53 protein-coding genes, 1 tRNA gene and 1 pseudogene (1 of these 55 cut by a window edge) are annotated in these 54,667 nt (G+C 64.6%); 30 read left to right on the plus strand and 25 right to left on the minus strand.

Features of this window, described 5'->3' with window-relative positions; translation table 11 throughout:
* On the minus strand, nt 1-708 hold a 708-nt coding region (locus tag DNJ95_RS11595; protein ID WP_131184888.1), incomplete at its 3' end, for an endonuclease.
* Between the two features lie 113 nt (nt 709-821).
* Here DNJ95_RS11595 and DNJ95_RS11600 point away from each other — a divergent pair.
* Both DNJ95_RS11600 and umuC read left to right on the plus strand, forming a co-directional pair.
* Nucleotides 822-1,259: a LexA family protein gene (locus DNJ95_RS11600; protein WP_131184889.1), complete on the plus strand. Its 438-nt coding sequence runs from the start codon at nt 822-824 to the stop codon at nt 1,257-1,259.
* Nucleotides 1,252-2,526 carry a translesion error-prone DNA polymerase V subunit UmuC gene (gene umuC / locus DNJ95_RS11605; protein ID WP_131184890.1) on the plus strand — a complete coding sequence of 425 codons (1,275 nt, stop codon included), beginning with the start codon at nt 1,252-1,254 and terminating at the stop codon, nt 2,524-2,526. The genes DNJ95_RS11600 and umuC overlap by 8 nt, the downstream gene beginning before the upstream one ends.
* A 174-nt stretch (nt 2,527-2,700) precedes the next feature.
* Here umuC and DNJ95_RS11610 read toward each other — a convergent pair whose 3' ends face one another.
* Together DNJ95_RS11610 and DNJ95_RS11615 are read right to left on the minus strand one after the other, a co-directional pair.
* The gene (locus DNJ95_RS11610) at nt 2,701-4,284 is read right to left on the minus strand and encodes a rhodanese-related sulfurtransferase (RefSeq protein ID WP_131184891.1); all 1,584 of its coding nucleotides are present in this window, start codon (nt 4,282-4,284) and stop codon (nt 2,701-2,703) included.
* The gene (locus tag DNJ95_RS11615; RefSeq protein WP_131184892.1) at nt 4,281-4,889 is read right to left on the minus strand and encodes a cysteine dioxygenase family protein; all 609 of its coding nucleotides are present in this window, start codon (nt 4,887-4,889) and stop codon (nt 4,281-4,283) included. The genes DNJ95_RS11610 and DNJ95_RS11615 overlap by 4 nt, the downstream gene beginning before the upstream one ends.
* A gap of 240 nt (nt 4,890-5,129) precedes the next feature.
* On the opposite strand from DNJ95_RS11615, the gene DNJ95_RS11620 reads away from it, so the two are divergent.
* The gene (locus tag DNJ95_RS11620; RefSeq protein ID WP_131184893.1) at nt 5,130-5,552 is read left to right on the plus strand and encodes a hypothetical protein; all 423 of its coding nucleotides are present in this window, start codon (nt 5,130-5,132) and stop codon (nt 5,550-5,552) included.
* Between the two features lie 180 nt (nt 5,553-5,732).
* Here the strand turns inward: DNJ95_RS11620 and DNJ95_RS11625 are convergent, their stop codons facing one another.
* From DNJ95_RS11625 to DNJ95_RS11645, 5 genes are read right to left on the minus strand one after another with little or no spacing between them, the layout of a single operon-like run.
* Nucleotides 5,733-6,515, minus strand: coding sequence for a carbon-nitrogen hydrolase family protein (locus tag DNJ95_RS11625; RefSeq protein ID WP_165491558.1), 783 nt, complete (start codon nt 6,513-6,515; stop codon nt 5,733-5,735).
* A gap of 49 nt (nt 6,516-6,564) precedes the next feature.
* A complete protein-coding gene (locus tag DNJ95_RS11630) occupies nt 6,565-7,623 on the minus strand; it encodes an extracellular solute-binding protein (RefSeq protein ID WP_131184895.1) in 1,059 nt (352 codons plus the stop codon).
* Nucleotides 7,624-7,651: 28 nt separating this feature from the next.
* Nucleotides 7,652-8,446, minus strand: a complete 795-nt coding sequence (locus tag DNJ95_RS11635; RefSeq protein WP_131184896.1) for an ABC transporter permease — start codon at nt 8,444-8,446, stop codon at nt 7,652-7,654.
* Nucleotides 8,443-9,357, minus strand: coding sequence for an ABC transporter permease (locus DNJ95_RS11640; protein ID WP_131184897.1), 915 nt, complete (start codon nt 9,355-9,357; stop codon nt 8,443-8,445). The genes DNJ95_RS11635 and DNJ95_RS11640 overlap by 4 nt, the downstream gene beginning before the upstream one ends.
* 3 nt (nt 9,358-9,360) lie before the next feature.
* Nucleotides 9,361-10,446 carry an ABC transporter ATP-binding protein gene (locus tag DNJ95_RS11645; protein ID WP_131184898.1) on the minus strand — a complete coding sequence of 362 codons (1,086 nt, stop codon included), beginning with the start codon at nt 10,444-10,446 and terminating at the stop codon, nt 9,361-9,363.
* Between the two features lie 170 nt (nt 10,447-10,616).
* Between DNJ95_RS11645 and DNJ95_RS11650 the strand changes: the two genes are divergently transcribed.
* Complete coding sequence (locus DNJ95_RS11650; protein WP_131184899.1) at nt 10,617-11,417, plus strand: helix-turn-helix transcriptional regulator; 801 nt, start codon at nt 10,617-10,619, stop codon at nt 11,415-11,417.
* 96 nt (nt 11,418-11,513) lie between these two features.
* On the opposite strand, the gene lptB is transcribed toward DNJ95_RS11650, so the two are convergent.
* From lptB to DNJ95_RS11675, 5 genes are read right to left on the minus strand one after another with little or no spacing between them, the layout of a single operon-like run.
* The gene (gene lptB / locus DNJ95_RS11655; protein ID WP_131184900.1) at nt 11,514-12,239 is read right to left on the minus strand and encodes an LPS export ABC transporter ATP-binding protein; all 726 of its coding nucleotides are present in this window, start codon (nt 12,237-12,239) and stop codon (nt 11,514-11,516) included.
* Complete coding sequence (lptA, locus tag DNJ95_RS11660; protein WP_131184901.1) at nt 12,239-12,775, minus strand: lipopolysaccharide transport periplasmic protein LptA; 537 nt, start codon at nt 12,773-12,775, stop codon at nt 12,239-12,241. Before lptA ends, lptB begins: the two co-directional genes overlap by 1 nt.
* On the minus strand, nt 12,762-13,334 hold the full coding sequence (lptC, locus tag DNJ95_RS11665; RefSeq protein ID WP_131184902.1) for an LPS export ABC transporter periplasmic protein LptC: 573 nt from the start codon (nt 13,332-13,334) through the stop codon (nt 12,762-12,764). The genes lptA and lptC overlap by 14 nt, the downstream gene beginning before the upstream one ends.
* A 12-nt stretch (nt 13,335-13,346) precedes the next feature.
* Nucleotides 13,347-13,871: a KdsC family phosphatase gene (locus DNJ95_RS11670; protein WP_131184903.1), complete on the minus strand. Its 525-nt coding sequence runs from the start codon at nt 13,869-13,871 to the stop codon at nt 13,347-13,349.
* Nucleotides 13,871-14,845 carry a KpsF/GutQ family sugar-phosphate isomerase gene (locus DNJ95_RS11675; protein ID WP_131184904.1) on the minus strand — a complete coding sequence of 325 codons (975 nt, stop codon included), beginning with the start codon at nt 14,843-14,845 and terminating at the stop codon, nt 13,871-13,873. The genes DNJ95_RS11670 and DNJ95_RS11675 overlap by 1 nt, the downstream gene beginning before the upstream one ends.
* Nucleotides 14,846-15,140: 295 nt before the next feature.
* Between DNJ95_RS11675 and DNJ95_RS11680 the strand changes: the two genes are divergently transcribed.
* From DNJ95_RS11680 to hisC, 11 genes are all read left to right on the plus strand, one after another.
* The gene (locus tag DNJ95_RS11680; RefSeq protein ID WP_131184905.1) at nt 15,141-15,956 is read left to right on the plus strand and encodes an ATP-binding cassette domain-containing protein; all 816 of its coding nucleotides are present in this window, start codon (nt 15,141-15,143) and stop codon (nt 15,954-15,956) included.
* Entirely contained in the window at nt 15,949-16,746 is a 798-nt protein-coding gene (gene mlaE, locus DNJ95_RS11685; protein WP_131184906.1) for a lipid asymmetry maintenance ABC transporter permease subunit MlaE, read from the plus strand. The genes DNJ95_RS11680 and mlaE overlap by 8 nt, the downstream gene beginning before the upstream one ends.
* On the plus strand, nt 16,746-17,204 hold the full coding sequence (gene mlaD, locus DNJ95_RS11690) for an outer membrane lipid asymmetry maintenance protein MlaD (protein WP_131184907.1): 459 nt from the start codon (nt 16,746-16,748) through the stop codon (nt 17,202-17,204). Before mlaE ends, mlaD begins: the two co-directional genes overlap by 1 nt.
* A gap of 12 nt (nt 17,205-17,216) precedes the next feature.
* The gene (locus tag DNJ95_RS11695; RefSeq protein WP_131184908.1) at nt 17,217-17,867 is read left to right on the plus strand and encodes an MlaC/ttg2D family ABC transporter substrate-binding protein; all 651 of its coding nucleotides are present in this window, start codon (nt 17,217-17,219) and stop codon (nt 17,865-17,867) included.
* Nucleotides 17,860-18,180 (plus strand): STAS domain-containing protein, encoded by a 321-nt coding sequence (locus DNJ95_RS11700; RefSeq protein ID WP_131184909.1) that lies wholly within the window; start codon nt 17,860-17,862, stop codon nt 18,178-18,180. Before DNJ95_RS11695 ends, DNJ95_RS11700 begins: the two co-directional genes overlap by 8 nt.
* A 121-nt stretch (nt 18,181-18,301) precedes the next feature.
* Entirely contained in the window at nt 18,302-18,772 is a 471-nt protein-coding gene (locus tag DNJ95_RS11705) for a phosphate-starvation-inducible protein PsiE (RefSeq protein ID WP_131184910.1), read from the plus strand.
* 210 nt (nt 18,773-18,982) lie between these two features.
* A complete protein-coding gene (locus tag DNJ95_RS11710; RefSeq protein ID WP_131184911.1) occupies nt 18,983-19,222 on the plus strand; it encodes a BolA family protein in 240 nt (79 codons plus the stop codon).
* 55 nt (nt 19,223-19,277) lie between these two features.
* Nucleotides 19,278-20,543 carry a UDP-N-acetylglucosamine 1-carboxyvinyltransferase gene (gene murA / locus DNJ95_RS11715; RefSeq protein WP_131184912.1) on the plus strand — a complete coding sequence of 422 codons (1,266 nt, stop codon included), beginning with the start codon at nt 19,278-19,280 and terminating at the stop codon, nt 20,541-20,543.
* A 35-nt stretch (nt 20,544-20,578) separates the two neighbouring features.
* Nucleotides 20,579-21,211 carry an ATP phosphoribosyltransferase gene (gene hisG / locus DNJ95_RS11720; RefSeq protein WP_131184913.1) on the plus strand — a complete coding sequence of 211 codons (633 nt, stop codon included), beginning with the start codon at nt 20,579-20,581 and terminating at the stop codon, nt 21,209-21,211.
* Between the two features lie 152 nt (nt 21,212-21,363).
* Nucleotides 21,364-22,674, plus strand: coding sequence for a histidinol dehydrogenase (gene hisD, locus DNJ95_RS11725; RefSeq protein ID WP_131184914.1), 1,311 nt, complete (start codon nt 21,364-21,366; stop codon nt 22,672-22,674).
* Between the two features lie 88 nt (nt 22,675-22,762).
* Nucleotides 22,763-23,815, plus strand: a complete 1,053-nt coding sequence (gene hisC, locus DNJ95_RS11730) for a histidinol-phosphate transaminase (RefSeq protein ID WP_131184915.1) — start codon at nt 22,763-22,765, stop codon at nt 23,813-23,815.
* Nucleotides 23,816-23,950: 135 nt separating this feature from the next.
* Here the strand turns inward: hisC and DNJ95_RS11735 are convergent, their stop codons facing one another.
* On the minus strand, nt 23,951-25,081 hold the full coding sequence (locus DNJ95_RS11735; protein WP_131184916.1) for a S1C family serine protease: 1,131 nt from the start codon (nt 25,079-25,081) through the stop codon (nt 23,951-23,953).
* 117 nt (nt 25,082-25,198) lie between these two features.
* On the opposite strand from DNJ95_RS11735, the gene DNJ95_RS11740 reads away from it, so the two are divergent.
* Complete coding sequence (locus DNJ95_RS11740; protein ID WP_131184917.1) at nt 25,199-25,957, plus strand: Nif3-like dinuclear metal center hexameric protein; 759 nt, start codon at nt 25,199-25,201, stop codon at nt 25,955-25,957.
* Between the two features lie 3 nt (nt 25,958-25,960).
* Here DNJ95_RS11740 and DNJ95_RS11745 read toward each other — a convergent pair whose 3' ends face one another.
* The 3 genes from DNJ95_RS11745 to DNJ95_RS11755 all read right to left on the minus strand — a co-directional run bounded on the left by DNJ95_RS11745 (nt 25,961) and on the right by DNJ95_RS11755 (nt 32,027).
* Nucleotides 25,961-26,812: an alpha/beta hydrolase gene (locus tag DNJ95_RS11745; protein ID WP_242671877.1), complete on the minus strand. Its 852-nt coding sequence runs from the start codon at nt 26,810-26,812 to the stop codon at nt 25,961-25,963.
* Nucleotides 26,805-28,637: an ABC transporter ATP-binding protein gene (locus DNJ95_RS11750; protein WP_131184918.1), complete on the minus strand. Its 1,833-nt coding sequence runs from the start codon at nt 28,635-28,637 to the stop codon at nt 26,805-26,807. Before DNJ95_RS11750 ends, DNJ95_RS11745 begins: the two co-directional genes overlap by 8 nt.
* Nucleotides 28,638-28,967: 330 nt before the next feature.
* Complete coding sequence (locus DNJ95_RS11755) at nt 28,968-32,027, minus strand: autotransporter family protein (RefSeq protein WP_165491559.1); 3,060 nt, start codon at nt 32,025-32,027, stop codon at nt 28,968-28,970.
* 155 nt (nt 32,028-32,182) lie between these two features.
* Between DNJ95_RS11755 and DNJ95_RS11760 the strand changes: the two genes are divergently transcribed.
* Nucleotides 32,183-32,521 carry a helix-turn-helix transcriptional regulator gene (locus DNJ95_RS11760; RefSeq protein WP_131184920.1) on the plus strand — a complete coding sequence of 113 codons (339 nt, stop codon included), beginning with the start codon at nt 32,183-32,185 and terminating at the stop codon, nt 32,519-32,521.
* Between the two features lie 351 nt (nt 32,522-32,872).
* Here the strand turns inward: DNJ95_RS11760 and DNJ95_RS11765 are convergent, their stop codons facing one another.
* Together DNJ95_RS11765 and cydB are read right to left on the minus strand one after the other, a co-directional pair.
* Complete coding sequence (locus tag DNJ95_RS11765; protein ID WP_131184921.1) at nt 32,873-33,739, minus strand: MBL fold metallo-hydrolase; 867 nt, start codon at nt 33,737-33,739, stop codon at nt 32,873-32,875.
* Between the two features lie 14 nt (nt 33,740-33,753).
* Nucleotides 33,754-34,926 carry a cytochrome d ubiquinol oxidase subunit II gene (cydB, locus tag DNJ95_RS11770; RefSeq protein ID WP_131184922.1) on the minus strand — a complete coding sequence of 391 codons (1,173 nt, stop codon included), beginning with the start codon at nt 34,924-34,926 and terminating at the stop codon, nt 33,754-33,756.
* Between the two features lie 104 nt (nt 34,927-35,030).
* Here cydB and DNJ95_RS11775 point away from each other — a divergent pair, with 104 nt between their 5' ends.
* The 8 genes and pseudogenes from DNJ95_RS11775 to cysN all read left to right on the plus strand — a co-directional run bounded on the left by DNJ95_RS11775 (nt 35,031) and on the right by cysN (nt 40,421).
* On the plus strand, nt 35,031-35,465 hold the full coding sequence (locus DNJ95_RS11775; RefSeq protein WP_131184923.1) for a YeeE/YedE family protein: 435 nt from the start codon (nt 35,031-35,033) through the stop codon (nt 35,463-35,465).
* A gap of 1 nt (nt 35,466) precedes the next feature.
* Complete coding sequence (locus DNJ95_RS11780; RefSeq protein ID WP_131184924.1) at nt 35,467-35,886, plus strand: DUF6691 family protein; 420 nt, start codon at nt 35,467-35,469, stop codon at nt 35,884-35,886.
* Nucleotides 35,887-35,900: 14 nt separating this feature from the next.
* Nucleotides 35,901-36,089, plus strand: a complete 189-nt coding sequence (locus DNJ95_RS11785) for a YgaP family membrane protein (RefSeq protein WP_131184925.1) — start codon at nt 35,901-35,903, stop codon at nt 36,087-36,089.
* Nucleotides 36,090-36,178: 89 nt separating this feature from the next.
* A pseudogene (locus DNJ95_RS11790) lies at nt 36,179-36,716 on the plus strand (Tll0287-like domain-containing protein).
* A 2-nt stretch (nt 36,717-36,718) separates the two neighbouring features.
* Nucleotides 36,719-36,988, plus strand: a complete 270-nt coding sequence (locus DNJ95_RS11795; RefSeq protein ID WP_131184926.1) for a metal-sensing transcriptional repressor — start codon at nt 36,719-36,721, stop codon at nt 36,986-36,988.
* Nucleotides 36,989-37,164: 176 nt separating this feature from the next.
* Complete coding sequence (gene cysD, locus DNJ95_RS11800) at nt 37,165-38,082, plus strand: sulfate adenylyltransferase subunit CysD (protein WP_131184927.1); 918 nt, start codon at nt 37,165-37,167, stop codon at nt 38,080-38,082.
* Between the two features lie 49 nt (nt 38,083-38,131).
* The gene (locus DNJ95_RS11805; protein ID WP_131184928.1) at nt 38,132-38,473 is read left to right on the plus strand and encodes a four helix bundle protein; all 342 of its coding nucleotides are present in this window, start codon (nt 38,132-38,134) and stop codon (nt 38,471-38,473) included.
* 49 nt (nt 38,474-38,522) lie between these two features.
* The gene (gene cysN / locus DNJ95_RS11810; protein WP_131184929.1) at nt 38,523-40,421 is read left to right on the plus strand and encodes a sulfate adenylyltransferase subunit CysN; all 1,899 of its coding nucleotides are present in this window, start codon (nt 38,523-38,525) and stop codon (nt 40,419-40,421) included.
* Between the two features lie 73 nt (nt 40,422-40,494).
* Here cysN and DNJ95_RS11815 read toward each other — a convergent pair whose 3' ends face one another.
* From DNJ95_RS11815 to DNJ95_RS11840, 6 genes are all read right to left on the minus strand, one after another.
* Nucleotides 40,495-44,142, minus strand: coding sequence for an SbcC/MukB-like Walker B domain-containing protein (locus DNJ95_RS11815; protein ID WP_131184930.1), 3,648 nt, complete (start codon nt 44,140-44,142; stop codon nt 40,495-40,497).
* Nucleotides 44,139-45,371, minus strand: coding sequence for an exonuclease SbcCD subunit D C-terminal domain-containing protein (locus DNJ95_RS11820; RefSeq protein WP_131184931.1), 1,233 nt, complete (start codon nt 45,369-45,371; stop codon nt 44,139-44,141). The genes DNJ95_RS11815 and DNJ95_RS11820 overlap by 4 nt, the downstream gene beginning before the upstream one ends.
* A 248-nt stretch (nt 45,372-45,619) precedes the next feature.
* Complete coding sequence (locus DNJ95_RS11825; RefSeq protein ID WP_242671878.1) at nt 45,620-47,179, minus strand: sulfite reductase subunit alpha; 1,560 nt, start codon at nt 47,177-47,179, stop codon at nt 45,620-45,622.
* 5 nt (nt 47,180-47,184) lie between these two features.
* A complete protein-coding gene (locus tag DNJ95_RS11830) occupies nt 47,185-48,048 on the minus strand; it encodes a DUF4198 domain-containing protein (protein WP_131184933.1) in 864 nt (287 codons plus the stop codon).
* 10 nt (nt 48,049-48,058) lie between these two features.
* Nucleotides 48,059-48,568 (minus strand): DUF2271 domain-containing protein, encoded by a 510-nt coding sequence (locus tag DNJ95_RS11835; RefSeq protein ID WP_131184934.1) that lies wholly within the window; start codon nt 48,566-48,568, stop codon nt 48,059-48,061.
* A gap of 9 nt (nt 48,569-48,577) precedes the next feature.
* The gene (locus DNJ95_RS11840) at nt 48,578-49,177 is read right to left on the minus strand and encodes a PepSY-associated TM helix domain-containing protein (RefSeq protein WP_131184935.1); all 600 of its coding nucleotides are present in this window, start codon (nt 49,175-49,177) and stop codon (nt 48,578-48,580) included.
* Between the two features lie 295 nt (nt 49,178-49,472).
* Between DNJ95_RS11840 and rarD the strand changes: the two genes are divergently transcribed.
* The 5 genes from rarD to edd form a co-directional block, all read left to right on the plus strand.
* Nucleotides 49,473-50,417, plus strand: coding sequence for an EamA family transporter RarD (gene rarD, locus DNJ95_RS11845; RefSeq protein ID WP_420824376.1), 945 nt, complete (start codon nt 49,473-49,475; stop codon nt 50,415-50,417).
* Between the two features lie 286 nt (nt 50,418-50,703).
* Nucleotides 50,704-51,552, plus strand: a complete 849-nt coding sequence (locus tag DNJ95_RS11850) for a CvfB family protein (RefSeq protein ID WP_131184937.1) — start codon at nt 50,704-50,706, stop codon at nt 51,550-51,552.
* An 80-nt stretch (nt 51,553-51,632) separates the two neighbouring features.
* Nucleotides 51,633-51,708: transfer RNA gene (locus DNJ95_RS11855), tRNA-Thr, on the plus strand.
* A 145-nt stretch (nt 51,709-51,853) separates the two neighbouring features.
* Nucleotides 51,854-52,729, plus strand: a complete 876-nt coding sequence (locus DNJ95_RS11860) for a YihY/virulence factor BrkB family protein (RefSeq protein WP_131184938.1) — start codon at nt 51,854-51,856, stop codon at nt 52,727-52,729.
* A gap of 427 nt (nt 52,730-53,156) precedes the next feature.
* Nucleotides 53,157-54,667: the 5' portion of a phosphogluconate dehydratase gene (gene edd, locus DNJ95_RS11865; RefSeq protein WP_131184939.1), read on the plus strand. Its footprint extends 328 nt past the window's final position; 1,511 of the gene's 1,839 nt are visible here — the first part of the coding sequence; its start codon is at nt 53,157-53,159; the stop codon falls past the right edge of the window.

Here is a 54,667-nt window from a genome sequence, read left to right on the forward strand (position 1 = left end):
GAGGTAGTGCCACTGGTTGATGACATGGAAGGCTTCGAGCTCGTCGTGCCGTTCGTACAGCGCAATGGCGGCGGGATGGGGCCAGTGCTCGACCTTCCAGTTCGCCAGCGCCTCGGATAAGCGCTGGCGATGTTCGCCGGGGCTTTCGTGGCCGACGCATGCCCCCCGGCATTTTCCGATCTGATGGCGAAAGCACGCCCGACCGCTGGGGCGCTCGAGCCCGAGCAGGGCCAGGCACAGGCCATGCTCGTCGGCCAGTTCGCACAGCGATTCGGTCGCCGCTCTGCGGGATCGGAAAAGCCCGTACAACGGGCGTGTAGCGGCCGCTGCCGTGGTGTCGACGATGTCGATCCCCTCCTCGCAAAGCGCTATGGAAGACAGGCGCCGGCTCTTGCGCAGGCGCTTGTTGTACAGCGGCTGCAACTCCTTGATCAGCCGTGACTCCAGGAGCAGGGCGCCGACTTCTCCGGCGGTGGGGCGTACCTCGATGCTTCGGGTCTGGCGAAGCAGCCGGGCTTCCTCCGGGGTGCGCAGGTGGGATAGCAGCCTGGCGCGTAGGTTGACGCTCTTGCCGATGTACAGGGGCGCACCGGCGGCCCCGAATAGCAGGTAGACGCCTGGCCCGCCCGGCATCGCGGAAACGGTGTCACGCAAGTGGGCGGGGTACTCGTACAGTTCGGCGGGCGCGATGGATCGGGGTCTGGGCATGGGGCAGTTATAGCGGATTGGTCGCGTGGGGAGAATGTCGTTCGTCCGACGGCGACTGGGCGGCCGGGGAAAATCATGTACTGTAATTATGTACAGTATATTGAGGCCTGGCGATGAGTTCTGTTTCGATCATCGGATCAATTGCGCCATCCGCGATGGCGATTCCCTTTTTCCTGCCCAGCGTTCCGGCAGGGTTTCCCAGCCCGGCGCAGGATCACATCGAGCAGCGCGTCAGCCTGGATGAGCTGTTCGGCCTGCATCGGCCGCAGATTTTCCTGGTGCGGGTCGCTGGGCACAGTCTGACCGGGCTGGGCATCCTCGACGGCGACTTCGTACTGATCGACAAGTCGCTGCAACCGCGTCGGGACGATGTGGTGGTCGCCTGCCTGAACGGCGAGCCGCTACTGAAGATATTCGACCGCGAGGGGGCGCAGGTGGTGCTGCGCTCGGCCCATACGGACCACCCGCCGCGCCATGTGCTGGAGGCCGAGGACCTGCATATCTGGGGCGTCCTGATCGGGCTGTGTCGGCGAGGGCGCGCCAGTGGCTGAGCCGGCCTTCGCCCTGATCGACTGCAACGCCTTCTATTGCAGTTGCGAGAGAGTGTTCCGGCCCGACCTGATGCGCAAGCCGATCGTGGTGCTGTCGAACAACGATGGATGCGTGATCGCGAGAAGCGCGGATGCGAAGCCTTTCATCAGGATGGGGGCGCCTTATTTCCAGGTGAAGGACACGTTGCGCCGGCATGGTATCGCCGTGTTCAGCAGTAATTACGCGCTCTACGGCGACATGAGCGAGCGGGTCATGAGTGTCATCGAAGGCATGGTGCCAGCACTGGAGGTCTACAGCATCGACGAGGCTTTCGCCGACCTGAGCGGCGTGACGGGCGATCTCGAGCGGATCGGCCGACAGATCCGCACCCGCGTACTGAAGTACACCGGTATCCCCACGGGGGTCGGCATTGCGCCCACGAAAACCCTGGCGAAGCTCGCCAACCACGCGGCAAAGAAGTGGCAGCGGCAGACTGGCGGGGTAGTCGACCTGCGCGATCCGCTGCGCCGCGACAAGTTGCTGAAGGTGCTGCCGGTCAGCGCTGTGTGGGGCATCGGGCGGCGTATGGTCGAGCACCTGAACGCCCTGGGAATCAGGACCGCCCGGGACCTGGCCGACGCCGACGCGAGGATGCTGCGCAAGCGATTCAACGTGGTGATCGAGAAGACGGCGCGCGAGTTGCGTGGTACCTCATGCCTGGCGCTGGAGGATGCGGCGGGTGCGAAGCGGGATATCTGCAGTTCGAGGATGTTCGGCAGGCGGCTGCGCGAGATCGAGCCGATTCGTCAGGCGGTGGCCACCTACGCGGCCACCGCCTGCGAACGACTCAGGGCACAGCGCTCCGTGTGCCGACTGGTCCGCGTGGGCATCCGCACCGGCATGCACAATCCGCAGGACGCGAAATACGCCCGGGGCGTGGCGTTGCAGTTGCCTTACGCAAGCGACGATACGCGGTTGATCACCCATTACGCGCTGCTCGCTCTCGAGCATGTCTACCGGCAGGGTTACGCATACAGCAAGGCCGAGGTGATGTTGCTCGACCTTTGCCGGCGCAACGAGATCACTGGCGATCTGTTCGCCCCGCAGCCGCCGCCGGAAACCATGCGGGTGATGGCCGTTCTCGATCGGATCAACGCGCGCTGGGGCAAGGGGACGATTCACGGCGGCCGGGTCGCGGCCAACCCCGAATGGGCGATGAGACGGGACATGCTGAGCCCGCGCTACACGACGAACGCGGGGCACGTCTGGACGGTAGGCGCCCGTTGAGCAGGTCCGGGGCGCCGTTTCTCAGAAGCGTTCAGGATATTCTCGCGATATTTTGCGTGGCCATACCGCTCGCGACTATCAGGTTCAGGGTGCGCCGCGCGCACCTGAGCCCAGAAGCCGGTGTGCATGGCACACCCCACGGTGCCCTTGGCTCGCGAGATCGTGAACAGGTTTTCAGATCACGAAGAACCCATGGGTGCCATCCCGGGCGAGTTGTTCGACCAGGCCGAACTCCCAGTCCAGGTAGCCCTGCATGGCTTCTCGCGGGTTGTCGGTGCCTTCGTAGGGGCGGCGGTAGCGGTCGCTGCGCGGTACCGCGAGGCGCTCGTCGCCGCTTTCGGTCGGCAGGCCGGCGGCGACCCAGGCGGCGTTGCCGCCTTCCAGCAGGAACACCGGCTTGCCGGTCAGCTCCTTCAGCTCGTCCACCGCGAAGCGCGCCAGCAGGCTGCTGCCGCAGGTGAGCACATAGCGCTTGGCCAGCGGCAGGCGCTCCAGGGCCTGCGGCAGTTGCGAGCGCAGTACCCACCAGGCGCCGGGGATGTGCCGGGCGATATGGTTGGCGCTGCTAGTGAAGTCCAGCACCAGGGTGTCGCCCTCGGCCAGCCAGGCGTCCAGGGTCGGCGCGTCGACCGCCCGCGGTTGCGGCAACGGCGGCAACGGCGCCTGCCAGGCGCCGCGCTCGCTGAATGCGTTGGCATCGGCGTCGTCCAGCACATGCACTTCCCAGCCCAGTTGGGCCAGCCAGGAAGCGCTCATGTTGGCGCGCACGCCATCGTCATCGGCCAGTACCACGCGGGCGCCGCGCACACTGGCGTAGTGATCGGTCTCCTGCACCAACTGGCCGCCCGGCGTACTGCGGGCGCCGGGCAGGTGGCCAGCCTCGTATTCTTCCGGGGTGCGCACGTCGAACAGGTAGGTGGTACGGCCGGCCTCGGCCTGCCAGCGCCGCAGGTCGACGCGGCTGGCGCGGCCGACGCCGGCCTTGTCCGCCACGCTGCGGGCGTCCCGGCCGGCCTGCTCGCGGGTGGCGGCGCCGACCTCGCCGAAGCGGCGGGCCTGGCCATGTTCCAGGCGCTGGCCGGCGAGGGTCCAGCCGATGGTGCCGTTGCGCAGCGCCGCCACCGGGTTGGGCAGGCCGGCGTTGAGCAGCGACTGGGTGCCGATGATGCTGCGGGTGCGGCCGGCGCAGTTGACGATCACCCGGGTGTTCGGGGCCGGCGCCAGCTCGCGGGCGCGCAGCACCAGTTCGGCGCCCGGCACGCTGATGCCGCTGGGGATGCTCATGGTCTGGTATTCGTCGAAGCGGCGGGCGTCCAGCACTACCACGTCGGCCTTGGCATCGAGCAGCGCCTGGACCTCTTCGGCGGCCAGCGAAGGCGTATGGCGGACGCTTTCCACCAGCTCGCCGAAGGCCTTGCTCGGTACGTTGACGTCGCGGAACAGCTCGCCACCGGCCTCGCGCCAGCCGGCCAGGCCGCCTTCGAGCAGGGCGACATCGCTGTAGCCGAGGGCGAGCAGGCGCTCGGCGGCGACCTGGGCCAGGGCTTCGCCATCGTCGTAGACGGTGATCGCGGTATCGCGCCGCGGTACGCGGGCATGGATTTCCAGCTCCAGTCTGGACAGCGGGATATTGGCGGCGAACAGCGGATGTGCCTCGGCGAAGGGCGCTTCTTCGCGCACGTCGATCAGCGCCACCTCCTGCTGTTCGAGCAGGGCCTGGCGAATGGAGTGGAACGCGCGGGTGGTGATTCGGCTCATGACGCAAGGTTCTCTTTGGAAAGGTCCCACAGGTTGGGAAGATAGGGGTTGGAATAGCCGGAGATAAAGGGTTTTTCGCTGCCATCGGCGTGGAATACCGCGCGTCTGACGGCGCCGATGTTGGCGCCGTAGACGTGAATGCTGATGGACACCCGGTCGGCGTGGGCGTTGCTGACCTGGTGGATGTCGCCGATGCGCGGCGACACCGCTTCGACCTGGCCCGGCTCCAGGCGCACGGCCTCGCCCTGCGGGAGCAGGCTGCCATCCCCGGCGAAGGCGAAGCCCTGCGAATATTCGGCGCCGCGCAGCATGCCGATCAGCCCCCAGACCCGATGGTCATGCACCGGCGTGCTCTGCCCCGGCCCCCAGACGAAACTGACGATGGAGAAGCGCTGGCGCGAGTCCGCGTGCAGCAGGTATTGCTGGTAGTGCTGCGGATCGGGCTGGGCGAAGGCTTCGGGCAGCCAGTCGTCGTGGCTGACCAGTTGCCGCAGGAGCGCGCTGCCGTGCTCCAGGATGAGGGCCTCATCCGTCTGGTTTTCCAGCAGTTCGGCGAGCGCGTCGATGAAGTCGCGCAGGCGGTCGAGGCGAAGAGGGGTGGTCATGGCGTATGGGTCCATTAGCGCTGATGGAGCGACCGGCATGGGATGGCGATCGGACAGGGCTACCTTAACAATCTTCCTTTAATCACAAAAATTCAATTTGGTAATAATCTAATATGCGGAAATTGAATTAACAGGGCTGCGTTCGGAAAGCCGCCGGGGGCTGCTGGCATGTGGCCGGCTCAAGTTCGCCGGCGCGGGGTCGATAGCCCGCGAGCGGGTAGTCGTTTCAGGGGCAGTGCCATGATCAGTTCTATCGGTAACGGTATTTATTCGAACAGTTCCAGTGTCACGCCGGCCAGTGGCGATACGGCGGCCAGCGAAGAGACGGAGGCCGCCGGCAACGCCGGCGGCGCGCAGCAGATCAAGGGCGGCGCGCTCGCCCTTGGTGGTTCGGCGGCGAGCGAAAGCGATAGCGATGATGGCGATGAGGCAATCGAGGAACTGCGGGAGCTGATCGACGAACTGCAGAAGCAGCTCACGCAACAGCAGCAGGAACTGCGCGAGGCCAGTGCCGAGGCCGCCGATGACCTGGCGGCGCAAGCACGCCTGCAGTCGATCCAGGCCCAGGTGGCGGCCACCAGCGCGGCGCTTATGGCGGCCACCGCCGCCTTGCTGGAACTGACTTCCGATACGACGGGCAGCCTGGTCGATACCAGCGCCTGAGCGATGCCCGGCCTGCCTGGCAGACCTTGGCGTCACGCCACGAATGTCAGCACATGCTCTGCCGCTCTGCCGTAGGGTGCGCCGCGCGCACCAGGGATGGTGGCGTCGATCGCCCGGGTGTGCGCGGAGCCGCCGTTATCCATCCGCAGCCGAATGTTGCAGGGGGCGCACCCCCGAGCCTCAGTGGCTGTCGCGCCAGGCCTGCAGGTCGGCCAACTGGGTGGACCAGGGGTGCACTTCCCAGCGCCGCTGGGAGGGGGCCGTGTCGGCCAGCAGCAGGCAGGTGTCACGGCCCGCACGCGCCAGGTCGGTGCCGTCCGGGGCGATGATGGCGCTGAGGCCGGTGTACTCCTGATCGCCCTCGTGCCCGCAGAGGTTGGCGTAGACCACCACCAGGCCATTTTCCAGCGCGCGGGCGCGGGCCAGGGTGGCCGGCACCTCATGGTAGGGGCTCATGTTGGCGGTGGGGTTGAACAGTACCCGCGCGCCGCGCCAGGCGACTTCCCGGGCGCTCTCCGGGAACTCCAGGTCGTAGCAGATCGACAGGCCGCAGCGCTGGCCGCACAGCTCGAAGGTGTCGAAGCTGTCGCCGGGGCGGAACAGGCGCTTCTCCACCTCGCCGAACAGGAACACCTTGCGGTGTCGCGCCAGCAGGCGGCCCTCGGCGTCGATGGCCACGGCGGTGTTGTAGAGGCTGTCGCCATCGCGCTCGGGCAGGCCGATGACGATGGCCTGGCGGTGCGTACGCGCGATGCGCGCCAGTTCGTCGAGGCTGTCGCCATCGAGCGGTTCGGCCAGGGTGAGCAGGCGTTCGCCGAGGTTGTAGCCGGTGACGAACAGTTCGGGGAACACCGTGACATCGCTGCCGAGCAGCGTGGCGGCACGGCAGACCCGTTCGACGAGGCCGAGGTTGGCGGCCTTGTCGGCGGCGCTCGGGGTTCCCTGGTAAGCGGTGATTTTCAATGTCCGATCCTTGTCGTCCGAGGCAGGCACATGGGCCTGCCCGTGGTACTCATTTCAGCAGGTTGGTCCAGATCCGGTCGTAGAGCCTCACCACCTCGGGCTCGCAGGGTGGTACGAACTCGGCGGGCCTGGCGTCGGCTGGCGGGTCGAGTTCGAGGGCACCCTTGAACTTCTCCTCGAGGAACGGCTCGGTGCCTTCCACGCCGGCGGTGTAGCCGGCGAAGTTGGTCAGTGCAGCGGCGTTCTCCGGCTCCATCAGGAAGTTCATGAACAGCTTGGCGTTTTCCAGGTTCCTGGCGCCCTTGAGTACCACCAGGTTGTCCGCCCAGGCGGTCAGGCCTTCCTTCGGGTAGGCATAGCGCAGGCTGGGTTTCTCCATGCGCGCACGCAGGCCCATGCCGTTCCAGATCATCGAGACTGCCGCATCACCGGAAACCAGCGTCTCGCGTGCGCCGTCGGACATGATGCTCAGCCAGCCGCCGCGGGCCGACAGCAGCAGGTCGTTGACTTCCTTCAGTTCGGCGCGGTTGGCGTTGCAGGTGGCGAAGCCCTTGTAGCGCAGCGCGGCGTTGATCACGTCGTTGACATCGCGGAAGACGTTGATGCGGCCCTTCAGCTCGGCGGGCGGCTCGAACAGGATGGCCAGGGTGTCGATATCGCCCTGGTAGACCTGGGTGTCGACCATGAAGGAGGTGGTGCCGAACTGGTAGGGCACCGAATAGTGGCGGCCCGGATCGAAGTAGACATCCACCAGCTCCGGCTTGATGTGCTTGAAGTTGGGCAACTGGTTAGGTTCGACCTTTTCCAGTAGCCCCTCGCGGGCGAGGATCGCCACCATGTAGTCGCCTGGCACCGCCACGTCGTAGCCGGTGACCCCGGACTTGAGCCTGGCCAGCAGCGTTTCGTTGCTGTCGTAGGTGTCCTGTATCACCTTCACGTCGTATTCGGCGGAGAATTTGTCCAGCAGCGCCTGCGGCATGTAGTCCGACCAGTTGTAGAGCTTCAGTTCGCCGGCTGCCTGGGCGGTGGCGTTGAGCAGCAGGCTGCCGCCGATGGCGAGCAGGGTACGCGCGAGGCGGGTGAACGGGGGCTTGTGGCGGGTGCTCATGGTGGTTTCTCCAGGTTGGCGTCGGTCTTCAGGGTCTGTCGCGGCCTGGCCGGTTGAGCAGCCAGGACAGTGCGACGAACAGGGTCGAGGTCGCCAGCAGCAGGCTGGAGACGGCGTTGATCTCGGGGGTGAAGCCGATGCGCGCCATGCTGTAGATGGTCATCGGCAGGGTCGAGGCGCCGGGGCCGGCGACCATGTTGGCGACGATGAAGTCGTCCAGCGAAACGATGAACGCCAGCATCGCGCCGGCCATCACGCCGGGCATCAGCAGCGGCAGGGTGACGTGGCGGAAGCTCGCCCAGCGGCTGGCGTAGAGGTCGCGCGCGGCTTCGTCGTACTGGCGGCTGATGCTTTTCAGCCGGGCCGAGATCGGCAGGTAGGCGAAGGGGATGCAGAACACGGTATGCGCGATCAGCAGGGTGCCGAGGCCCAGGGACAGGTCGATGGCGATGAAGAACACCAGGCTGGCCACGGCGGTGACGATTTCCGGGATCATCAGCGGCAGGTTGATCAGCCCGAACAGCGCGGTCTGTCCGCGAAACGGGTGGCCACGCAGCAGCGCCATGGCGGCGCAGAGGGCGATGGCGGTGGCCAGGGTCGAGGCGCAGAGGGCGATGCTCAGCGAGTTGAACGCCGCGCTCTGGATCGCCGGGTTGTCGAAGGCCTTCAGGTACCAGTCGAAGGTGAAGCCGCCCCAGCGGGTGATCGAGCGCAGCGAATTGAACGAGTAGAGGGTGATGACCACCATCGGCGCATAGAGCACGAACAGGCAGAGCAGGGTAATGGTCCGGGCGCCGGGGTAGTGCTTGATGTCCAGGCTCATGGGCGGGTTCCTGTGCCGGCAGTGGCGCGGCGGGCGTGCCGGGCGAAGAGCAGCAGCAGGCCGAGCACCATGCTCAGCAGGATCACCGCCGCCGCCGAGCCGAAGGGCCAGTTGCGCGAACCCTGGAATTGCAGGGCGATCAGGTTGCCGATCATCAGTTGCTTGCCGCCGCCCAGTATGTCGGGGGCGATGAAGGCGCCCAGCGAGGGGATGAACACCAGCAGGCAACCGGCGATGATGCCGCCGCGCACGCCGGGTATCAGTACATGGCGCAGGGCGGCCCAGCGGTTGGCGTAGAGATCGCGGGCTGCGCTGAGCAGGGCGAAATCGAAGCGCTCGATGGCGGCGTACAGCGGCAGCACCATGAATGGCAGGTAGGAATAGAACAGCCCCAGCGCTACCGCGAACGGCGTGTAGGCGAGCTTCAGTGGCGTGTCGATCCAGCCGGCGGCCATCAGCCACTCGTTGAGCGGCCCCTGGTCGCGGATCAGGAACAGCATCGACAGCGTGCGGATCAGCAGGTTGACCCAGTAGGGAATGGTGATCGCGAACAACCACAGGCCGCGCGTCGAGGCGGGCCGGGTGGCGATGAAGTAGGCAGTGGGGAAGCCGATCAGCAGGCAGGTGAGGGTGGCCAGGCAGGCCTGCAGCAGCGAGGCGCCGAAAATCTGCAGGTAGGCGGGGTTGAATACACGCTCCTCGCTGAGGAAGTCCTCCTCGAACAGGAACTGCACGTAGGCAGCGCTGGAGAACTGCCACTCCACGCCGCCATAGGTGCCGGGCTGGAGAAAGGAGAACAGCAGTACCATGCCCAGTGGCAGCACCAGGAACAGGCCGATCACCAGCAGGCTGGGCGCCAGCAGCAGGCCGCGGCGCAGGCCTTCGTGTTCAAGTGGGGAAGTCTTGTTCATGCCTCAGGCTCCGAGCAGGCGCGCAGCCTGTTGATCCAGCCCCACCCGCACGGCAGCGCCCCGGTTCCAGGGGGCTTCGCCGCCGTTCTGCAGGCGTGCGACCAGTGTCTGGCCGTCCGCCAGCGCCACCACGTACTGGGTGTCGGTGCCCATGTAGATGCTCTGCCGGATCACCCCGTCCAGGCCTGCGCCGGTCGCGTCCGGCGCGCTCAGCGACAGGCGCTCGGGGCGGATCGACAGCCAGGCGCTCTGCCCGGGGCGGATGCCCGGGGCGACCGGGCAGCGCAAGGGCTGCGCCTCGCCGCCATTCGCCAACTGGCAGTGCAGCCAGCCGTCCGTGCCGCTTTGCTGCACGCTGACCTGCAGCAGGTTGGTTTCGCCGATGAAGTCGGCGACGAAGCGGTTGGCCGGCTCCTCGTAGATTTCACGCGGGCTGCCGACCTGCTGGATTTCCCCGGCGGACATCACCGCGATGCGGTCGGACAGGGTCAGCGCCTCTTCCTGGTCGTGGGTGACGAAGACGAAGGTGATGGCCATGTCCTCCTGCAGTTGCTTGAGCTCCAGGCGCATGGCCTGGCGCAGCTTGAGGTCCAGTGCCGACAGCGGTTCGTCCAGCAGCAGTACCTTGGGCCGTGGCGCCAGGGCGCGGGCGAGGGCCACGCGCTGCTGCTGGCCGCCGGACAATTCGCCAGGGCGGCGTTGCGCGAAGCGTTCCAGTTGCACCCGCTGCAGCATCTCGCTGGCGCGGGCCTCCCGTTCGCGGCGGCCGATACCCAGCATGCGCATACCGAACTGCACGTTCTCGTGGATGCTCATGTGCGGGAACAGCGCGTACTGCTGGAACACCGTGTTGATCGGGCGCCGGTTGGCCGGCAGGCGTTCGATCTCCTGGCCGAACAGGCGGATCTGCCCGCCGCTGGCCGGTTCGAAACCACCCAGCAGGCGCAGCAATGTAGTCTTGCCGCAACCGGAAGGCCCCAGCAGGGTGAAGAACTCGCCCTGGCGGATGTCGAGGGAGACCTCATGCAGCGCGGTGAAGTCGCCGAAGCGCTTGGCGACCTGGCGGATGGAAATGGCGGTGTCCTGCACGATGCTCTCCGGCGCGTTGTGACGTTGAGGCCGGTATCGGGAGGCCGCTCGGAGAGCGAAGCACAAATTGATACCACCTGAATGATGGGTTAGAGTCTATTTGTGCTTATTTAGGTGGTACATAACCCTGGTGTGGTATGTCGCCATGCCGTTATTGCGAGGAGGCAGCCATGGGTGGTCCGGTGACACAGGAAGACCGAGCCCTGGCGCAGGCGCTGCGCGCGCTGGGGCAGCCGAGTTTCGCCGAAGCCTTCGCGCACTATGTGCGGCGGCTGGTGCCGTTCGACAACCTGATCATTCTGGCCTACCACAAGGACCGCAATCCGGTGGCCTTCTACCGCGAGTGCGTGGACCCGGTGGTCTACCAGAACATGGATGGCCACTACCTGAAGGCGGCCTACCTGCTGGACCCGTACTACCACGCGCATGCCAGCGGCCTGCGGGCCGGCGTGCACCAGTTGTTCGACCTGGCGCCGGACCAATTCCGCCAGACCAGCTACTTTCGCGAGTATTACCAGAACACCACGCTGGTGGATGAGGTGGCGGTGTTCGCCAGCCTGGGGCACGACACTACGCTCACCGCCTGTTTTGGCCGTGACCGCAGCAGTGGCAGGCTGTATTCGAAGCGGGAGGTGCAGATGCTCAAGCGCCGTGAGCACGCACTTACCGCGCTATGCGAGGTGCACTGGCACGACTACGACCCTGGCGCCAGCGCCGACATCACCCTGGCGCCGGTGATCGAGCGCTTGCGGCTGGCCCTGCGCGAGCGCCACGACATCCGCCTCAGCCCGCGCCAGGCCGAGGTGGCCATGTATATCCTGCGCGGGCATTCGTCGCTGTCCATCTCGCTCAACCTGGGTATCAGCGTGGACACGGTCAAGGTGTTCCGCCGCCAGCTCTATGGCAAATGCAACATCAGTTCCCAGGCGGAACTGTTCGCCCTGTTGATGCCGATCTTTTCCAGCTTGTAGCAAAGGCCATGAGGCCGGTAAAAGCGCTGGAGGCTGGACGAAAAGGTGGGCCGACAGGTCTCGTTCAGCCTCCAGCGCTCTCGTCGGCTCTCCCGCCTACAGGCGAAACTCATGCCCCAGGTAGACTTCCTTGACCAGGTCGTTGCCCAGCACCGCCTCTGCGCTTCCTTCGGCGATAAGCTGGCCGTCGTTGACGATGTAGGCGGTTTCGCAGATGTCCAGGGTCTCGCGCACGTTGTGGTCGGTGATGAGGACGCCGATGCCCTTGGCCTTGAGGTGGTGGATGATCTGCTTGATGTCGCCGACGGAAATCGGGTCGACACCGGCGAAGGGTTCGTCGAGCAGGATGAACTTGGGCGCGCTGGCCAGTGCCCGGGCGATTTCCACGCGGCGGCGTTCGCCACCGGACAGGCTCATGCCGAGGCTGTCGCGGATATGGCTGATATGGAATTCCTGCAGCAGGGACTCGAGTTCGCGCTGGCGGCCGGCGCGGTCGAGGCCCTTGCGGATTTCCAGGATGGCCATGATGTTGTCGGCCACCGACAGCTTGCGGAAGATCGAGGCTTCCTGTGGCAGGTAGCCGACGCCGGCGTGGGCGCGGCCATGCATGGGCAGGTGAGTGACATCCTGCTGGTCGATCAGGACGCGGCCCTGGTCGGCGTTCACCAGGCCGACGATCATATAGAAGCAGGTGGTCTTGCCGGCCCCGTTGGGGCCGAGCAGGCCGACGATCTGCCCGCTCTCGATGGACAGGCTGACGTCGCGCACGACCTGCCGCCCCTTGTAGCTCTTGGCCAGGTGCTGGGCCTTGAGGGTCGCCATTATTGCGCCTGCTCTTCTTTGTTGCGGGGCTGGATCACCATGTCGACCCGCGGGCGCGGGGTGGTGATCGAACTGTCGTTGGCGCGACCGGCATTGACGATCTGGCGCCGGGTGTCATAGACGATCTTCTCGCCTTCGAAGGTGTTGCCTTCCTGCACCACCTTGGCCTGGTCGATCAGGACGATGCGCTCGTTGCTCGAGAAATACTGGATGGTCAGGCCGTAGGCCTTGACGATGGGCTTGTCGAGCGCCGGTTTCTGTTCGTAGTAGGCGGGCTTGCCGACGGAGGTGAACACGTCGATGTCGCCACTGGCGGTCTGGGTGATGGTGACCGTGTCACCGGTGATCTTCAGGGTGCCCTGGGTGATGACGACATCGCCCCGATACACGGCCACGCCCTGCTTGTCATCGAGTTCGGCGGTATCGGCCTGGACGCGGATGGGCTGGTTGCGGTCCTCGGGCAGGGCCCAGGCGCTGGCGGCAAGCAGGGATGCGCTCAAGCCGAGCAGAAGGTGAAGGGTCTTAACGCAGCTCATGCTGGCCTCTTACATTGGAAAGCAGGAGCATCCTGCCCTCGTTAAGGTACGTTTTCATGCCCGTTGCCGTGGTGACACCATTGGCTGCCTCGATTCTAACGGGTTGCCGGGTCTCGGCATAATCCTTATCGGGCTGTACGGTCAGGCGACTGGTGGTGAGAATGGTCTGACGGCCCTTGGCATCGGTACGTTCCACCCTGACCTGTTCCATCAATTCGATTTCCTCGCCGCCGGGCGAGACTTCGCCACGTTCGCTGCGGATATGCCAGGGGTGCTCGCTACCGCGGAAGGAGTGGAGGTCGGGACGGGTCAGCAGGCTGATGTCGGTGGTATCGATATGTTCGAGTTTTTCCGAGGTCATGATGTAGTCGAGCTTGCCGTCGGCCTGGTATTGCACGGTACGTGAGTTGAGCACGTAGAAGTCCACGGCCGGCGTTGCCGAACGGGTGGTTTCCGCCTGGCGCATGAAGCTTTCCGGGCGGATGTTCCAGTAGCCGACCGCTACCAGCAGGGCGATGGCCAGGGCCAGGATGACTGGCAGACGCAATTTTCGCAGCATGTGTCCTCCTGCCTACAGGTAGGCCGAGCGGGCGTTTTCCAGGGTGCCCTGGGCCTGCATGATCAACTCGCAGAATTCGCGGGCGGCGCCTTCTCCGCCGCGTGCGCGGGTGACGCCGTGGGCGTTTGCGCGCACGAAGCCGTCGGCGCTGGCGACCGCCATGCCCAATCCGACCCTGCGAATCACCGGAAGGTCAGGCAGGTCGTCGCCCAGATAGGCGACCTGGCGATATTCGAGGCCCAGTTCGGCGAGCAGGTCGTCGAGTACCACCAGCTTGTCTTCGCGGCCCTGGTAGAGATGCTGGATACCCAGGTTGCTGGCCCGGCGCTCGACCACCGGGGTCTTGCGCCCGCTGATGATGGCGGTGCGCACACCGGAGGCGATCAGCATCTTGATGCCGTGGCCGTCCAGGGTGTTGAAGGTCTTGAATTCGCTGCCGTCTTCGAGGAAGTACAGGCGCCCGTCGGTCAGTACGCCATCCACGTCGAAGATCGCCAGGCGCACGTCACGGGCGCGTTGCAGCAGGTCTGGTTGCATTACATGACTCCCGCGCGCAGCAGGTCGTGCATATTGAGCGCGCCGATCGGACGGTTGCGCTCGTCGACCACGATAAGCGAGCTGATCTTGTGGTCTTCCATGATCTTCAGGGCCTCGGCCGCGAGCATTTCGGCGTTGGCGACCTTGCCGCGCGCGGTCATCACATCGTCGATGCTGGCCTGGCGCACGTCGATGCCCTTGTCCAGGGTGCGGCGCAGGTCGCCATCGGTGAAGACCCCGGCCAGGCTGCCGTCGTCCTCGAGGACGATGGTCATGCCCAGGCCCTTGTGGGTCATTTCCAGCAGGGCTTCGCGCAGCGAGGTGCCACGTTTCACCGTCGGCAGTTGCGCGCCGGTGTGCATGACGTTCTCCACCTTGAGCAACAGGCGGCGGCCCAGCGCACCGCCCGGGTGCGAGAAGGCGAAATCCTCGGCGGTGAAGCCGCGGGCCTCGAGCAGGGCGATGGCCAGGGCGTCGCCGAGCACCAGGCTGGCGGTGGTGGAGGAGGTCGGCGCCAGGTTCAGCGGGCAGGCCTCGACGGCGACACTGGCGTCCAGGTTGACCTCGGCGGCGCGCGACAGTACCGAGGAGGGGTTTCCGGTCATGCTGATCAGGGTGATGCCGAGGCGCTTGATCAATGGCAGCAGGGTGATGATCTCGTTGGTGGTGCCCGAATTGGACAGCGCCAGTACCACGTCATCGCGGGTGATCATGCCCATGTCGCCATGGCTGGCTTCCCCCGGGTGCACGAAGAAGGCCGCGGTGCCGGTGCTGGCCAGGGTGGCGGCGATCTTGCGGCCGACGTGGCCGGACTTGCCCATGCCGACGACGACCACCCGGCCCTTGCTTTCGAGTATCAGCCGGCAGGCCTGGGCGAAGTCCTGGTCGATGCGCGAGCTCAGTTGCTCGACGGCTTCGATTTCCAGGCGGATGGTACGCAGGGCTGTTTCGATCAGTTGCTTGCTTTGAGTCATCGCGTCGGGTCGCCAGACTGAAAAACGCCGATTATAGCGATAATTCTCGGCGCGCTCATCGGGAAAAGACGCCAGGGAGGCGATCCATGGCGTTGTTCAGGGGTTGATCGAGAATCACTCTCCGTTGTGCCGCGTGCTGCTTGAATGGCCGCTGAACGAATACACGGACTGACACGCTCTCGGCTTGGGAGGTACCGGGGGCGGTGATATAGTTCGCCGCCTTGGGGGCTGTGCGGACGTATCCCGGCGCCGTTTCACGGCGTCTGTTCTGCGTGCCCCGTGTCGAGGAAAGCTGATGAGTGTCGCTGAGGCCTACGCTGTCGAGCTGAAGAACCTGACCTTCAAGCGCGGCGAGCGAAGCATTTTCAAGAATATCGATCTCGCCATCGCCCGTGGCAAGGTCACGGCCATCATGGGCCCGTCCGGCTGCGGCAAGACGACCTTGCTACGGTTGATCGCGGCACAACTGCTGCCCGATCGCGGCGAAGTCTGGGTGGCTGGGCAGAACCTGCCGACGCTGTCGCGCGGCGAGCTGTTCGAGATGCGCAAGCAATTGGGCCTGCTGTTCCAGAGTGGCGCGCTGTTCACTGACCTGGATGTGTTCGAGAACGTCGCCTTTCCCTTGCGCGTACACACCCGCCTGCCGGAAGAAATGATCCGCGACATCGTGCTGATGAAGCTGCAGGCGGTCGGCCTGCGCGGCGCCGTGGAACTGATGCCGGACGAACTGTCCGGTGGCATGAAGCGCCGGGTTGCGCTGGCCCGGGCGATCGCGCTGGACCCGCAGATTCTCCTCTACGACGAACCCTTCGCCGGGCAGGACCCGATCGCCATGGGTGTTCTGGTACGGCTGATCCGGCTGCTCAACGATGCCCTGGGTATCACCAGTATCGTGGTTTCCCACGACCTGGCCGAGACCGCCAGCATTGCCGACTACATCTATGTGGTCGGTGATGGCCAGGTGCTGGGGCATGGCACGCCGCAACAACTGCGCGATGCCGACGACCCGCGTATCCGCCAGTTCATGCTGGGCGCGGCGGACGGGCCGGTGCCGTTCCATTTCCCCGGCCCGGACTATGCCGAGGATCTTCTTGGAGGTGGTGATGCGTAAGCGTTCCGCGCTCGAGCGCGTGCGCCTGCTGGGCAAGGCGGGTATCGACGTGGTGGAGGCCCTCGGGCGCTCCTCGTTGTTCCTGTTTCACGCCCTGGCGGGCCGCAGGGGGTTTTCCGGCGGCTTCGCGCTGCTGGTCAGGCAACTGTATTCGGTCGGTGTGTTGTCGCTGGCGATCATCGTGGTATCGGGCCTGTTCATCGGCATGGTGCTGGCGCTGCAGGGTTACAGCATCCTCAGCAGTTACGGGTCGGAGCAGGCGGTGGGGCAGATGATCGCCCTGACCCTGCTGCGGGAGCTGGGGCCGGTGGTCACCGCGCTGCTGTTCGCCGGGCGTGCCGGTTCCGCGCTGGCCGCCGAGATCGGCAACATGAAGTCCACTGAGCAGTTGTCGAGCCTGGAGGTGATCGGTGTCGACCCGTTGAAATACATCATCGCGCCGCGCCTGTGGGCCGGGTTCATTTCCCTGCCGCTGCTGACGCTGATCTTCAATGTCGTCGGTATCTGGGGCGGCGCCATGGTCGCGGTGCAATGGCTGGGCGTCTATGAAGGCTCGTTCTGGGCCAACATGCAGAACAGCGTCAGTTTCAGCTCGGACGTGGTCAACGGCGTGATCAAGAGTGTCGTCTTCGCGCTGGTGGTGACCTGGATCGCGGTGTTCCAGGGCTACGACTGCGAGCCGACGTCCGAAGGTATCAGCCGCGCCACGACACGAACCGTGGTGTACGCCTCGCTCGCGGTGCTGGGGTTGGATTTCATTTTGACTGCCTTGATGTTTGGAGATTTCTGATGCGTATCCGCACCCTCGAAATAGGTGTCGGCCTGTTTCTGCTGGCCGGCCTGCTGGCCCTGCTGCTGCTGTCGTTGCGTGTCAGTGGCCTTACTGTCGCCAATGGCGAGGGCTACAAGCTCTATGCCTATTTCGACAATATCGCGGGTTTGACGGTCAGATCGAAAGTGACCATGGCCGGTGTGAACATCGGTAAGGTCACGGCCATCGACCTGGACCGCGAAAGCTACATGGGGCGTGTCACCCTGGAGATTCGCAAGAACGTGGATATCCTGCCGACCGATTCGACCGCCTCGATCCTGACCGCCGGGCTGCTGGGCGAGAAATACATCGGTATCAGCGTCGGTGGCGAGGATGAAGTGCTGAAGGACGGCGACACCATCGCCGATACCCAGTCTTCCCTGGTGCTCGAGGACCTGATCGGCAAGTTCCTGCTCAACTCCGTCAATAAAGAATGAGGACATAGCGAGATGATGACTGCCCTGCGCCGCGGCCTGCTGGTCGCGCTTGCCCTGTTGCCGCTGCTGGCCCAGGCCGCGCCCAGTGCCCATGAAGTGATCCAGGCGACCACCAACGAGTTGCTGATTGATCTGAAGGCCAACAAGGAGCGCTATGCCCAGGACCCGGCGGCCTTCTATGAGTCGCTCAATCGCATCCTCGGGCCGGTGGTGGATGCCGGGGGGATTTCCCGCAGCATCATGACGGTGAAGTACTCGCGCTCCGCCAGTGCCGCGCAAATGCAGCGCTTCGAGGATAACTTCAAACGCAGCCTGATGCAGTTCTATGGCAATGCGCTGCTCGAATACAACAACCAGCAGATTCGCGTGCTACCGCCAAGCGGCCGGCAGGATCCGCAGCGCACCAGCGTCGGCATGGAAGTGACTGGTCGCCAGGGCGAGATCTACCCGGTGTCCTACACCATGGTCAGCCTCGACGGCGAGTGGCGGGTGCGCAATGTGATCATCAACGGCATCAATATCGGCAAGCTGTTCCGCGATCAGTTCGCCGACGCCATGCAACGCAACGGCAATAATCTTGACCGTACCATCGACGGCTGGGCCGCGGTGGTGGCGAAGGCCAAGGACAGCGAGGCGGCCAGACAGGCTGTCGGCGATGAGTGAAGGACATATCGCGCTGGATGACCAGGGCCGGCTGCTGCTTGGCGGTGTGCTCGATCATCGCAGCGGGCCAGAGTTGCGCAAGGCCGGGCAGGCGCTGCTGCGCAGTACGACGCGGCAGGCGCTGGTGCTCGACTGTTCGGGGGTCAGCTATTCCAGCAGCGTCGGTCTGTCGCTGCTGCTGGCGTTCACCCGCGATGCGCGCGCCTTCGGCCGCGAGTTGCGCATCACCGGCCTGACGCCGGATATGTCGAAGATCGCCAGCGTCTCCGGGCTGGCCGATGTACTGGCGCTGGAGCCGGCCACCCCGGCCTGAGGCTTCTGGCGGTGGGCTGGCCCGCGAAACGCTCGCGAGCCTCGCTGTCCGTGGGCTGGATGTACTCATCGCGCGATGAGGGACCGCTGATTATCGGGATTCTATTTCAAGGAGGCAGGATATGAAGTGGGCGGACAATAGCCGTGAGCGCATGCACAACGGTGCCAATGCCATTGGCAACCTGATGGTCGAGGGCTTTCACTATCTCGGGCTGTTCGCCATCGGCGCGGTCACGGCCTGGGCTTCGGTGGAGGCCTTCATGGATATGCTCGACAAGGGCCGGGTCAACGTCGATGACATCCTGCTGTTGTTCATCTACCTGGAGCTGGGGGCGATGGTCGGGATCTATTTCAAGACCAACCATCTGCCGATCCGCTTCCTGCTGTATATCGCCATCACCGCACTGACCCGTTACCTGATCGGCGATGTTTCCCATCACAAGGCCCCGGATATCGGCTTGCTGTATCTGTGCGGGGGAATATTCCTGCTGGCGCTGTCGGTGCTCGCCGTGCGCTACGCCTCGTACAAGTACCCTTCGAGCAAGGCCATCGACTCCACCGGGGATGTGGTCGGCGACAATGTCGGTAATTAGGCGGTCATAGGCTGGAGGCTAGAAACGGCCCTGTTGTCGGGTGAAAGTCGCTTGCTTGTACGGAGGGCGGCTTCACGCTTGCCTCCAGCCTCCAGCCTCCAGCCTCCAGCCTCCAGCTCGAAGCTGTTCCTTCTGTTTCAGGCTTCGCAGTCACGCGGCTTTTTTGTATGATGTCCGGCCCGTGCGCGCTGGCGCCGAACGAGGTTGAACATGCAGGCTCTAGAAGTTAAACGTTTCCTGGAAGAGAAGCTTCCGAACGTGCAGGTGGAAGTCGAAGGCGAAGGCTGCAACTTTCAGTTGAATCTGATTGGTGACGAACTGGCCAGCCTCAGCCCGGTCAAGCGGCAGCAACAGATCTACGCACACCTGAACCCCTGGATCGCGGACGGCAGCATCCATGCCGTCACCATGAAATTCTTCAGTCAGGCCGATTGGGCCGCTCGCGCCTGAGGCGGGCAACGGACACTTCTGGCGGCCTTGTGGCCGGCCTCTTCGAGACTATTCCATGGACAAACTGATCATTACCGGTGGCGATCGCCTCAGTGGAGAGATTCGTATTTCCGGTGCCAAGAATTCGGCCCTGCCGATCCTGGCCGCAACGCTGCTGGCCGATACGCCGGTCACCGTCTGCAACCTGCCGCACCTGCACGATATCACCACGATGATCGAGCTGTTCGGGCGCATGGGCGTCGAGCCGGTGATCGACGAGAAACTCAGTGTCGAAGTCGATGCCAGCCGCATCAAGACGCTGGTCGCGCCCTATGATCTGGTCAAGACCATGCGTGCCTCGATCCTGGTGCTGGGGCCGATGCTGGCGCGTTTCGGCGAGGCCGAGGTGGCGCTGCCGGGTGGTTGCGCGATCGGTTCGCGCCCGGTCGATCTGCACATTCGCGGCCTGGAAGCGATGGGGGCGCAGATCGATGTCGAGGGCGGCTACATCAAGGCCCGGGCGCCGGCTGGCGGCCTGCGTGGGGCGACCTTCTTCTTCGATATCGTCAGTGTCACCGGTACCGAGAACATCATGATGGCGGCGGCCCTGGCCACTGGCCGTACCATCCTGGAAAACGCCGCCCGTGAGCCGGAAGTGGTCGACCTGGCCAACTTCCTCAATGCCATGGGTGCGCAGGTTTCCGGAGCGGGCACCGACACCATCGTCATCGATGGCGTCAAGCGCCTGGGTGGCGGGCGCTACAGCGTGATGCCGGACCGCATCGAAACCGGCACCTATCTGGTGGCCGCCGCGGCGACCGGTGGCCGGGTCAAGCTCAAGGACACCGACGCCACCCTGCTGGAAGCCGTGCTGCACAAGCTGGAAGAGGCGGGCGCCCATATCGACACCGGCAGCAACTGGATCGAACTGGATATGAAGGGCAATCGGCCGAAGGCGGTCAGTGTGCGCACCGCGCCCTATCCGGCGTTCCCGACCGATATGCAGGCGCAGTTCATCGCGTTGAACGCGGTGGCCGAAGGCACCGGCACGGTGATCGAAACGGTGTTCGAGAACCGCTTCATGCATGTCTACGAGATGAACCGCATGGGCGCGCAGATCCTCGTCGAAGGCAATACCGCCATCGTCACCGGTGTCGAGCGTCTCAAGGGCGCGCCGGTGATGGCGACCGACCTGCGTGCCTCCGCCAGCCTGGTGATCGCCGGCCTGGTGGCCGATGGCGAGACGCTGATCGACCGCATTTACCATATCGACCGTGGCTACGAGTGCATCGAAGAGAAGCTGCAACTGCTCGGGGCGAAAATTCGCCGTATACCGGGTTGACCTCCGGTCCTGCCATTTTCCAAGGAAACCGCTCCATGCTCACCATCGCGCTCTCCAAAGGTCGCATCCTCGATGACACGCTGCCGCTGCTGGCGGAAGCGGGCATCGTGCCGACCGAGAACCCGGACAAGAGCCGCAAACTGATCATCCCGACCAGCCAGGATGATGTGCGCCTGCTGATCGTGCGCGCCACCGATGTGCCGACCTATGTCGAGCATGGCGCTGCCGACCTGGGGGTGGCGGGCAAGGATGTACTGATGGAATACGGCGGCCAGGGGTTGTACGAGCCGCTGGACCTGAAGATCGCCCGCTGCAAGCTGATGACCGCCGGGCGCACGGGCGAGCCCGAGCCCAGGGGCCGCCTGCGGGTGGCGACCAAGTTCGTCAATGTGGCCAAGGCCTACTATGCCGAGCAGGGCCGCCAGGTCGATATCATCAAGCTTTACGGCTCCATGGAGCTGGCGCCGCTGGTGGGGCTGGCGGACAAGATCATCGATGTGGTGGATACCGGCAACACCTTGCGCGCCAATGGCCTGGAGCCACAGGAGCTGATCGCCCATGTCAGTTCGCGGCTGGTGGTGAACAAGGCTTCGATGAAGATGCAGCATGTGCGTATCCAGGCGCTGATCGACACCCTGGGCGCGGCGGTCGGACGACACCACGGCTGATACCGTGTGTGACCGCCAGGGATGGCGGGAATGCCGAAAATGCAGGAGCATTTTTCGGCCCTATCCGTGTCATAGCCTAAATTCTCGGGTGCCCGCACGGTGGGCTTGGTAATCTACTGGCACCCGAGCATTTGCCAATCAAGAGGCCCGCTATGACTGCTCCTATCGCTATTCGCCGACTCAACGCCACCGATGCGGATTTCAACCGCCATCTGGATCATCTGTTGAGCTGGGAAAGCGTCTCCGACGATGGCGTCAACCAGCGCGTGCTGGAGATCATCGCGGATGTGCGCAGCCGTGGTGACGCCGCCCTGGTGGACCTGACGCGGCGTTTCGATGCCCTCGATGTGGCCTCGATGGCCGACCTTATCCTGCCGCGCGAGCGCCTGGAACTGGCGCTGCAACGTATCACCCCGGCCCAGCGCGAAGCGCTGGAGATCGCCGCCGAACGTGTGCGCAGTTATCATGAGAAGCAACGCCAGGATTCCTGGAGCTATACCGAGGCCGACGGCACGGTGCTCGGCCAGAAGGTCACGCCGTTGGACCGTGCCGGGCTCTATGTGCCGGGCGGCAAGGCGTCCTATCCGTCCTCGGTACTGATGAACGCGATTCCGGCCAAGGTCGCCGGGGTGCTGGAAGTGGTCATGGTGGTGCCGACCCCACGTGGCGAAATCAACGAGATCGTACTGGCCGCGGCGGCCATCGCCGGGGTCGACCGGGTCTTCACCATCGGCGGCGCCCAGGCGGTGGCGGCGCTGGCCTATGGCACCGAGAGCGTGCCGCCGGTGGACAAGATCGTCGGGCCGGGCAATATCTATGTCGCCACCGCCAAGCGCCACGTGTTCGGCAAGGTGGGCATCGACATGATCGCCGGGCCTTCGGAGATCCTGGTGGTCTGCGATGGCCAGACCGACCCGGACTGGATCGCCATGGACCTGTTCTCCCAGGCCGAGCACGACGAGGACGCGCAGTCGATCCTGGTCAGCCCGGACGCCGAATTCCTCGACCGCGTGGCCGCGAGCATCGAGCGTCTGCTGCCGACCCTGGAGCGCGAGGCGATCGCCCGTACTTCCCTGGCTGGCCGTGGAGCGCTGATCCAGGTCAGCGATATGCAGCAGGCGATGGACGTCGCCAACCGCATCGCGCCGGAGCACCTGGAGTTGTCGGTGGCCGATCCGCAACAGTGGCTGCCCTATGTTCGCCATGCCGGTGCGATCTTCATGGGCCGCTATACCGCCGAGGCCCTGGGCGACTACTGCGCGGGTCCCAACCACGTGCTGCCGACCTCCGGCACCGCGCGCTTTTCCTCGCCGCTGGGGGTGTACGACTTCCAGAAACGCTCTTCGATCATCCACTGCTCGGCCGAAGGCGCCTCGGTATTGGGGCGCACGGCTTCCGTGCTGGCACGCGGCGAGTCGCTGACGGCCCACGCGCGCAGTGCCGAATATCGGATCAAGGGCTGAGAAGCCGACAAAAGCGCTGGAGGCTGGACGAAAAAACACTTCGTCCAGCCTCTGGCCTCCAGCGATTTTTTAGAGGAGAGAAGGGCGGATGAGCAGATTCTGGAGCCCCTTCGTCAAAGACCTGGTGCCTTATGTGCCGGGCGAGCAGCCCAAGCTGCAGCGGCTGGTCAAGCTCAACACCAATGAAAACCCCTATGGCCCGTCGCCGCGCGCGCTCGAGGCGATGCGGGCGGAGCTGAACGACAGCCTGCGGCTGTACCCTGACCCCAACGGCGAACGCCTGAAAAATGCCGTCGCCGCCTATTACGGGGTGACGCCGAATCAGGTCTTCGTCGGCAATGGTTCGGACGAAGTGCTGGCGCATGCCTTCCACGGGCTGTTCCAGCAGGAGTTGCCGCTGCTGTTCCCGGACATCACCTACAGCTTCTATCCGGTCTACTGCAATCTCTACGGGGTGAAGTTCGAAACCGTCGCGCTGGACGAAGGGTTCCAGATCGACGTGGCCGATTATGCGCGGCCGAACGGCGGCATTATCTTCCCCAACCCCAACGCGCCCACAGGGCGGTTGTTGCCGTTGCAGGCCATCGAGCGTCTGTTGCAGAGCAGTCCGGATTCGGTGCTGCTGGTGGATGAGGCCTATATCGACTTCGGTGGGCAAACGGCCATCGGCCTGGTGGACCGCTACCCGAACCTGCTGGTTACCCAGACCCTGTCCAAGTCCCGTTCCCTGGCCGGGCTGCGGGTCGGTATCGCGGTCGGGCATCCCGAGCTGATCGAGGCGCTGGAGCGGATCAAGAACAGCTTCAACTCCTACCCGCTGGATCGCCTGGCGATTGCCGGGGCGGCGGCTTCCTTCGAGGACCGCGAGCATTTCGAGCGGACCCGCCAGGCGGTGATCGGCAACCGCCAGGTCCTGGTGGCTGGGCTGGAGCGGTTGGGTTTCGAGGTGCTGCCGTCGACCGCCAACTTCGTCTTCGCCCGCCATCCCGGCCAGGATGCGGCGACGCTGGCGGCAACGCTGCGCGAGCAGGGCATCATCGTGCGGCACTTCCGCCAGGCGCGTATCGAGCAGTTCCTGCGCATCACCGTGGGCACGCCCGAGCAGAACCAGGCATTGCTGGAAGCGCTGCACACGCTCTGACCGCCGCTACACTACCGTAACGCGATGGACTCGCTGGCGAGTCCATGCATGGATGGGGCGAGGCGCATGACGACGATAGCCATCGCTGGCTCGATGATGGCTATCGCTGCGCTCAACCCATCCCGCTCCTGCCTCTCAGGGGTTTACCTCCACCTGCGTGGGGCGCTGGCCGACCGCCGCTTGCAGTGTCAGCGGCTGGCCATTGCGCAGGATGCGGATGTCGATGCGCTTACCTGGGCGAGTGCGGGCCACCTGGTTCATCGAGCTGCGCCCGTCCGCCGCCGGCTCGCCGTCGATGCTCAGGATCAGGTCGCCGCTGCGCAGCCCGGTCTGGTCCGCCGGGCCGTCGAGGTAGACGCTGTGGACCAGGATGCCATGGTAGCCTGCGCGCTTGTACGCCTCGGCCATCTCCGCCGGCATCGAACTCACTTCCACGCCGAGCCAGCCCCGGATCACCTCGCCGTGGGCGATGATCGACTTCATCACCTCCAGCGCCAGTTTGATCGGAATGGCGAAGCCGATGCCCTGGGAGCCGCCCGATTCGGAAATGATCGCTGTGTTGATACCGATCAGGTTGCCATTGGCGTCGACCAGCGCGCCGCCCGAGTTGCCCCGGTTGATCGCCGCATCGGTCTGGATGAAATCTTCGTAGGTGTTCAGGCCCAACTGGTTGCGGCCGGTGGCGCTGATGATGCCCATGGTGACGGTCTGGCCCACGCCGAACGGGTTGCCGATGGCCAGGGTGACGTCGCCGATATGGATATTGTCCGACTGCCCGAGGCTGATGGCCGGCAGGTTCTCCAGGTCGATCTTGAGGACTGCCAGGTCGGTCTCGGGGTCGCTGCCGATCACGCGGGCGAAGGTCTCGCGGCCATCCTTGAGGGCGACGACGATCTGCTCGGCGTTGGCGGTGACGTGGTTGTTGGTCAGCAGGTAGCCCGACGGGGTCATGATCACCGCGGAGCCGAGGCTGGACTGTATGCGTTGCTGGTGGGGCGGGTTGTCGCCGTAGAAGCGCTGCAGCAACTGCTCTTCCAGGCTGGGGTTCCTGGGCTTGTCGACGGCCTTGGTGGTGTAGAGGTTGGCCACGGCGGGGGCCGCTCCGTTGACCGCGTTGGCGTAGGAGTGCGGGGCGGACTGCGCCGATGTGCCCAGCAGGCTGCTGTCACTGAGGCCCACCCAGTGGGGATAGCGCTGAATGATCAGCAATGCCAGTAGCACGCCGACCACACAGGGCCAGCCGAAGAAGCGCAAGGTGTTGGACATCTGAATCGGTATCCGCAAAAGTGGCAGGGTAGAATCCCTTGGAACCTGTTAACTGGTCCGGCGGCATTATACGAGGCCGCCAGGCGAATGTAGCCGTGTACTTGTAGAGGATTTTGCATGTCCGTATCCCTTCCTGCCCTGGTCGACGAGGCCAGCCGTTACCTCGATGCCGAGCGGATCGCCGATTACTGCCCCAATGGCCTGCAGGTGGAGGGGCGTGGTGCCGTGCGGCGTATCGTCAGTGGCGTGACCGCCAGCCAGGCGCTGCTGGATGTCGCGCTGGAAGCCGGGGCCGATCTGGTGCTGGTGCACCATGGTTATTTCTGGAAGGGCGAGGATGCCTGCATCACCGGCATGAAGCGCCGCCGCTTGCAGACGCTGCTGGGCAACGACATCAGCCTGCTGGCCTATCACCTGCCGTTGGATGTGCATCCCGAAGTCGGTAACAACGTGCAACTGGCGCGCCGGCTCGGTATCCGTGTCGAGGGGCCGTTGGAACCGGGCAATCCGCGTACGGTGGGCTTGCTGGGGCGTCTGGAGCGGCCCTGCGCCGCCGTCGAGTTCGCCCGGCATGTCGCCGAGGTGCTGGGGCGGGAGCCGCTGCTGGTCGAAGGCGATGGCGTGGTCGAGCGGGTCGGCTGGTGCACCGGTGGCGGGCAGGGCTATATCGACAAGGCGATCGCCGCGGGTGTCGACCTGTACCTGACCGGGGAGGCTTCCGAGCAGACCTTCCATAGTGCCAGGGAGAACGGCATCAGCTTTATCGCCGCTGGCCACCATGCCACCGAGCGTTATGGGGTGCAGGCGCTGGGCGAGTACCTGGCGGGGCATTTCGGCATCGAGCACCTGTTCATCGATTGTCCGAATCCGGTCTGAGTTTCAGGGGGCGGGCGCTGCCCCGGCAGCCTGTGGCCGGCATGCCAGCGGGCGAGTGCGCCACTGCCGCCAGACGCCTTGCCAGCCGCTGTCGTGTCCGAGTGCCGGCAATTCGATGATCTCCACACAGGCCGGGGCGCCGAGCAGGCGCCGCCACTCATGGGCCAGGCTGGCAGGCACGGCCGTGTCCCGGTTGCCGGCGAAGTGCCGTTGCGGGATAAGCCTGAGCCTGTCGCGTTGTTCCAGCGGGTCGAGGGAGCCGTGCAGCGGGCTGAGTTTCTGCTGCTGCACCCAAAGCCCGGGGCTGAGGTTGCCGGCCAGGCTCTGCACGGCCAGCACATCGTCGCGCCGCGCCGCCAGCAGCAGGGCCATGGCCGCGCCGCCGGAGTAGCCGATCAGTTCCAGGTGCTCACTGGCATGGCGCTGTTTGAGCTGGTCGATGGCCTGGTCCAGGGCTGCGACGGCCTCTTCGGAAAAACGTGCATCGGTCCAGTCGCGGACCTGGCAATGCTGGTTGCGGATGTACTGGCAGGGGCGGGCGAGCCAGGCCGAGGGTCGTGGGTCCTCCAGCGCTAGCAGGGCGAACCAGGGATCGCGTGGGGTCGGGTCGAGGCTGGGTTGGGTGGAGGTGATCCAGGCACGGCCATCGCCTTCGATATAGATGCGCAGTAACGGGCTGGGGCGAGCCGTCTGGCTGACGCCCGCCAGCAGGGGGAAGGGCTGGGTGTCCAGGTGCAGCAGGCTGCGTCCGGGCGGTAGCTGTTGCTCTAGTCTCGGCAAGGGCGCGCCGGCGCAGGCGGCGAGCAGCATCGCCGCCAGCAGCGGGGCGGCGACCCGCCGGCGGCGGTCATTCAAGGCCGACGAAGCCTCCGGTCTGGCGCTGCCACAGGCGGGCGTAGAGCCCGCCGCGTTCGAGCAGTTCGGCATGGCTGCCGGTTTCGATCAGCTGCCCTTGGTCGATCACCACCAGGCGGTCCATGCGCGCGATGGTCGACAGGCGGTGGGCGATGGCGATCACCGTCTTGCCCTGCATCAGTGTGTCGAGGCTTTCCTGGATGGCGGCCTCGACCTCCGAGTCGAGGGCCGAGGTGGCTTCGTCGAGTACCAGGATGGGCGCGTCCTTGAGCAGTACGCGGGCGATGGCGATGCGCTGGCGCTGGCCCCCGGACAGCTTGACGCCGCGCTCACCGACCAGGGCCGCGAGGCCATGGCCGCCCTGGCCATCGTCGAGGTTCTGGATGAAGCCCTCGGCATGTGCCTTGCGCAGGGCGTCCTGCAACTGCTCGTCGCTGGCGCCGGGCTTGCCGTAGAGCAGGTTTTCACGGATGGAGCGGTGCAGCAGCGAGGTGTCCTGGGTCACCACGCCGATATTGGCGCGCAGGCTTTCCTGGGTCAGCGTGGTGATGTCCTGGTCGTCGATCAGGATGCGGCCCTCCTGCAACTCGTAGAGGCGCAGCAGCAGGTTGATCAGCGTCGACTTGCCCGCGCCGGAGGGGCCGATCAGGCCGATCTTCTCGCCCGGGCGAACGTCCAGGTCGAGGCCCGCGATCACGCCGCTTTGCTTGCCGTAGTGGAAGTGAATGCCTTCGAAGCGTATATGCCCCCGAGGGACGCGCATGGGCGTGGCGCCCTGGTGGTCGAGCACCAGGCGTGGCTGGGCCAGGGTGTGCATGCCGTCCTGTACCGTGCCGACGTTCTCGAAAATGCCGTTGACCACCCACATGACCCATTCCGCCATGTTGTTGATGCGGATCGCCAGGCCCAGGGCCAGGGCGATGGCGCCGGTGCTGATGGCGTCGCCGTTCCACAGCCACAGCGCCAGGGCGCCGGTAGCGACGATCAGCAGGCCGTTGAGGCTGGTGATGAGCACGTCCAGGCTGGTGATGGTGCGCGACTGCAGGCGCACCTTGGCGAGCAGTTCGCCCATGGCTTCGCGGGCATAGTTTTCTTCTTCCCGCGCGTGGGCGAACAGCTTGAGCGTGGCGATATTGCTGTAGCCATCGACGATCCGCCCCATGACCCTGGAGCGCGAGGCGGAGGCCGCGGCGGCGCGTTGCTTGATGCGTGGCACGAAGTACCACAGGGCGCTGGCATAGCCGAGGATCCACAGGCTCAGCGGTATCATCAGGCGCGGGTCGGCCTCGGCGAACAGGTACAGCGCGCTGCCGGCATAGACCAGCACGTGCCACAAGGCATCGACCACCTGCATGGTCGAGTCGCGCAGGGCGGGGCCGGTCTGCATCACGCGCTGGGCGAGGCGCCCGGCGAAGTCGTTGTGGAAGAAGCTCAGGCTCTGCCTGAGCAGGTAGCGGTGGTTCTGCCAGCGGATCATGTTGGTCAGGCCGGGGTTGATGGCCTGGTGGGTGAGCAGGTCGTGCAGGCCGGACACCAGCGGGCGGATGATCAGCGCCACCAGCGCCATCCAGAGCAGGTCGCCGCCGTGGCGGGCGAAGAATTCGCCGCTCGGCGTCGTCTGTGTCAGGTCGATCAGGCGGCCGAGGAAGCTGAACAGCGCGACTTCGATCACCGCCGCGACGAAACCCACCAGCAGCACCACGATCATCAGCGGCCAGACCTGCTTCAGGTAGTGGGCATAGAAGCGCAGCATGCCCTTGGGCGGGGCTATATCCGCTACGGGTTTGAAAACGTCGATAAGCTTTTCGAAGCGTTGGAACAGCATGGGGGGCTGACTCTGGCGGATGGGCGAGCGCGCGATGCATGGCAAACAGTCGAAAACAGCGCTGGAAGGCTCGAGGCTGGACGAAAGCGCGTGGCAACCGGTGTTTTTCGTCCAGCTTTCCAGCCTCCAGCGCTTTTATCGAAGCACCTTGCCGGTGAATAACGGCATAGCGCGATCGCCCTGGGCGAGCGGGGCGATCCTGTTGCGTTGCCCGGGCCAGGAGGATAACAGAGCCTTGCTTGAAGCTTGAAGCTTGAAGCTTGAAACTGGAGGAGGAATACCATGATGGCCTCCAGCCTCCAGCCTCCAGCTTATGGCTGCTTCTACCGATCAGAAGTCGTAGCGCAGCCTGGCCTGGAACACGTCGGCATCGAAGCCCGATTTGCCGATGTAGTCGTAGCCGGCGCCGAGGCTGACCGCGCCGAGGCGGTAGGTCAGGCCCAGGCCTGCTTCGTAGCTGTCGCGAGCCGGCTTGGCGCCACTGGTGACGAACGGCGTACCGCCCAGCACATAGCTGGAGGTGCTGCGCGACTGGTCGGCGGCGAAGTCGTGGTAGGCCATCAGCCGCAGTTCCGGTTCCAGGCTGCCCTGGCCGGCCTGGAACAGCCCCGCCAGGCGCACGCCGGCACCTGCTTCTATCACTTCGTAGCGCTGGCTTTGCTGGCGCAGGGCGGCGGATGAGCCTTTCTCGCTGAAGGCGTCGATATCCACCCGGCTGTAGCGCCCGGCAACGCGTGGCTCCAGGGTCAGATTAGCGAAGTGCAGGCTGTAACCCGCCGTCAGGTTCAGGCCGAGCAGCCTGCTGTCATAGTCGCCCTTGGCGAGGGTACCGGCGATATGGCGCTTGCCGCTGTTGTCGTTGATGCCGTAGGTCAGGCTGGCATCGACGAACAGGTTGCCACGCTCCAGGCCGGAGTAGAGCGTCAGCGCCTGGCTGTCCACTTCGGTCTTGTTGCCGCCATCGCTCTTCACGTCGGTGCGCAGGTTGCTGTAGGCAATACCCAGGGTGAGGTTATCGTTGAGCTTGCCGTCGAGACCGATGGCGATACCCTGGCTGTCCGCGTCGTAGCCGGCGATGCCGTCGCGGCGGCCCTGGTCGGCATTGCTGCTCAGGCCCTGGACCCAGACGCCGGCCTGGCTGAACGGCGAGCCGGAGGATTGCCCGCGCAGGCTGCCGGTGCGCGCGCTGGTCGCGCCGCTGACCAGCCCCTGGGCGGTGCCGGCGGCCTGGCTGGCGGCACCATCGGTCTGCGGCGCGAGCTGTTCGGCCAGTTTGCCCAGGGCGACCGGGTCGCTGCTGGCATTGCTCAGGGCCTGCAGCAGGGGATCGCTGTCGGCCAGCTTGCCGCCCTGCACCAGGGCGCTGTAGAAGGGCGCGAAGGCGGCCAGGGCGTTGTTGCCGGCGCCGCCCGAGGCGACGATCTGTCCGGCGTCCACGGCACTCTTGCTGGTGACGCTGGCGAGTACTTGGTTGCCTTCCACCTTGAACAGGTCGACATCGAGCAGGCTGGAACTGCTGGCGACGTTCAGGCCGTTGTCCTCGATGCTGTCGGCAGCGACCAGGATGTACTGGCTGCCTTCGGCGCGGAAGTCCTGGCCCTGTGGCGTCAGCAGCAGGTTGCTGCCTTCGGCGAAATAGGCGAGCCCGTTGACGGTGAGAATGGCCCGATCCTGCTCGGTGGCATTGCTCAGGTTGAGTTCCAGGGTCGAACCGCTGTTCATCTCCAGTTCGCCGTCGAGGGTGACGTGCGGGCGCGCCAGGATCAGGTGGCCGGCGCTACCGCTGGGGCTGTCGTCGCTGCTGTAGAGATCGAGCCAACCCTGCCCGGCGTTTCCATTGAGTCGGGTTCCGATGCGATCGCCATCGAAAGTCGCCTGGCCGCTGACATTCAGGGCGAAGATTCCGGCGATATCGCCGCGGATGGTACCGCCGCTCAGTTCCAGGCTTGCCAGGTTGTCATCCTCGACGAGTATGGCGTATTGCCCGCCCTCGATCAGGCCCGCGCTCTGGGTGATTTGCAGCCACTGTGTCGATGCGTCGAGTCCATACTTGCCATGGCCGTATTGGCCGAGCACATGGATACCGGTGGCGTCGCCCTTGATGGTGCCGCTGTTGTGGATGCCGCCTTCGATCTCGGCGGAATCCAGTTTGATCGCTGTCGCCTGGTTGCCGCTGGCGACCAGGCTGCCTTGGTTGACCAGGGCGCCGTCCAGTTCCGCATGGTCGAAATACAGGGCGATGCTTTCCTCGGCAGTGCTGGTCGCGCTGATTTCGCCACTGTTGAACAGCCTGCCCTCGACAGCGCTTTGATAGAGCTCGATAGCGATGGTTTCGCCACCGCCATTGGCGGTGATATTGCCGCTGTTGTTCAGGTCGCCGCTCAGTACGCTGTCGTCGAGCTGTATACCGACGGCTTCGTCGTTACTGGAGCTGACGAGGATGCTGCCGTGGTTGACCAGGGAGGCCAGGCTGCTGTCTTCCACTTCGATGCCGGTGGCCTCGCTGGCGCCATTGCCCGTGGCGGTGATCACGCCGGATGCGCTATTGGTGAGATCGCCGGATAGCTGGGCGTTTTCGAGAAAGATGCCCGTGGATTCCTCCCAGTCGTTGCTCTCTTCGGTGGTACTGGCGACGTCGATCCGGCCGGCATTGCTCAGGGAGAGAATGCTGCTGTTGTAGATGTCGATGCCGATGCTGTCATTGTCGCTGCCAGTGACGCTGATGACGCCGTCACTGCCATTGATGATGGCGGCCTCGGCCAGGTCGCTGTCGAGGATCTGGATACCGGCGACAGCGCCGGACAGGAGCGGGTCGTCGAGAGTGCTGCCGCTAACGCCGGAAACCGAGATTTCTCCGTTATTGCGCACCTGCCCGTCGATATTGGCGTTCTGGATGGATATCGCGGCGGGGGTGCCGGTGGCGGACGAGTGTTTCACGCCATCGCTGATAGTGATCGTGCCGTCGTTGACCAGGCCGCCTTCGATATCGGCGTATTCGATGGTAAGGCCCTGGGCCTGCAGGCCGCTGGCCGACAGGCTGCCCTGGTTGGTGACGCTGCCGTCTATCTGCACCGCTTGGCCCCAGCCATCGCCGCTGAGGTCCACCGCGGTCGCGTAGTTGAAGGCGTTCCCGTTTTCCAGGCTTGTCGCACCCGTCACGGCGATCTGCGCATTCAGCTTCAGGTCGCCCTGCAGGTGCGTGCCGTCCGCCAGTTCGACGGCATCTTCGTCGGTCTCCAGGGTACCGGTGATGGTCAGAGATTCGCTGATGGTCTGGCCTTCGTAGGCGATCGGTCCATCGTCGACCGAGCGTTCGAGGGCTTGTGCCTGCAGGCCGATCGAGGCGATGGCCAGGGCAAGCAGGGATTGACTCAGGGGGGCTCTTGGCATTGGTTTTCCAGTCCTTTGTGGGTGTCTTGAGCGGCATAGTGTTACTTGGCCAGTAATGCAGGTCAACTTTGTCCATACTTTTCTTGTCTTGTTTAACCGTACGACAGGTCTGGAAGGGCTTCTTACACTGCTCTGCATCTGCAAGAGAGCGGAATATGAATGCCTTTTCCAAATCCTTGCGCAGCGCACGCCTGTCAGCGGGGTTGACTCAGGAACAATTGGGTTTTGAAGTGGGGGTGACGAAGGCTTCGGTTTCCGCTTGGGAAAATGCCCGTGAATTCCCCAGTTTCACTGTCCTGCTGCGCCTGCGCGAGGTGCTGGATATGTCGCTGGATGCGCTGGTGGGCGAGGCGGGGGCGGTCGATGACGCCAGTGCCAGGGGCGCTATCGGGCGCGCGCAAAATACCCGGGAACAGTTGCTGCTCCAGCGTTTCCGCAGCCTCAGCGGGCGGCGTCAGGACGCCTTTCTCGAAGCCATGCGAGCGGACGACTGAAGCCGCTGTGCTTTTCTGTCCGGCCCTGGGCAATTGCATGAAGTGCGCAATCGTGGGCGTGGCCTATAGCGCGTACAGCGCGATCCCCGGGGGTCACCGTCCCTGTGCGAATGCCAGGTGGCGGTACGGGGCACGCGTGAATACCTTCCTGTAGCTCTTCGCCGCCATCCCTGGCGGCGAAGGCCCCGTCCCGCCACCAGGCATCTGCACAGCCACTCCCGGCGGCGAAGCGGGTAGCCATAAGCCCGTTCCATCTGGGTTCGCGACCGTGCGGACGTATGGACACCGCCAGCGGGCTGAGCTGAACGCACACATGCTTGCCAATCCGGGCACAAGGCCGCGGCTTCCAGCTCAAAGGCTATCCAACGGTATCTTCAGGTAACGCACGCCGTTGCTTTCCGCTGGTGGCAATTCGCCTGCACGCATATTCACCTGGACCGAGGGCAGGATCAGCGTCGGCATGCCCAGCGAAGCATCGCGCTCGCGGCGCATTTCGACGAAGCGTGATGCCTCGATGCCTTCGTGGATATGCACGTTATGTCGGCGTTGTTCGCCGATGCTGGTCTGGCACTGGTAGTGCTCGCGGCCTGGCGCCTTGTAGTCGTGGCAGAGGAAGACGCGGGTCGTGTCCGGCAGGCTGAACAGGCGTTCGTGGATCGAGCGATAGAGTGTTTGCGCATCGCCACCGGGAAAGTCGCAGCGCGCCGTGCCGTAGTCGGGCATGAACAGGGTGTCGCCGACGAAGGCGGCATCGCCGATCAGGTAGGTCATGCAGGCTGGCGTATGCCCGGGTGTGTGCAGTGCCTGGGCCTGCAGGTTGCCGATGGTGAAATGCTCCCGATCATGGAACAACTGGTCGAACTGGCGGCCATCGGTGGCGAAGTCCGGCCCGGCATTGAACAAGGTGCCGAAGGTCCGCTGGACCTGGGTGATATGGACGCCGATGCCGGTGCGGCCACCCAGTTGCCGGCGCAGGTAGGGCGCGGCGCTGAGGTGGTCGGCGTGCACATGGGTTTCGAGAATCCACTGCACCTCCAGGCCCTGCTCGCGCACATGGGCGATCAGCCGCTCCGCACTGTCCAGCGAGGTGCGTCCCGCCGCCGGGTCGTAGTCCAGCACCGAGTCGATGATCGCGCAGGCGTCGCTGTCCGGATCGCTGACCACATAGCTGTAGGTGAAGGTGGCTTCGTCGAAGAAGGCTTGCACGTCCGGTTTCATGGCTGGCGCTCCTGTCATGCCTGCGGTGGTCGTTCGAGTGCGTTGCGCGTGCTGTCGGGGTCGAGTGTACGCAGGTGTTCGACCCGGATGCGGCCCCACATCTTGATGTAGCTCCACAGGGTGTAGGCGAGGATCAGCGGCACGAAGATGCAGGCGACGATGAACATGATGCCCAGGGTCTTGTAGCTGGAGACCGCATCCCACAGCGTCAGGCTGGAGGCCGGGTCGACACTCGACGGGAAGACGAAGGGGAACAGGGCGAAGCCTGCCGTGCAGATGCTGCCGGTGATCATCAGGGCGGTACCGATGAAACTCGTCGCGCCATGGCGTGTGCGACTGGCGATGTGTGTCATAAAGGCGCCGAGGAAGCCTGCGATGGGCGCAGCGAGCATGATCGGGTACTGCGTGTAGTTATCCAGCCAGCCGCCGTTGCCCGGACTGACCTGCTTGTCCCGCAGGGGATTGAGCGCCGTGCCGGCGTCGGCGCTCAGCACCACGGAAAAGCCGTCGATGCCCATGACCAGCCAGAGCCCCGCCGTGCTGAAGGCCAGCAGATAGACCAGGGCGCACAGGTGCGTGGCGCGGCTGGCGCGCTCGTGCAGCGCGGCCTCGGTACGCATCATCAGCCAGGCGCCGCCATGGGCGCAGAGCATGCTCAGGCTGGCCAGTCCGCAGAGCAGCGCGAAGGGATGCAGCAGTGTGAAGAAGGTGCCGTGGTAGGTCGAACGCATCATACCGTCCAGTTGGAACGGCAGGCCGAGGAACAGATTGCCGAAGGCCACGCCGAACAGCAGCGCAGGCACTGCGCCGCCAGCGAACAAGGCCCAGTCCCAGGCGTTGCGCCAGCGAGGGTCGGCGACCTTGCTGCGGTAATCGAAGCCGACCGGTCGGCAGAACAGGGCGAACAGCACCAGCAGCATGGCCCAGTAGAGCCCGGAAAAGGCGATGGCATAGACCATCGGCCAGGCTGCGAACAGCGCACCGCCAGCGGTGATGAACCAGACCTGGTTACCGTCCCAGTGGGGCGCGATGGTGTTGATGGCAACGCGGCGCTCATCGTCGCTCCTGGCGACGAACGACATCAGCGCCATGGCGCCCATGTCGAAGCCGTCGGTCAGGGCGAAGCCGATCAACAGGACGCCGATCAGCACCCACCAGATGAGTTTGAGGCTTTCATAGTCGAGCATATATAATACCCCCTATGGTATTTTTATGGCGTGTCGATGATAAAGCGACGAATTGACGCGTCAGCGGCAAGGCGGATTCGAGCAAGTCAAACAGGAGGTGATCGATGACGATCGACTGGGCCGCTTTCACGCCCTGGCCCGCTCTGGCGGGTGGTGTGTTGCTGGGGCTGGGCGCCGGGCTGTTCATCATGGTCAACGGGCGGATCGCGGGCATCAGCGGTTTGCTCGGCGGCTTGTTGCGGCCGGGCGACGAGGGGCGGGGGGAAGGTGGTTTGTTCCTGTCGGGATTGCTCTGTGCGCCGTTGCTCTGGGGGCTGTTCGGGCACTGGCCACAGCCGTCGTTCCAAACGGATGTGCCGGGGTTGGTGCTGGCCGGGTTGCTGGTCGGTCTGGGCTCGCGCTACGGCTCGGGTTGCACCAGTGGCCATGGCGTCTGTGGGCTGGCGCGTCTGTCGCCACGTTCGTTGCTGGCGACGCTGTGCTTCATGGCCAGCGGTTTCCTGAGTGTGTTCGTCATCCGCCATCTCTGGGGAGGCTGATATGAAGCGTGTAGCGGCTTTTCTCTCCGGTCTTCTGTTCGGTCTCGGCCTGTTGCTGGCCGGCATGGCCGATCCGGTCAAGGTACTGGCCTTTCTCGACCTGGCGGGCGCCTGGGATCCTTCGCTGGCACTGGTGATGGTCGCGGCCATTAGCGCCAGTGCCTGGCCGATGCACTGGGCGAGGCGGCGCGGCGTGTCGCTGCTGGGCTCGCCCATGCGCTTGCCCACTCGTCGCGCACCGGATCGCCGCCTGGTCGGTGGCAGCCTGCTGTTCGGCGTCGGCTGGGGCATCGCGGGTATCTGTCCTGGCCCGGCGCTGGTGCTGCTGTCGACCGGGCACTGGCAAGTCATTGTGTTCGTGCTCGCCATGCTGGCGGGCATGGGCCTGTTCAACGTGCTGGATAACCGGCGCGGAAGTTAATCGAGGAGATCGTCATGAAAGCGAATATCGGAACTATTGACCGTGTGCTGCGCATCCTGCTGGGTGTGGTGTTGATCGTCGCAAGTTTGTCGGGAGCGATTGGCGGGTGGGGCTGGATCGGGCTGGTGCCGTTGCTCACCGGCGTCTTCAGGTTCTGCCCGCTCTATACGCTGCTGGGCATCCAGACCTGCAAGCGCTGCTGAGGGCGCGGGGGCCGGTGCGAACTGGGCGCCGGGTCGGATTTACATGCCCTGTCCGTCGCGGATAGGGCGCTTGTCACGCCGGAGTGTGCATGCGCTGGTTCATCGCTTCACTGGCCACCCTGGCCAGTCTCTCGGCTGTCGCCGCCGAACCCGAGCCCTGGGTTGCCGAAGCGGCGGCCCTTGTTCCTCCCTTCCAGCGGCAGTTGCTGGCGACAGTGAAGGCGGCGATGGTCGAAGGTGGCATGGCCAGGGCTGTCGAGGCCTGCCAGTCGCTGGCGCCGCAGATCGCGGCGAGCCATAGCCTGGGCGGCTGGACTGTCGGGCGCACGGCCTTGAAGGTGCGCAATCCGGAGAATACTGCGGATGCCTGGGAGCGGGCGGTGCTTGAACGTTTCCGTGAACGTGCTGCCGCTGGCGGGCATGCATCAGGCCGATGTGCTCGGTGGCGAGCAGCGGCTGATGACGGCGATCGCGATGGCGCAGCCGTGCCTGGCTTGCCATGGCCGGGCGATCGAACCCGAACTGGCGGCCCTTATCGATCAGCGTTACCCTGACGACCAGGCGCGCGGTTTCGGTGAAGGGGAACTGCGGGGCGCCTTCACCTTGAGACGCTCGTTGGAACACTAGGCATGACGCGAAAAAGCACGCTCTCCCCGCAGGAGGCCATGATCAATCGGCTGGCCCGTATCGAGGGCCAGATCAGGGGCTTGCAGGCGATGATCCGCCGGGGCGATGAGTGCGAAGAGATCGCCGTGCAGTTCAGTGCAGCGCGCAAGGCGCTGGACAAGGCTTACCAGGAGTTGCTGGCCTGCCTGCTGGAAGAAGCCTTCGCGGATGCGGGGCAGGATGCCGATCAGGCGTTGCAGCGTGTCAGGGCGATCTTCACCAAGTACACCTGAACGGCATTCCCAGCACCGGCCACAGAGGGCCCGATTGGGGGCATCTTAAGCTCGATAGCTATAAGCATAGATCGTTTCCATCTAAGTGGCCTTCCGAACGGCGAGTGCCCTCATGGTAAAGTTCGCGCCTTTACCTGGCCGTGCCTGGCCGTCCATTTCAAGATCCGTGAGTAGCCATGGTTGACAAGCTGACGCATTTGAAACAGTTGGAAGCCGAGAGCATCCATATCATCCGCGAGGTGGCCGCCGAGTTCGACAACCCGGTCATGCTGTACTCGATCGGCAAGGACTCCGCCGTCATGCTGCATCTGGCGCGCAAGGCGTTCTTTCCGGGCAAGCTGCCGTTTCCGGTGATGCATGTCGATACCCGGTGGAAGTTCCAGGAAATGTACCGCTTCCGTGACCGCATGGTCGCCGAGATGGACCTGGACCTGATCACCCACGTCAACCCGGAAGGTGTCGCCCAGGGGATCAACCCCTTCACCCATGGCAGCGCCAAGCACACCGACATCATGAAGACCGAGGGCCTGAAGCAGGCCCTGGACAAGTACGGTTTCGATGCCGCCTTCGGTGGCGCCCGGCGTGATGAGGAAAAGTCCCGGGCCAAGGAACGCGTCTACTCCTTCCGCGACTCCAGGCACCGCTGGGACCCGAAGAACCAGCGCCCGGAACTGTGGAACGTCTACAACGGCAAGGTGAAGAAGGGCGAGTCGATCCGCGTCTTCCCGCTGTCGAACTGGACCGAGCTGGACATCTGGCAGTACATCTACCTCGAGCAGATCCCGATCGTGCCGCTGTACTTCGCCGCCGAGCGCGAGGTGATCGAGAAGAACGGCACGCTGATCATGATCGACGACGAGCGCATCCTCGAGCACCTGAGCGACGAGGAGAAGGCGTGCATCCAGAAGAAGATGGTGCGCTTCCGTACCCTGGGCTGCTACCCGCTGACCGGCGCCGTTGAGTCGACCGCCACCACCCTGCCGGAAATCATCCAGGAAATGCTCCTGACCCGCACTTCCGAGCGCCAGGGCCGTGTCATCGACCATGACGGGGCCGGGTCGATGGAAGAGAAAAAGAGGCAGGGGTACTTTTAAAGCCACAAGCTGCAAGCGACAAGCTTCAAGGGAACTGTAGCAAGGGGAAATGGACTTCGAGAGGCTGGAAGTTTGGCAAAGAGCCAGGTATCTGGCGGTAGCGGTTTTCCGAGCGCTGCATGATTGCCGTCATTACGGTTTTCGTGACCAGGTGGGCCGTTCCGCATTGTCGATCCCGAGCAATATTGCCGAGGGCATGGAGCGCGGGAGTGCGCGGGAAAAGTGCCACTACCTGCGTATCGCCAAAGGCTCCTGCGCCGAACTGCGAACGCAACTGCTGATCGGCAGTGACATCGGCTATATCCCCGAACCGCTTGCAACTCAATGGACACAGGAAACCCGCGAGCTTTCCAGAATGCTCGACGGGTTGATCAACAGAATTTCAGGTTAGCCACATGCTTTGGCTTGCCGCTTGAAGCTTGCAGCTTGGAGCTAGAAGAATGAGTCACCAATCCGATCTGATCAGCGAGGACATCCTCGCCTACCTGGCCCAGCATGAGCGCAAGGAACTGCTGCGCTTCCTTACCTGCGGCAACGTCGACGACGGCAAGAGCACCCTGATCGGGCGCCTGCTGCACGATTCCAAGATGATCTACGAGGATCACCTGGAAGCCATCACCCGCGACTCGAAGAAAGTCGGCACCACCGGCGACGATGTCGACCTGGCGCTGCTGGTGGATGGCCTGCAGGCCGAGCGCGAGCAGGGCATCACCATCGACGTGGCCTATCGCTATTTCAGCACCGCCAGGCGCAAGTTCATCATCGCCGACACCCCCGGCCACGAGCAGTACACCCGCAACATGGCCACCGGGGCCTCAACCTGCGACCTGGCGATCATCCTGGTCGATGCGCGCCACGGCGTGCAGACCCAGACCCGCCGGCACAGCTTCATCGCCTCGCTGCTGGGCATCAAGCATATCGTCGTGGCCATCAACAAGATGGACCTGATGGGCTTCGACCAGGCGGTGTTCGAGCGCATCAAGGCCGACTACCTGACGTTCGCCGAGCGCCTGGAACTGCAGCCGACTTCCCTGTACTTCGTGCCGATGTCGGCGCTCAAGGGCGACAACGTGGTCAACCGCAGCGAGCGCGCGCCCTGGTACCAGGGGCAGTCGCTGATGGAAATCCTCGAGACCGTGGAGATCGCCGGCGACCGCAATTTCGACGACCTGCGCTTCCCGGTGCAGTACGTCAATCGTCCCAACCTGAACTTCCGCGGCTTCGCCGGCACCCTGGCCAGTGGCGTGGTGCGCAAGGGTGACGAAGTGGTGGTGCTGCCGTCCGGCAAGGGCAGCCGGGTCAAGTCCATCGTCACCTACGAGGGCGAGCTGGAGCAGGCGACCCCGGGCGAGGCGATCACCCTGACCCTGGAAGACGAGATCGACGTGTCCCGTGGCGACATGCTGGTGCATGCCGACAACCTGCCGCGCATCAGCGATGGCTTCGAGGCTTCGCTGGTATGGATGGCCGAGGAGCCGATGCTGCCGGGCAAGAAGTACGATATCAAGCGCGCCACCAGCTATGTGCCGGGGTCCTTCGCCAGCATCGAGTACAAGGTCGATGTGAATACCCTGGAGCACGGCCCGGCAAGCAGCCTGCAGCTCAACGAGATCGCCCGGGTCAAGGTCAGCCTGGATGCGCCGATCGCACTGGATGGCTATGCGCAGAACCGCACCACCGGGGCTTTCATCGTCATCGACCGGCTGAGCAACGGCACCGTCGGCGCCGGCATGATCGTGGCCGCGCCGAATGCCGTCGCCCATGGCGGTAAGCATGGCGCGCTGGCGCACGTTTCCACCCAGGAGCGGGCGCTGCGTTTCGGCCAGCAGCCGGCGACGGTGCTGTTCAGCGGCCTGTCCGGCGCCGGCAAGAGCACCCTGGCCTATGCCGTGGAACGCAAGCTGTTCGACCAGGGCCGTGCGGTCTATGTGCTGGACGGCCAGAACTTGCGCCACGACCTGAACAAGGGGCTGCCCCAGGACCGTGCCGGGCGTACCGAGAACTGGCGCCGTGCCGCCCATGTGGCACGCCAGTTCAACGAGGCCGGTCTGCTGACCCTGGCCGCCTTCGTCGCCCCGGATGCCGAAGGCCGCGAGCAGGCCAAGGCACTGATCGGCAGCGACCGCCTGATCACCGTCTACGTGCAGGCATCGCCGGATACCTGCCGCCAGCGCGATCCGCAAGGCCTGTACGCCGCCGGTGAAGACAACATCCCCGGTGAGTCCTTCCCCTACGACATTCCCGGCAACGCCGACCTGGTGATCAATACCGAGTCGCAGGGCGTGGAAGAAGGGGTGAAACAGGTCATTGCACTGTTGCGCGAGCGCGGGGCGCTCTGAGGCAGCGGCAAGCCACAAGCTTCAAGCGGGAGTTCCGCCGGCTCCTGCTTACCGCTTGAAGCTTGCAACTGCTTCACCCCACCACCTCGATCCGGCTCTGCCCATTCCCCTCCCGTAGCACCTGGATCTGCACCGGGATGCGTTCGTGCATTTCCTGTACGTGGGAGATCACCGCCACCTTGCGGCCCTGGGCCTGCAGGGCGTCGAGGGCATCCATGGCGATCTGCAGGGATTCGGCGTCCAGGCTGCCGAAGCCTTCGTCGATGAACAGCGACTCGATGCGCAGCCGGTTGGAAGCCATCGACGCCAGGCCGAGCGCCAGGGCCAGGGACACCAGGAAGGTTTCGCCGCCGGACAGCGAGTGCACCGAGCGCAGTTCGTCGCCCATTTCCGTATCCACCACCAGCAGGCCCAGCGGGCTGCCGCCGCGTTTCAGCCGGTAGCGGCGCGCCAGTTGGCGCAGTTGCACGTTGCTGTGCTGCACCAGCAGGTCAAGGTTGTAGGCCTGGGCGATACGGCGGAAGGCGGCACCGTCGGACGATCCGATCAGGCTGGCGATGCGCCCCCAGCGCTGGTTTTCCGCTTCGGCCTGGGTGATCTGCCGTTCCAGTGCGCTGCGCTGGGCGCGGCGCCGATCATCTTCGATCAGCGCCGCACGCGAGTGGTTGCAGCGTTGTTCCTGCTGTTCCAGCCCTTGATGGCATTCGGCCATGACCTGCTGCAGCGTTTCTGCCGAGGTTTCCTGCGGCTGCCGTTGCCGGTGTTGGTGCAGGCGCGACTGACGCTCCTGCTGGCGGGCATGGGCTTCGGTGTGGTCGCGTTCATGCTGTTGCAGGCGTTCGCGGCTTTCCCTTAGCCAGGCATCGTCATGGGCCAGCAGCCTGGCCAGGTTGGCCTCGTCCAGCAGTTCTTCCTGGCTGCGCCATTGCCTGAGTCGTTCGTCGAGCCGTTCGTGTTCCGCTTGCAACTCTTGCAGCCGCCGGGCATGGGCCTGGTTCTCTTCGTCTAGGCGGATCAGCGCGATACGCGCCGTATTGGCCTCGCGCTGGTTTTCCTCCAGGGCCGCGCGGGCCGTGTCGATGTCCTGGCGCAGGGCCTGTTGCCAGCTTTGCGTGTCGCTGCGCCCGTCGAGCAATTCCTGCAACTGCCGTTGCTCGGCCTGTTGCTGTTGCAGGCAGTCCTGCAGGTCGCGGGCGCTGTTCTGCCGTTGTTCCTGGCGGTATTGCTGTTCGTTGCGCTGTAGCTCCAGGGCTTGCCGGGACTGGCGCTGGCGTTCGTTCAGTTGCCCTTGCCGTTGCAGGTTCTGCAGGTAGGCGTCGAGCTGTTTTTCCAACTCATCGAGTTGCGCAGCCGGCGCGTCCCGCCAGCCCTGTGCGATGGGGGCGGGCAGCAATGGCTTCAGGGCCTGCATTTCCGCTTCCAGCCAGGCGCTATCGCGCTCGATGTCTTCCGTCTGCCGCTGTAATTGCCGGGCACTCTGTTCGGCTTGCTGCTGGAGCGCTTGCCGCTGCGATTGCAAGCCTTCGATTCGCTGCTGCAATTCCAGTAGTCGGCGTTGCTCCTGCTCGGCCTGTTCGATCGTCGCGGTCAACTGCTGGAGCTGCCGTTCCAGCCAGTCCGCCTGCTGTGCGGATGGCTGCGCCAGAAGTTGTGCATACGGCGGCAGGGCATGCAGTTGCTCGTCCAGCCTGGCCAGGTTGGCGTCGATCTCCTGCAACGCCTGCCCGTCCTGTTCGATACGGGTGCGTAGCTCGGTGTGGCGGTCGCGCAGTTCCTGCAGGCGCAGCTCCAGGGCCTGCAATGCCCGGTTGGCCTGTTCGGCCTCGCTGGCGTCCTGGCGCTCGAAGGCCGCCAGCAGGGCCGATGGGTCATGCCAGGGGTGTTCCTGGCTACCGCAGACCGGGCAAGCCTCGCCGGGCTGCAGGTTGGCGCGCAGGTTTTCCACTTCGCTGCTGCGGGCCAGGCGCTGGCGTTCCAGCAGGGCAAGGATGGTATTGCGCGTCTGCTCCGCGGCATCCCGCTGCTGCCGTGCGAGTTGCCCGTCGTGCTGCACTTGCAGCAGGGCATCCTGCTGTTGCCGTTGCTGCTCGAAGCGTCGCGCCTGGTGTTGGCGGAGCTCCTGCTGTTGTTGCCAGAGCCGCTGCAACTGCTGGCTGATGGCGAGCTGGCGACGCTCCTGCTGGAGTCGCTGTTCGAGCTGGGCAGTGCGGTTGCTGGCGGACTCCGTGCCGATCTGTCGTTGCAGCTCCAGCAGTGCCTGCTGCACCTCGGCCAGGGCCTTGGCATCCCGCTCGGCCTGTCTGGCGATGCCAGGCAGGGCCTGTTCGGCGCCCAGCAGCCGATCGGTGACCTGGGCGCACTGGCGCAGGCGTGGCAGATACCCGGCCCAGGCGCTGGCCAGCGGTTGCAGGGCGGTATTTTCCTGCAGCAGGGCGTCGAGTGCCCGGGCCTGCTCGTCCAACTGTTGCCGCTCTCGTTCGAGGCGCTTGCATTCGTCATCGCTGGCCAGGTAGTGCTGATCGGCCTGTTGCGCTGCGGCACGGGCCTCCTGCAGGCGGTTGTCCAGGTGTTGCAGGCGTTGCTCCGCGGCCCGGGCACCGGCCAGGCGTGGTTCTGCCGCGTGCTGCCGCTGCTCAGCCTGGCCCAGGTTCGCCTGGGCCTGCTGGCGCTGGTTGTCGAGGGTTTCGCATTGCTGTTGCAAGTGCTGCTGTTCGAGCTGCCTGCGTTCCAGTTGCAGCCGCTCGTCCTGTAGCAGCGTGGTCAGTTCCTGCAAGCGCAGGAAGCGATGCCGCTGCGGTGCCAGGCGTTCGACCCGGGCGACCTGGTCGCGCAAGCCGAGCAGTTGCCGGCGTTCGTCGTCGAGTGCCTGCGCGGTTGCGTCGGCCTGGCTCGCCTCCTGTTGCAAGCGCTCCAGCTCCTGCAGCCACTGCTGCTGTCGCTCCAGTTGGCGCTGTTGCTGTTGCAGGGTCTTGAGCCGCTGGTTGTCCTGTTCGAGGGTCTGTTGCAGGGCCTGGCGTGCTTCGTCGTCGAGCGGTTGCAGGGTGCCTGCCTGTTGCAGCAGGGCTTTGTAATCCTCACTGGCCTGCTTGGCCTTGTCGAAGGCGGCCTGGCCCAGTTGGCTGTAGAGGCCGGTGTCGGTGAGCTTCTCCAGCAGGGTGCTGCGCTGGTCGTCGCTGGCCTTGAGAAAGGCGCTGAATTCGCTCTGGGCCAGCAGCACGGCGCGGGTGAACTGCTCCAGAGTGAGGCCGAGGCGGCTTTCCAGCAGTTCCTTGAACTCGCCCTTGCGGCCACTGGCCAGCAGGGTGCCGCTTTCCAGTTCGAGCAGGCTCTGGCGACTCGGCTGCAGGCGGCCATCGGCCCGTTCGCGGGCACGGTTGGTTTCCCAGCGGGCGCGGTAGCGGCGCTGGTCGATACCGATGAAATCCACTTCGGCGTAGCCCTGGCCACAGCCCCGGCGCAGCAGGGTGCGCTCGTCGCCGCTGGAGAGTTCTTCATCGCCATCGGGGACCTTGCTGGATTTTTGCCGGGCGGCTTCCTTCATCCGCGGCGTGCTGCCGAACAGCGCCAGGCACAGGGCGTCGAGCAGGGTGCTCTTGCCCGCGCCGGTGGGACCGGTGATGGCGAACAGGCCGGCGCTGGCCAAGGGTTCGCGGGTGAAGTCGATGCTGTGTTCGCCGGCCAGCGAGGCCAGGTTCTTCAGGCGGATGGCAAGGATTTTCATTGGTCGCTCGGCTCGTTCGACTGCACCTGCAGCAGCAGGCTGGCGAAGTCCGCGATAGCCTGTTCGTCAGCCTCCTGGCCGAAGTTTTCCTGCCAGGCGCGGCGGAACAATTGCTCGGGGTTGATCTGCTCCAACCCGGGCAGGCTCGGGCTATCCTGGCTTTCCCCGTTGCCGTGGTAGCTGCTGGCGATGCGCACCAGCCGCGCCGCCTTGCCTTCCAGGGCGGCTTCCAGGCGCTGGCGCAGGTCCGGGCGGGGCTCGTCCAGTCGCACACGAACCTCCAGCCAGGGGCGCTGGTCCAGCAGCAGGTCGGCATCGGGCAGGGCGGCGAGCTGTTCGAGTATCGCTTCCAGGGCGGCCGGGCCGAGCCGCAGCAGGTCCACGCTGCGCGGGACCGGCAGCGGCTCGACGGACTCCAGGCGTTCGCCCTGCAACGTCACCAGCAGCACCTGGTGGCGGTAGTCGATTTCCGCGAACGACAGTGGCAGCGGCGAGCCGCTGTAGCGGATGCGTTGCTGCCCGGCGACCCGCTGTGGCTTGTGCAGGTGGCCGAGGGCGACGTAGGCGATGCTCTCCGGGAACAGGCCGGCCGGCAATGCCTCGGCGTTACCGATGACGATATTGCGCTCGGACTCTTCCGAGACGCTGCCGCCGGCCAGGTGCGCATGGCTGATGGCGATCAACGCCTGCCCCGGCTGGCGGCGGGCCTCGGCGTAGGCGATCAGCGCTTCATGCAACTGGCGGATGCCCTGCATGTAGTCGCTGCCCGCCTGCCGGCCGGTGACTTCCGCCGGGCGCAGGAACGGCAGCGCCAGGCACCAGGCGGCGATTTCGCCATCGCTGCCGGGCAGTGGCAGCAGCAGGCGCTCGAGGTCCGGCTGGCCGCTCTGCAGCCAGGCGATACGACCGATGGCATGGGTGTTCAGGCGTTTCATCAGCGGCGCCGGCAGTTCGATGCGGCCGCCCGAGTCGTGGTTGCCGGCGATCATCACGATATGCAGGGCCGGCAGGCGCTGGTGGGCTTCGACGATAAAGTCGTAAAGACGTTCCTGGGCCTTGAGCTGCGGGTTGACGCTGTCGAAGATATCCCCGGCGATCAGCAGTGCATCGGGTCTTTCCCGTTGCAGGCACTCCAGCAGCCAGGCCAGGAAGCGCCCATGCTCATGGTCACGCTCCTGCCCGTGCAGGCTTTGGCCCAGGTGCCAGTCGGCGGTGTGGATCAGGCGCATTGGGGTCTCGGCGGCGAGTTGGCGGCGCAGGGACGCTACCGGCAATCGCCCGTCAGTTCAAGGATGGCGATACACCAACAGGGTGACGGCAAACAGCCGAAAACAGCGCTGGAAGGCTCGAGGTTGGACGAAAGAGCATGGCAACAAGGGCTTTTCGTCCAGCTTTCCGGCCTCCAGCGCTTTTATCGAAGCGCCGATCGACAGGCCGATGGCCTGTCCAGAGCACGGTTGCTGGACGCCCGGTGCATCTAATAAAGATCGCGGCGATACCGCCCCTGGCTTTCCAGGTCTTGCAATTGGGCTTCCCCCAGCAGCCCGGCGAGGATCTGCTGGACCTCGCGGCCCATGCCCTCGAGGCTGCCGCACAGGTAGATGGCGGCGCCTTCGGCGAGCCAGCGACGCAGTTCATCGGCGTTGTCGCGCAGCACATGCTGCACGTAGCGGCGTTCTGGCTGATCGCGGGAAAAGGCCAGGTCCAGGCGTTGCAGATGGCCGCTTTGCAGCCAGGCCGACAGCTCCTGCCGGCAGATGAAGTCGTGCGCGCGATTACGCTCGCCGAACAGCAGCCAATTGTACGAGCCCTGGCCATGCAGGCGTTCGCGCAGGTGCGCGCGCAGGCCCGCCAGGCCACTGCCATTGCCGATCAGGATCAGTGGCGTCGTGGCGGCGGGGCCATGGAAGCCCGGGTTGCTGCGGATGCGCAGGGCGATCTCGCCACCCAGCGGGGCATGCCGGCAGAGCCAGCCGGAGCCGAGGCCGAGGTGTCCATCGTGGCGTCGGACCTGGCGCACCAGCAGTTGCAGATGGCCGTCGGCGGGCACCGAGGCGATCGAATACTCGCGGTGCGGCAGGTATTCCAGGTGCCCGGGCAGGGCCTCTGGCGGCAATCCGTACAAGCTGCTTTCGTCATCGGGAAAACGCCGGTTGGCCAGGGCCTGGGCCAGGCTCTCGCCGTTCTCCAGCAATAGCCGCGGGTCGTGCCCCAGGCGTCGCAGCAACGCCTGGACTTCTTCAGCGGCGTGGCGAGGACCGACTTCCGCGATATCTCCCGCCTGCCAGTGCCCGTGTTGCGCCTGCAGGGCCAGCAGGTAAAGAGGCGCACCGGCACTGCCAGGGTTGAGACAGACCCGCCCGGCCAGGGTCCAGTTCTGGTAATCGGGGTGTTGCCAATCGCTGAAGTCCTGGCTACCAGCGATATGGCCCAGTTGTTGTTGCCAGTGCCTGAGCGTGCCGGCATCGCAGCGGTCGGCTTCCAGGCGATCGAACAAGGGTAGGGCGCCCTGTGCGCGCAGAAGTTCATCCAGCCTGCGACCGAAGGCACAGAAGTGCGGGTACTGGCTGTCGCCGAGGGCCAGCACGGCATATTGCAGGTCGTTCAGTTCGTGAAGCCGTGCCTGTAGCTGGCGTTCGAAACGGGCGGCGTTGTCCGGCGCTTCTCCCTCGCCATAGGTGCTGACGATGAACAGGGCCTGCCGGTACTGCCGTAGTTGTTCGGGTGCGAGTTGCTCCAGCGACAGAACGCCGGTATCGATACCGGCGGCCTGCAGTTGTGTACTGCTGTCGCGGGCGATATGCAGTGCCTGTCCACTCTGGCTGGCATAGGCGATCAACAGGCCGTTCCCGACCGGTGTTGCCTGGCGGTGCTTGCCGCGCTGGCGCCGCCAGGTTTCCAGGCACAAACCAAGGTAGGCGAGAAGCACCAGCCCGGCCGAGATTTCCCGGGCCGGTTGCCACCAGAGCAATGCCACGCCCAGCAGCAGGCAGGCTGCCCATGGCGCGTGGCGAGTCAGCAGGAGCAGGGTGCCCATCGGCATTATTGCGGCAGCACTTCCAGGGTCACGCTGTAGCTGGCGCGGCGTTCGCTGGCCGGTTTGCTGACGCCTTCCGTGGTCTTGAGTTCGGCTTCCAGCCAGTACATGCCGGCTGTCGGCCAGGTGATGGCGACCTTGCCCTGGGCGTCGGTCTTCAGGTTGATTTCACCCAGATCGTCGCGGTAGCGGTTGCCACCGGGGACCACGCTGATCTCGACATCGGCTGCCGGCTTGCCATCGAGCAGGAAGGCGAATTCGGCCGTTTCACCGGCGAACAGATCGTTGGGGTGGGTGATCGGGGCCAGTTCCAGGCCCTTGCCGGTGGTCTTGAGGACGGTTTCGGTCGGGTTGCCGGAGGTCACGAAGACTTCCATTCGGGTATCGTTCTGGCTGACTTTCAGATCGTCGGCCTTGGCCGGGACTGCCTTGGCGAAGGCTTCGGCGCTGCCCATCCAGCGTTGGTTCTGGCCATTTTCCTTCCAGGAAGCGAACAGGCCGCTGTTGGCCACGGCGATCTTGTAGGTGCCTTTCTGTTTCAGTTCCACGTCGAAGGTGCTGCGGTAGCGGCCGATGCTGCCGTTTTCAGCCTTGGCCGGGCTGCCATCGGGGGCGAACAGTTGCAGTTGCGCCGCCGGGCGCGGGCGGGCGCCCGGCTGCTCCTGCCCAAGGTCGCCGATACCCTGCAGGCGCAGCGGGAAGTGTTCGAAGTAGAATAGGTCGTTGGATACGGCGGCATCCACGGTGATCCATGGCGCCTCTCCGGAAAGGACCGTCGCTGACGGCAGCAGCCAGGCACGATGGGCCTGGGCGGAGAAGGGCAGGCAGGTGACCAGTGCCAGGGCGGTCCATTTGAAGACGGATTTCATGGTGGTTTCCTTATGGGGTCAGTTCGAGGGAAAGTGCGCCCAGTTCGCTATTGCCCTGGGCGTTGTGCTGCTGCGGCTTGTCGGCCGGCCAGGTGAATGGGATGCGTAGCTGTTCGCGGCCGCCGACTTCACGGGCCGCTTCCACCACCAGGTAGTATTCGCCCGGGGGCAGATCCTTGAGCGGCGCGCGACTGTCGTCGAAGCTCAGGCTGTGGCTGCCGACCGGGCGGGTGGCGCCGCTGACGCCATCGACCGGCAGTTCCAGCGTACGGCCGCTGCGGCGCCACCACTGGCGCAGGTCGTTGAGCCACTTCTCGCCTTCCTTGTCCTTCATCTTCACGTCGTACCAGATGGCCAGGTTGGCGCGGTGGCTCTGGTCGGCGTTCTGTAGCCAGATGGCGACATAGGGTCGATGGTATTCGGCGACCTGCAGGCGTGGTATCTCGACCGTCACCTCCAGGCCCGCGGCCCAGAGTGGGGCGCTGAACAGCGCCAGCGGTAGCAATAGGTGTTTACGCATGGGATATCCTCAGTGGATGAATAGCAGGGCCAGCAGCAGTGGCAGCACCAGGCCCAGGCCGACCAGCGGCCAGGTGCTCGGGCGGCCACCGGCATGCCTGTGCAGCAACAGCAGGCCGGTGATGCTGAAGATCACGCAGACCACGGCGAAAATATCGATGAACCAGCTCCAGGCCGTACCGCTGTGGCGGCCTTTGTGCAGGTCGTTGAAGTAGGCGATCCAGCCGCGATCGGTGGATTCGTATTGCAGAAGGCCCGAGTCGAGCTCCAGGCTCAGCCAGGCATCGCCACCCGGGCGGGAGGCGGCGATATAGAGTTCGCCATCGCTCCATTCGGCCTCGCCGGAGAGAATGGCGGCGCCGACTTCATCCCCCAGCCAGTCGCGTAACGCCGTGGGCAGTCCGTGTTGCGGCTGGTGCTCCAGCAGTTGTCGCTGCAGGGCTTCGGGCAGGTGGGCCTGGTGCTGGCGGATCTGCGGCCTGGACTCGATTTGCGCGGCATGGTTGAGGGTGATGCCGGTGATGGCGAACAGCAGCATGCCGACCAGGCAGAGCGCCGAGCTGATCCAGTGCCATTGGCGAAGGGTGCCGAGCCAGGGAAGGAGGAGCATGGAGGTATCTTGATGGTGGAAGTTGGGCGGGATTCTATGGAAACCTCGCCGGGTAGGCGGGGGATTTACCAAAAATTTTCCGTACTCGTTGATTGCTTCAAGATAATCATTCTCGAATGCTTATTCTTCTCACTAAATGTTTCATATTGTTTATCCTGTGGCGAAACTGAGGCCAAATGAAGCCTTCATGCGGGCTTCCCGGGCTTTGTAAGTTATGTAAGCGACAGCCTGCCCGCCGAGTACCTCCTGGGCGGGGACCGTTATGGGCAAAATTACAGTCGCTTTTGTGTATGCCATGGGGTATGAGCTTTCGTTCGTGAAGTGCTTTCCCATAGAAGGAGTCGTTGTGTCCAGCGGTGTCGGTTTATCGGTTCTGGCGTCATTCATGTTCGGTGTCCTCTATTACTACTCGACACTGTTGTCGCCATTGAGCGGCGAGGCGGTATTTGCCTGGAGGATGCTGCTGACATTTCCCTTCGTGACCCTGTTCATCGTCTCTTCGGGGGACTGGGGGCTGGTCGGCACATTGCTTGGCCGGATACGCCGCAGGCCTGTGCTACTCCTGCCGCTGCTACTGAGCGGTTTTCTGCTGGCGGTACAGCTCTGGCTGTTCATGTGGGCACCCTTGCACGGGCGTGGTTTGCAGGTGTCGCTGGGTTATTTCATGTTGCCGTTGAGCATGGTACTGGTCGGCTTCCTGGTCTATCGCGAACATCTGTCGCGCCTGCAGAAACTGGCGGTCATCTGTGCGGCGGTGGGTGTCTGCAACGAGCTGTGGCAGGTTGGGAGCTTTGCCTGGGAAAGCCTGGTGGTGGCGCTGGGTTATCCACTGTACTTCGTCCTGCGCCGGCGGCTCGGCACCGATCACCTGGGCGGGTTGTGGTTCGATATGCTGCTGATCCTGCCCCTGGTCTTCTATGTGCTGGCGAGCGGCGGGGCCGTGGGGGAGTTGTTTTCCGAGCATCCGAAACTCTACGGGCTGGTGCCGCTGCTGGGCGCCATCAGTGCCCTCGCGCTGGTCAGCTATATCCTGGCCAGCCGTATGCTGAGTTTCGCGCTGTTCGGCCTGCTCGGGTATGTCGAGCCCGTGCTGCTGGTGCTTGTGGCCCTGTTGCTGGGAGAAGTCATCGCGCCCCATGAGTGGCTGACCTATGTGCCTATCTGGCTGGCGGTGGCGTTGCTGGTCATGGAAGGTGTGCTGCATTTGCGTGCCCGGCGCCGGCAGATACCCGGCCAATAGACTGCCGCCATGAGCGGATAGCGTCCGCTCTCCTCGTGAAGGAGTTAACTCATTGTTTTAAAGCGAAAAAATTTCGATGTGGAGGTTGTTCGTTGGCGAGACGGCGCGCTGGATTGGCAATGGCGTGCCCGAGGTACGTGCCGCACGCTCTACCGGCTATCGCCAATCCGCTGGCAACGAGGCGGCGAAGACGCAGAAGAGGCTCCTGCGGGGCTTTGCGTGGTGCCGCAGCGTCAAGTTCGACAGGCTGGTAGAATCGCCCGCTTTCACTCTTGGGGAATTCGTCATGGCCTTGGTCGGACGCTACAACAGCCTGGCAATCGTCAAGCACACCGGCTTTGGCCTGTATCTGGATGGTGGCGCGGATGGCGAGATCCTCTTGCCCAACCGCTACATTCCCAAGGATGCGGCCACCGAGGTGGACGACTGGCTGAATGTGTTCTTGTACCTGGACAGCGACGACCGGCTGATCGCCACGACACAGAAGCCGAAGGTGCAGGTCGGCGAGTTCGCCAGCCTCAAGGTGGTGGAGATCAATCGCACCGGCCTGTTCCTCGACTGGGGGCTGCCCAAGGACCTGTTGCTGCCACACTCGGAGGAGAAACGCCCGCTGCAGGTGGGGGATTATTGCGTGGTATACGTCTACCTCGACGCGCGTACCCGGCGAATCACCGCCACGGCGCGCCTGGACCGCTACCTGGACAATACCCCGCCGCGCTACCAGGTTGGCGATGAGGTCGACTTGTTGATCGTCGAGACCACTGACCTGGGCTACAAGGCGATCATCGAAGGCAAGCACTGGGGCCTGATCCACAAGAACGAGGTATTCAAGTTCCTGCGTTCCGGCATGCGCGAGCGCGGTTTCATCCGTGAGCTGCGGGCCGACGGCAGGATCAGTCTGAGCCTGCAGCCGGTCGGCGGCCAGGCGCGGGATGCCCTGCAGGCGCTGATTCTCGACAAGTTGGAGGAAGCGGGCGGGGTGCTGGAAGTCAGCGACAAGAGCGCTCCCGAACTGATCAGCCACCTGTTCGGTGTGAGCAAGGGCAATTTCAAGAAAGCCATCGGCGGCCTGTTCAAGCAGGGCGCGATCCGTATTCACCAGGACCGGATCGAGAGGACCGTAAAGCAGCCATAATCCCCAAGCCACGGGAATTACACTTGCAGCTGTTTTTCGCCTCTTGAGTCTTGGCCGACAACCCGGAATAATGCGCGCGCGCCGACATAGCTCAGTAGGTAGAGCAGCGCACTCGTAACGCGAAGGTCGTAGGTTCGATTCCTATTGTCGGCACCACCCAATCAGGGGCCTGCACATGCGGGCCCTTGGCGTTTGCGGGGTATGCCCGTTCTTGCCGGGATGGTTCGCTTTTGCTGGCGCTGGCGAACTCTTATCGGCAATGATCGTCCCAGTTGCTATCAGGAACGATCAGGGGGAAGGCATGGAGTTCGGTAAGCGTGGCGTCGGGATCATCACTTTGCTCTGGCGAACGGTCCAGCGCTTCAATGAAGACGATATGAGCACCTATGCCTCGGCGCTGGCCTATCGCACGCTGTTCGCGCTGTTCCCGTTCCTGCTGTTCCTGATGGCGATGCTCGGCTTCCTGCACCTGCCGGAGTTCTTCGACTGGCTGCGCGAGCAGGCCGCGCTGGTGTTGCCGCCGATGGCGCTGGACCAGGTGAACCCGGTGATCGACCAGTTGCAGCGGCAGAACAGTGGCCTGATGTCCTTCGGTATCCTGGTGGCGCTGTGGACGGCCTCGACAGGCGTCCGGTCGCTGATGAATGCCATGAACAAGGCCTACGATGTGCAGGAAGGGCGGCCGCTGTGGAAGCTGTTCCTGCTGTCGTACCTGTATACCGTCGGTATCGCCGTGATGCTGCTGGCCGCCGCCGGGCTGATGATCATCGGACCGCAGGTGATGGAATGGCTGGCGACCCATGTCGGCCTGCGGGAACTGGTGGTGGTGATCTGGACCTGGGCGCGCTGGCCGGTGGTGGTCCTGTTGATGATGATGGCAGTGGCGTTGCTGTATTACGTGACCCCGGATGTCGAGCAGGATTTCCGCTTCATCAGCCCTGGCTCGGTGCTGGCGGTGGTGATCTGGATCGTGGCGTCGCTGGGTTTCGGCTTCTATGTGCAGAACTTCGCCAACTACAACGCCACCTACGGCAGCATCGGGGCGATCATCGTGCTGCTGCTGTATTTCTATATCTCTGCCGCGGTATTGCTGCTGGGCGCCGAGCTGAACGCGGTGATCGAGCACGCCAGCTCCAAGGGCAAGGACCGCGGCGAAAAGCTGCTGGGCGAGTCATAGGCTCGGTTGCCGTAACGACGGTCGGGCTTTCGCGGCTGGCCGCGTACATCCGCAGTCGATGGCTGGCGTTCTCCTGGACGCCCCGTCGCTCGACACACTATTGCCAGGGGCTGTTGACGTTTCCTTTAACTCATTGATTCGGATGGAAATATATTTCCACTCCAGCCCTCCGGACGGGCTTCTTCGAGGAACAAGCGGCCTTCGGCTTTCGATTAAAAGCGCTGATGGCTGAACGCTGGACGAAAGCGCTGGCGCCGTGTGCCGGTCGTTCAGCCTCCAGCGCTTTTCGGCTGTCCGCTTGTGCCTCCGATCCGGCCATCCATGACGAAACGTCAACAGACCCTAGGCATGGATGGTTTATGGTGGTAGCCGGAGCGAACGATGATTCGCGAATGTAAAGTGAAGCGCCCTGATGCAGGAGTGAGGCATGCACCCCCGAGTAGTGGAAGTCACCGAGCGTCTGATCGAGCGCAGCCGCGACAGCCGGGCGCACTACCTGGCGCTGATGCAGGCCGCCGCGGTGGAGGGACCGCGGCGTGGGCAGTTGCAATGCGCGAATTTCGCCCATGGCGTGGCGGGCTGCACATCGGGAGATGACCGGCAGACCCTGCGCCTGATGAACGAGGCCAATGTGGCGATCGTTTCCGCCTACAACGACATGCTTTCGGCGCACCAGCCGTATGAGCGTTTTCCGGCGCTGATCAAGCAGGCCTTGCGCGAGGTCGGCTCGGTCGGCCAGTTCGCCGGTGGCGTGCCGGCCATGTGCGATGGGGTGACCCAGGGCGAGCCGGGCATGGAGCTGAGCCTGGCCAGCCGCGAGGTGATCGCCATGTCCACCGCCATCGCGCTTTCGCACAATATGTTCGATGCGGCGATGTACCTGGGCATCTGCGACAAGATCGTGCCGGGCCTGCTGATCGGTGCCCTGCGCTTCGGCCATCTGCCGGCCATCTTCGTGCCCGGTGGGCCGATGCCCTCGGGGATTCCCAATAAGCAGAAGGCGCAGGTGCGCCAGTTGTTCGCCGAAGGCAAGGCCAGTCGTGAAGAACTGCTGGCCTCGGAGATGCAGTCCTACCACAGCCCCGGCACCTGCACCTTCTATGGCACCGCCAACACCAACCAGGTGGTGGTGGAGATCATGGGGTTGCACCTGCCCGGCTCATCCTTCGTCAACCCGGGTACGCCGCTGCGCGACGCGCTGACCCGCGAGGCGGCGCACCAGGTCGCGCGGATGACGATACAGGCGGGGCAGTACCTGCCGCTCTACCGCATCATCGACGAGAAGGCCATCGTCAATGCCGTGGTGGCGCTGAACGCAACCGGCGGTTCGACCAACCATACCCTGCATATCCCGGCCTTCGCGCGGGCCGCGGGCATTCAACTGACCTGGCAGGACATGGCCGACCTGTCGGCGGTGGTGCCGAGCCTGGCGCGGGTCTACCCGAACGGTCAGGCCGATGTGAACCACTTCCATGCCAGCGGTGGCGTGGCATTCATGGTGCATACGCTGCTGGAAGCCGGGTTGCTGCACGAGGATGTCGAGACCGTGGCCGGGCCGGGATTGCGCCGCTACACCCGCGAGCCATTCCTGGATGGAGAGCGGCTGGTCTGGCGTGAGGGGCCGCGGCAAAGCCTGGACGAGACGATCCTGCGCCCGGTGTCGCGGCCGTTTTCCGAAGAAGGCGGGCTGCGGGTGCTGAGCGGCAACCTGGGGCGCGCGGTGCTCAAGGTTTCCGCGGTGGAGCTGCGGCATCGAGTGATCGAGGCGCCGGCGCGGGTGTTCAACGACCAGGCCGAACTGGCGCAGGCATTCGCTGCCGGCGAACTGGAGCGGGACTTCGTCGCCGTGGTGCGCTTCCAGGGGCCGAAGGCCAATGGCATGCCGGAACTGCACAAGCTGACGCCTTACCTGGGCGTATTGCAGGACCGTGGCTACAA

Origin of the sequence: Stutzerimonas kirkiae, from assembly GCF_004327335.1 — a bacterium.
GTDB lineage: Bacteria > Pseudomonadota > Gammaproteobacteria > Pseudomonadales > Pseudomonadaceae > Stutzerimonas > Stutzerimonas kirkiae.

Excerpts from the sequence above, each read along its gene's own strand:
- DNJ95_RS11600 (WP_131184889.1), top strand. The coding sequence starts at position 822 with ATGAGTTCTGTTTCGATCATCGGATCAATTGCGCCATCCGCGATGGCG.
- DNJ95_RS11610 (WP_131184891.1), bottom strand. The coding sequence starts at position 4,284 with ATGAGCCGAATCACCACCCGCGCGTTCCACTCCATTCGCCAGGCCCTG.
- DNJ95_RS11615 (WP_131184892.1), bottom strand. The coding sequence starts at position 4,889 with ATGACCACCCCTCTTCGCCTCGACCGCCTGCGCGACTTCATCGACGCG.
- DNJ95_RS11620 (WP_131184893.1), top strand. The coding sequence starts at position 5,130 with ATGATCAGTTCTATCGGTAACGGTATTTATTCGAACAGTTCCAGTGTC.
- DNJ95_RS11630 (WP_131184895.1), bottom strand. The coding sequence starts at position 7,623 with ATGAGCACCCGCCACAAGCCCCCGTTCACCCGCCTCGCGCGTACCCTG.
- DNJ95_RS11635 (WP_131184896.1), bottom strand. The coding sequence starts at position 8,446 with ATGAGCCTGGACATCAAGCACTACCCCGGCGCCCGGACCATTACCCTG.
- DNJ95_RS11640 (WP_131184897.1), bottom strand. The coding sequence starts at position 9,357 with ATGAACAAGACTTCCCCACTTGAACACGAAGGCCTGCGCCGCGGCCTG.
- DNJ95_RS11650 (WP_131184899.1), top strand. The coding sequence starts at position 10,617 with ATGGGTGGTCCGGTGACACAGGAAGACCGAGCCCTGGCGCAGGCGCTG.
- lptB (WP_131184900.1), bottom strand. The coding sequence starts at position 12,239 with ATGGCGACCCTCAAGGCCCAGCACCTGGCCAAGAGCTACAAGGGGCGG.
- lptA (WP_131184901.1), bottom strand. The coding sequence starts at position 12,775 with ATGAGCTGCGTTAAGACCCTTCACCTTCTGCTCGGCTTGAGCGCATCC.
- lptC (WP_131184902.1), bottom strand. The coding sequence starts at position 13,334 with ATGCTGCGAAAATTGCGTCTGCCAGTCATCCTGGCCCTGGCCATCGCC.
- DNJ95_RS11670 (WP_131184903.1), bottom strand. The coding sequence starts at position 13,871 with ATGCAACCAGACCTGCTGCAACGCGCCCGTGACGTGCGCCTGGCGATC.
- DNJ95_RS11675 (WP_131184904.1), bottom strand. The coding sequence starts at position 14,845 with ATGACTCAAAGCAAGCAACTGATCGAAACAGCCCTGCGTACCATCCGC.
- DNJ95_RS11680 (WP_131184905.1), top strand. The coding sequence starts at position 15,141 with ATGAGTGTCGCTGAGGCCTACGCTGTCGAGCTGAAGAACCTGACCTTC.
- mlaE (WP_131184906.1), top strand. The coding sequence starts at position 15,949 with ATGCGTAAGCGTTCCGCGCTCGAGCGCGTGCGCCTGCTGGGCAAGGCG.
- mlaD (WP_131184907.1), top strand. The coding sequence starts at position 16,746 with ATGCGTATCCGCACCCTCGAAATAGGTGTCGGCCTGTTTCTGCTGGCC.
- DNJ95_RS11695 (WP_131184908.1), top strand. The coding sequence starts at position 17,217 with ATGATGACTGCCCTGCGCCGCGGCCTGCTGGTCGCGCTTGCCCTGTTG.
- DNJ95_RS11700 (WP_131184909.1), top strand. The coding sequence starts at position 17,860 with ATGAGTGAAGGACATATCGCGCTGGATGACCAGGGCCGGCTGCTGCTT.
- DNJ95_RS11705 (WP_131184910.1), top strand. The coding sequence starts at position 18,302 with ATGAAGTGGGCGGACAATAGCCGTGAGCGCATGCACAACGGTGCCAAT.
- DNJ95_RS11710 (WP_131184911.1), top strand. The coding sequence starts at position 18,983 with ATGCAGGCTCTAGAAGTTAAACGTTTCCTGGAAGAGAAGCTTCCGAAC.
- murA (WP_131184912.1), top strand. The coding sequence starts at position 19,278 with ATGGACAAACTGATCATTACCGGTGGCGATCGCCTCAGTGGAGAGATT.
- hisG (WP_131184913.1), top strand. The coding sequence starts at position 20,579 with ATGCTCACCATCGCGCTCTCCAAAGGTCGCATCCTCGATGACACGCTG.
- hisD (WP_131184914.1), top strand. The coding sequence starts at position 21,364 with ATGACTGCTCCTATCGCTATTCGCCGACTCAACGCCACCGATGCGGAT.
- hisC (WP_131184915.1), top strand. The coding sequence starts at position 22,763 with ATGAGCAGATTCTGGAGCCCCTTCGTCAAAGACCTGGTGCCTTATGTG.
- DNJ95_RS11735 (WP_131184916.1), bottom strand. The coding sequence starts at position 25,081 with ATGTCCAACACCTTGCGCTTCTTCGGCTGGCCCTGTGTGGTCGGCGTG.
- DNJ95_RS11740 (WP_131184917.1), top strand. The coding sequence starts at position 25,199 with ATGTCCGTATCCCTTCCTGCCCTGGTCGACGAGGCCAGCCGTTACCTC.
- DNJ95_RS11750 (WP_131184918.1), bottom strand. The coding sequence starts at position 28,637 with ATGCTGTTCCAACGCTTCGAAAAGCTTATCGACGTTTTCAAACCCGTA.
- DNJ95_RS11755 (WP_165491559.1), bottom strand. The coding sequence starts at position 32,027 with ATGCCAAGAGCCCCCCTGAGTCAATCCCTGCTTGCCCTGGCCATCGCC.
- DNJ95_RS11760 (WP_131184920.1), top strand. The coding sequence starts at position 32,183 with ATGAATGCCTTTTCCAAATCCTTGCGCAGCGCACGCCTGTCAGCGGGG.
- DNJ95_RS11765 (WP_131184921.1), bottom strand. The coding sequence starts at position 33,739 with ATGAAACCGGACGTGCAAGCCTTCTTCGACGAAGCCACCTTCACCTAC.
- cydB (WP_131184922.1), bottom strand. The coding sequence starts at position 34,926 with ATGCTCGACTATGAAAGCCTCAAACTCATCTGGTGGGTGCTGATCGGC.
- DNJ95_RS11775 (WP_131184923.1), top strand. The coding sequence starts at position 35,031 with ATGACGATCGACTGGGCCGCTTTCACGCCCTGGCCCGCTCTGGCGGGT.
- DNJ95_RS11780 (WP_131184924.1), top strand. The coding sequence starts at position 35,467 with ATGAAGCGTGTAGCGGCTTTTCTCTCCGGTCTTCTGTTCGGTCTCGGC.
- DNJ95_RS11785 (WP_131184925.1), top strand. The coding sequence starts at position 35,901 with ATGAAAGCGAATATCGGAACTATTGACCGTGTGCTGCGCATCCTGCTG.
- DNJ95_RS11795 (WP_131184926.1), top strand. The coding sequence starts at position 36,719 with ATGACGCGAAAAAGCACGCTCTCCCCGCAGGAGGCCATGATCAATCGG.
- cysD (WP_131184927.1), top strand. The coding sequence starts at position 37,165 with ATGGTTGACAAGCTGACGCATTTGAAACAGTTGGAAGCCGAGAGCATC.
- DNJ95_RS11805 (WP_131184928.1), top strand. The coding sequence starts at position 38,132 with ATGGACTTCGAGAGGCTGGAAGTTTGGCAAAGAGCCAGGTATCTGGCG.
- cysN (WP_131184929.1), top strand. The coding sequence starts at position 38,523 with ATGAGTCACCAATCCGATCTGATCAGCGAGGACATCCTCGCCTACCTG.
- DNJ95_RS11815 (WP_131184930.1), bottom strand. The coding sequence starts at position 44,142 with ATGAAAATCCTTGCCATCCGCCTGAAGAACCTGGCCTCGCTGGCCGGC.
- DNJ95_RS11820 (WP_131184931.1), bottom strand. The coding sequence starts at position 45,371 with ATGCGCCTGATCCACACCGCCGACTGGCACCTGGGCCAAAGCCTGCAC.
- DNJ95_RS11825 (WP_242671878.1), bottom strand. The coding sequence starts at position 47,179 with ATGGGCACCCTGCTCCTGCTGACTCGCCACGCGCCATGGGCAGCCTGC.
- DNJ95_RS11830 (WP_131184933.1), bottom strand. The coding sequence starts at position 48,048 with ATGAAATCCGTCTTCAAATGGACCGCCCTGGCACTGGTCACCTGCCTG.
- DNJ95_RS11835 (WP_131184934.1), bottom strand. The coding sequence starts at position 48,568 with ATGCGTAAACACCTATTGCTACCGCTGGCGCTGTTCAGCGCCCCACTC.
- DNJ95_RS11840 (WP_131184935.1), bottom strand. The coding sequence starts at position 49,177 with ATGCTCCTCCTTCCCTGGCTCGGCACCCTTCGCCAATGGCACTGGATC.
- rarD (WP_420824376.1), top strand. The coding sequence starts at position 49,473 with ATGGGGTATGAGCTTTCGTTCGTGAAGTGCTTTCCCATAGAAGGAGTC.
- DNJ95_RS11850 (WP_131184937.1), top strand. The coding sequence starts at position 50,704 with ATGGCCTTGGTCGGACGCTACAACAGCCTGGCAATCGTCAAGCACACC.
- DNJ95_RS11860 (WP_131184938.1), top strand. The coding sequence starts at position 51,854 with ATGGAGTTCGGTAAGCGTGGCGTCGGGATCATCACTTTGCTCTGGCGA.